At 46.8% G+C, this 57671-nt stretch carries 52 protein-coding genes, 2 pseudogenes and 1 riboswitch (1 of these 55 only partly in view); of the genes and pseudogenes, 7 read left to right on the plus strand and 47 right to left on the minus strand.

What is annotated here, in order from left to right:
* The 12 genes and pseudogenes from IV71_RS03495 to recX all read right to left on the minus strand — a co-directional run.
* Window positions 1-1311: GH25 family lysozyme (locus IV71_RS03495; RefSeq protein ID WP_056995014.1), on the minus strand; the 1311-nt coding region annotated here is incomplete at its 3' end.
* Between the two features lie 16 nt (window positions 1312-1327).
* Window positions 1328-1768, minus strand: a complete 441-nt coding sequence (locus IV71_RS03500) for a hypothetical protein (RefSeq protein WP_010017842.1) — start codon at window positions 1766-1768, stop codon at window positions 1328-1330.
* A gap of 203 nt (window positions 1769-1971) precedes the next feature.
* Window positions 1972-3339: a magnesium transporter gene (gene mgtE, locus IV71_RS03505; RefSeq protein ID WP_010017841.1), complete on the minus strand. Its 1368-nt coding sequence runs from the start codon at window positions 3337-3339 to the stop codon at window positions 1972-1974.
* Between the two features lie 70 nt (window positions 3340-3409).
* Entirely contained in the window at window positions 3410-4315 is a 906-nt protein-coding gene (locus tag IV71_RS03510; protein ID WP_010017839.1) for an RluA family pseudouridine synthase, read from the minus strand.
* A gap of 81 nt (window positions 4316-4396) precedes the next feature.
* Window positions 4397-5224 (minus strand): NAD kinase, encoded by an 828-nt coding sequence (locus IV71_RS03515; protein ID WP_338066605.1) that lies wholly within the window; start codon window positions 5222-5224, stop codon window positions 4397-4399.
* 18 nt (window positions 5225-5242) lie between these two features.
* Window positions 5243-5815 (minus strand): GTP pyrophosphokinase, encoded by a 573-nt coding sequence (locus tag IV71_RS03520; RefSeq protein WP_010017837.1) that lies wholly within the window; start codon window positions 5813-5815, stop codon window positions 5243-5245.
* A 152-nt stretch (window positions 5816-5967) separates the two neighbouring features.
* The gene (locus IV71_RS03525) at window positions 5968-6924 is read right to left on the minus strand and encodes an ROK family glucokinase (protein WP_029489969.1); all 957 of its coding nucleotides are present in this window, start codon (window positions 6922-6924) and stop codon (window positions 5968-5970) included.
* A 207-nt stretch (window positions 6925-7131) separates the two neighbouring features.
* Window positions 7132-7320: pseudogene (locus IV71_RS03530) on the minus strand (YqgQ family protein); the annotation flags it as partial.
* A 91-nt stretch (window positions 7321-7411) separates the two neighbouring features.
* Window positions 7412-11242: a helicase-exonuclease AddAB subunit AddA gene (addA, locus tag IV71_RS03535; protein WP_010017833.1), complete on the minus strand. Its 3831-nt coding sequence runs from the start codon at window positions 11240-11242 to the stop codon at window positions 7412-7414.
* The gene (locus IV71_RS03540) at window positions 11235-14864 is read right to left on the minus strand and encodes a PD-(D/E)XK nuclease family protein (RefSeq protein WP_010017831.1); all 3630 of its coding nucleotides are present in this window, start codon (window positions 14862-14864) and stop codon (window positions 11235-11237) included. The genes addA and IV71_RS03540 overlap by 8 nt, the downstream gene beginning before the upstream one ends.
* A gap of 121 nt (window positions 14865-14985) precedes the next feature.
* Window positions 14986-15555 (minus strand): nucleoside tri-diphosphate phosphatase, encoded by a 570-nt coding sequence (ntdP, locus tag IV71_RS03545; protein ID WP_010017830.1) that lies wholly within the window; start codon window positions 15553-15555, stop codon window positions 14986-14988.
* A gap of 147 nt (window positions 15556-15702) precedes the next feature.
* Entirely contained in the window at window positions 15703-16500 is a 798-nt protein-coding gene (recX, locus tag IV71_RS03550; protein ID WP_010017829.1) for a recombination regulator RecX, read from the minus strand.
* 170 nt (window positions 16501-16670) lie between these two features.
* On the opposite strand from recX, the pseudogene IV71_RS03555 reads away from it, so the two are divergent.
* A pseudogene (locus tag IV71_RS03555) lies at window positions 16671-17629 on the plus strand (Dyp-type peroxidase).
* Window positions 17630-17690: 61 nt separating this feature from the next.
* On the opposite strand, the gene adhP reads toward IV71_RS03555, so the two are convergent.
* The 9 genes from adhP to pepA all read right to left on the minus strand — a co-directional run bounded on the left by adhP (window position 17691) and on the right by pepA (window position 26488).
* The gene (gene adhP, locus IV71_RS03560) at window positions 17691-18713 is read right to left on the minus strand and encodes an alcohol dehydrogenase AdhP (protein ID WP_010017828.1); all 1023 of its coding nucleotides are present in this window, start codon (window positions 18711-18713) and stop codon (window positions 17691-17693) included.
* A 92-nt stretch (window positions 18714-18805) separates the two neighbouring features.
* Entirely contained in the window at window positions 18806-19801 is a 996-nt protein-coding gene (gene holA, locus IV71_RS03565; protein WP_010017827.1) for a DNA polymerase III subunit delta, read from the minus strand.
* On the minus strand, window positions 19770-22100 hold the full coding sequence (locus tag IV71_RS03570) for a DNA internalization-related competence protein ComEC/Rec2 (RefSeq protein WP_056995015.1): 2331 nt from the start codon (window positions 22098-22100) through the stop codon (window positions 19770-19772). Before IV71_RS03570 ends, holA begins: the two co-directional genes overlap by 32 nt.
* Window positions 22097-22792 (minus strand): helix-hairpin-helix domain-containing protein, encoded by a 696-nt coding sequence (locus IV71_RS03575; protein ID WP_010017826.1) that lies wholly within the window; start codon window positions 22790-22792, stop codon window positions 22097-22099. Before IV71_RS03575 ends, IV71_RS03570 begins: the two co-directional genes overlap by 4 nt.
* 69 nt (window positions 22793-22861) lie before the next feature.
* Window positions 22862-23341 carry a pantetheine-phosphate adenylyltransferase gene (gene coaD / locus IV71_RS03580; RefSeq protein WP_010017825.1) on the minus strand — a complete coding sequence of 160 codons (480 nt, stop codon included), beginning with the start codon at window positions 23339-23341 and terminating at the stop codon, window positions 22862-22864.
* Window positions 23342-23355: 14 nt separating this feature from the next.
* Window positions 23356-23910 carry a 16S rRNA (guanine(966)-N(2))-methyltransferase RsmD gene (gene rsmD / locus IV71_RS03585; protein ID WP_010017824.1) on the minus strand — a complete coding sequence of 185 codons (555 nt, stop codon included), beginning with the start codon at window positions 23908-23910 and terminating at the stop codon, window positions 23356-23358.
* Window positions 23911-24234, minus strand: a complete 324-nt coding sequence (locus IV71_RS03590) for a YlbG family protein (RefSeq protein WP_010017821.1) — start codon at window positions 24232-24234, stop codon at window positions 23911-23913. It abuts the gene before it with no gap.
* Window positions 24234-25418, minus strand: coding sequence for an FtsW/RodA/SpoVE family cell cycle protein (locus IV71_RS03595; protein WP_010017819.1), 1185 nt, complete (start codon window positions 25416-25418; stop codon window positions 24234-24236). Before IV71_RS03595 ends, IV71_RS03590 begins: the two co-directional genes overlap by 1 nt.
* Window positions 25418-26488, minus strand: coding sequence for a glutamyl aminopeptidase (gene pepA / locus IV71_RS03600; RefSeq protein WP_010017817.1), 1071 nt, complete (start codon window positions 26486-26488; stop codon window positions 25418-25420). Before pepA ends, IV71_RS03595 begins: the two co-directional genes overlap by 1 nt.
* A 291-nt stretch (window positions 26489-26779) precedes the next feature.
* Here pepA and IV71_RS03605 point away from each other — a divergent pair, with 291 nt between their 5' ends.
* Complete coding sequence (locus tag IV71_RS03605) at window positions 26780-28090, plus strand: NCS2 family permease (protein ID WP_010017816.1); 1311 nt, start codon at window positions 26780-26782, stop codon at window positions 28088-28090.
* Between the two features lie 39 nt (window positions 28091-28129).
* Here IV71_RS03605 and IV71_RS03610 read toward each other — a convergent pair whose 3' ends face one another.
* The 6 genes from IV71_RS03610 to xseA form a co-directional block, all read right to left on the minus strand.
* On the minus strand, window positions 28130-28489 hold the full coding sequence (locus tag IV71_RS03610; RefSeq protein ID WP_141559901.1) for a hypothetical protein: 360 nt from the start codon (window positions 28487-28489) through the stop codon (window positions 28130-28132).
* 156 nt (window positions 28490-28645) lie between these two features.
* Entirely contained in the window at window positions 28646-30346 is a 1701-nt protein-coding gene (gene recN / locus IV71_RS03615) for a DNA repair protein RecN (protein WP_010017814.1), read from the minus strand.
* Window positions 30347-30393: 47 nt separating this feature from the next.
* Entirely contained in the window at window positions 30394-31218 is an 825-nt protein-coding gene (locus IV71_RS03620; RefSeq protein WP_010017813.1) for a TlyA family RNA methyltransferase, read from the minus strand.
* 2 nt (window positions 31219-31220) lie between these two features.
* Window positions 31221-32111 carry a polyprenyl synthetase family protein gene (locus IV71_RS03625; RefSeq protein ID WP_010017812.1) on the minus strand — a complete coding sequence of 297 codons (891 nt, stop codon included), beginning with the start codon at window positions 32109-32111 and terminating at the stop codon, window positions 31221-31223.
* Entirely contained in the window at window positions 32104-32331 is a 228-nt protein-coding gene (locus IV71_RS03630) for an exodeoxyribonuclease VII small subunit (RefSeq protein ID WP_010017810.1), read from the minus strand. The genes IV71_RS03625 and IV71_RS03630 overlap by 8 nt, the downstream gene beginning before the upstream one ends.
* Window positions 32324-33598, minus strand: a complete 1275-nt coding sequence (gene xseA / locus IV71_RS03635) for an exodeoxyribonuclease VII large subunit (RefSeq protein WP_010017809.1) — start codon at window positions 33596-33598, stop codon at window positions 32324-32326. The genes IV71_RS03630 and xseA overlap by 8 nt, the downstream gene beginning before the upstream one ends.
* A 464-nt stretch (window positions 33599-34062) precedes the next feature.
* Here xseA and IV71_RS03640 point away from each other — a divergent pair, with 464 nt between their 5' ends.
* On the plus strand, window positions 34063-34317 hold the full coding sequence (locus IV71_RS03640) for a hypothetical protein (protein WP_010017808.1): 255 nt from the start codon (window positions 34063-34065) through the stop codon (window positions 34315-34317).
* Window positions 34318-34485: 168 nt separating this feature from the next.
* Here the strand turns inward: IV71_RS03640 and IV71_RS03645 are convergent, their stop codons facing one another.
* From IV71_RS03645 to efp, 14 genes are all read right to left on the minus strand, one after another.
* Window positions 34486-34998: a hypothetical protein gene (locus IV71_RS03645; RefSeq protein ID WP_010017807.1), complete on the minus strand. Its 513-nt coding sequence runs from the start codon at window positions 34996-34998 to the stop codon at window positions 34486-34488.
* A 96-nt stretch (window positions 34999-35094) separates the two neighbouring features.
* Window positions 35095-36438: a dihydrolipoyl dehydrogenase family protein gene (locus IV71_RS03650; protein WP_010017805.1), complete on the minus strand. Its 1344-nt coding sequence runs from the start codon at window positions 36436-36438 to the stop codon at window positions 35095-35097.
* A 40-nt stretch (window positions 36439-36478) separates the two neighbouring features.
* Window positions 36479-37099 carry a YdhK family protein gene (locus tag IV71_RS03655; RefSeq protein WP_010017802.1) on the minus strand — a complete coding sequence of 207 codons (621 nt, stop codon included), beginning with the start codon at window positions 37097-37099 and terminating at the stop codon, window positions 36479-36481.
* A 137-nt stretch (window positions 37100-37236) separates the two neighbouring features.
* The gene (glmU, locus tag IV71_RS03660) at window positions 37237-38613 is read right to left on the minus strand and encodes a bifunctional UDP-N-acetylglucosamine diphosphorylase/glucosamine-1-phosphate N-acetyltransferase GlmU (RefSeq protein WP_010017801.1); all 1377 of its coding nucleotides are present in this window, start codon (window positions 38611-38613) and stop codon (window positions 37237-37239) included.
* 2 nt (window positions 38614-38615) lie between these two features.
* A complete protein-coding gene (gene purR / locus IV71_RS03665) occupies window positions 38616-39449 on the minus strand; it encodes a pur operon repressor (RefSeq protein WP_010017800.1) in 834 nt (277 codons plus the stop codon).
* Between the two features lie 125 nt (window positions 39450-39574).
* Window positions 39575-40363, minus strand: a complete 789-nt coding sequence (locus IV71_RS03670) for a metal ABC transporter permease (RefSeq protein WP_010017799.1) — start codon at window positions 40361-40363, stop codon at window positions 39575-39577.
* Window positions 40353-41054: a metal ABC transporter ATP-binding protein gene (locus IV71_RS03675; protein ID WP_010017797.1), complete on the minus strand. Its 702-nt coding sequence runs from the start codon at window positions 41052-41054 to the stop codon at window positions 40353-40355. The genes IV71_RS03670 and IV71_RS03675 overlap by 11 nt, the downstream gene beginning before the upstream one ends.
* A 55-nt stretch (window positions 41055-41109) precedes the next feature.
* On the minus strand, window positions 41110-41340 hold the full coding sequence (locus IV71_RS03680) for a Veg family protein (RefSeq protein WP_010017795.1): 231 nt from the start codon (window positions 41338-41340) through the stop codon (window positions 41110-41112).
* Between the two features lie 93 nt (window positions 41341-41433).
* Window positions 41434-42321, minus strand: coding sequence for a 16S rRNA (adenine(1518)-N(6)/adenine(1519)-N(6))-dimethyltransferase RsmA (gene rsmA, locus IV71_RS03685; protein WP_010017794.1), 888 nt, complete (start codon window positions 42319-42321; stop codon window positions 41434-41436).
* Entirely contained in the window at window positions 42305-42910 is a 606-nt protein-coding gene (gene rnmV, locus IV71_RS03690; RefSeq protein WP_010017793.1) for a ribonuclease M5, read from the minus strand. The genes rsmA and rnmV overlap by 17 nt, the downstream gene beginning before the upstream one ends.
* Complete coding sequence (locus tag IV71_RS03695) at window positions 42903-43697, minus strand: TatD family hydrolase (RefSeq protein ID WP_010017791.1); 795 nt, start codon at window positions 43695-43697, stop codon at window positions 42903-42905. The genes rnmV and IV71_RS03695 overlap by 8 nt, the downstream gene beginning before the upstream one ends.
* Before the next feature lie 126 nt (window positions 43698-43823).
* Entirely contained in the window at window positions 43824-44237 is a 414-nt protein-coding gene (gene nusB / locus IV71_RS03700; protein WP_010017790.1) for a transcription antitermination factor NusB, read from the minus strand.
* Window positions 44234-44701: an Asp23/Gls24 family envelope stress response protein gene (locus IV71_RS03705; RefSeq protein ID WP_010017789.1), complete on the minus strand. Its 468-nt coding sequence runs from the start codon at window positions 44699-44701 to the stop codon at window positions 44234-44236. The genes nusB and IV71_RS03705 overlap by 4 nt, the downstream gene beginning before the upstream one ends.
* 94 nt (window positions 44702-44795) lie before the next feature.
* Window positions 44796-45356 carry an elongation factor P gene (efp, locus tag IV71_RS03710; protein WP_010017787.1) on the minus strand — a complete coding sequence of 187 codons (561 nt, stop codon included), beginning with the start codon at window positions 45354-45356 and terminating at the stop codon, window positions 44796-44798.
* A 190-nt stretch (window positions 45357-45546) separates the two neighbouring features.
* Between efp and IV71_RS03715 the strand changes: the two genes are divergently transcribed.
* The 3 genes from IV71_RS03715 to IV71_RS03725 are packed head-to-tail and all read left to right on the plus strand — an operon-like array spanning window position 45547 to window position 48442.
* Complete coding sequence (locus tag IV71_RS03715; protein WP_010017785.1) at window positions 45547-45762, plus strand: RNA polymerase epsilon subunit; 216 nt, start codon at window positions 45547-45549, stop codon at window positions 45760-45762.
* Between the two features lie 5 nt (window positions 45763-45767).
* Window positions 45768-47450: a ribonuclease J1 gene (gene rnjA, locus IV71_RS03720; RefSeq protein WP_010017784.1), complete on the plus strand. Its 1683-nt coding sequence runs from the start codon at window positions 45768-45770 to the stop codon at window positions 47448-47450.
* A gap of 56 nt (window positions 47451-47506) precedes the next feature.
* Complete coding sequence (locus tag IV71_RS03725; RefSeq protein ID WP_010017782.1) at window positions 47507-48442, plus strand: hypothetical protein; 936 nt, start codon at window positions 47507-47509, stop codon at window positions 48440-48442.
* Window positions 48443-48464: 22 nt separating this feature from the next.
* Here IV71_RS03725 and metK read toward each other — a convergent pair whose 3' ends face one another.
* The gene (gene metK / locus IV71_RS03730) at window positions 48465-49622 is read right to left on the minus strand and encodes a methionine adenosyltransferase (RefSeq protein WP_010017781.1); all 1158 of its coding nucleotides are present in this window, start codon (window positions 49620-49622) and stop codon (window positions 48465-48467) included.
* Between the two features lie 77 nt (window positions 49623-49699).
* Window positions 49700-49784, minus strand: a riboswitch (SAM riboswitch).
* Window positions 49785-49851: 67 nt separating this feature from the next.
* Here metK and IV71_RS03735 point away from each other — a divergent pair.
* The gene (locus IV71_RS03735) at window positions 49852-50703 is read left to right on the plus strand and encodes a hypothetical protein (protein ID WP_010017779.1); all 852 of its coding nucleotides are present in this window, start codon (window positions 49852-49854) and stop codon (window positions 50701-50703) included.
* A gap of 68 nt (window positions 50704-50771) precedes the next feature.
* Here IV71_RS03735 and IV71_RS03740 read toward each other — a convergent pair whose 3' ends face one another.
* From IV71_RS03740 to IV71_RS03760, 5 genes are all read right to left on the minus strand, one after another.
* On the minus strand, window positions 50772-51314 hold the full coding sequence (locus IV71_RS03740) for a hypothetical protein (protein WP_010017777.1): 543 nt from the start codon (window positions 51312-51314) through the stop codon (window positions 50772-50774).
* Between the two features lie 112 nt (window positions 51315-51426).
* Complete coding sequence (locus IV71_RS03745; RefSeq protein ID WP_010017775.1) at window positions 51427-52566, minus strand: CamS family sex pheromone protein; 1140 nt, start codon at window positions 52564-52566, stop codon at window positions 51427-51429.
* Window positions 52567-52596: 30 nt separating this feature from the next.
* On the minus strand, window positions 52597-54639 hold the full coding sequence (ligA, locus tag IV71_RS03750) for an NAD-dependent DNA ligase LigA (protein WP_010017774.1): 2043 nt from the start codon (window positions 54637-54639) through the stop codon (window positions 52597-52599).
* 66 nt (window positions 54640-54705) lie between these two features.
* The gene (gene pcrA / locus IV71_RS03755) at window positions 54706-56958 is read right to left on the minus strand and encodes a DNA helicase PcrA (RefSeq protein ID WP_010017773.1); all 2253 of its coding nucleotides are present in this window, start codon (window positions 56956-56958) and stop codon (window positions 54706-54708) included.
* Between the two features lie 130 nt (window positions 56959-57088).
* Window positions 57089-57671, minus strand: the 3' portion of a protein-coding gene (locus tag IV71_RS03760) for a glycoside hydrolase family 73 protein (RefSeq protein ID WP_010017771.1). Its footprint extends 47 nt past the window's final position; 583 of the gene's 630 nt are visible here — the last part of the coding sequence; the start codon falls outside the window, past its right edge — the gene reads right to left on this strand; it ends in the stop codon at window positions 57089-57091.

The following is a 57671-nucleotide window of genomic DNA, read 5'->3' on the forward strand; positions in this document are numbered from 1 at the left end:
TACGGCACGACCATCGTTATCCGTGTAATAAGTGTAACCCCAGGCCTGGCGCCAACCAGCGTTTTGGCGGACACCATCGATGAACCAGTAGTAGGTTCCTGTGTAGAAACGGAAACCGGTATAGAGTTCACCATTTTCGTACCAACGGTAGCCACCGTTTTGTGAGGAACCGTCATAGATGTAGCCACTCCAGTTCGTAATCACGCCGTTTGCATCCGAGTGATACTGCTGACCGTTAACGGTAAAGGTCTGATTCTTACGAAGCGTAAAGCTGTTATCATCACCGAAGTAATAACGCTTATCACCGATTGTTTGTAGTCCTTGAACAGCACGACCATCGGCATCGGTGTAGTAAGTGTTTCCCCAAGCCTCGTGCCAAGCATTGTTCGAACGAACACCGTTTTCAAACCAGTAGAACGTGTCGGCATACCATTTGAAGCCAGTGAATAACTGACCATTTTCAAACCAGCGCCAACCATTCGAAGATTCATCAAAGAGATAACCGGACTTCTTGTCCACCGTCGCAGCCGTTGGTGTTGCCACGGCTGATTGATTGACCGTTGTTCCTGATCCGGCAGAAGCGAGCTTGGTAAAGTCCATCGAAACATCAAAGGTTCCAGAAACACCAGGAATCTTCACGTTTGATGACCACTGCCACATCCCGTATTCTGTGTTCCAGATATGGTCAGCTGATGGTTCGAAAGGATACTGGGCCATCCAAATATGCTGGTTATCCACAAAGGATGTATCCAAATTCAATTCGTTCTTATACGAAACATAGGTATAAAGGGATGGATTGGTAAAGCCACGGGACTGTAACTGGTTGTTAAAGGCTCGGGCGTTGGATGAAACGGAGGCGACTTTCGTGCCGGAAGCTTCCAAATCATCGATCAAAACATCAGATGAAGCAAACCCAAGGTTTTTGGCCGCATCGGCAAAGTAGTTTGCTTCTGCGCGAGCTTGATCTTCGTTAGCATAGCGGGAGAAATGGTAAGCAGAAACCTTCATCCCAGCTGCCCGCGCATTGGCCACCTGCGTAGCGGCAAATGGATTGGTGTAGGTCGTGCTTTCCGTTAACTTCACGATCACCCCGGTAATTCCAAGGTCCTTCATCTTCTTAAAGTCATCAACCGTCAAATTTCCCTGGTAGGAAGCAATGTCAACGGCGTCCATCCGTGGCAAGCCAGACTGTCCAGCAGTCACTTGCTCAACATCTGCAGCTGAAACCAAATGTTGTGATTGGGCTTGTCCAGCGGCCAAACCAAAGGCCGAAACGGCCGTTAATGTTAATAGTGCGTGTTTCACATTCATTTATCTAAAATCCTTTTTACTGGTGGTAATTTTGCTTCGCATAGTCAACAACAGACACACCCTGTTGCTTGGCTTCCGAAACAATTTTTTCAATATCTGATGGGGCCCACTGATCGACCGGGAAACCAGCGTTACGCAACTGCGTTGTTGCATCGTTCACCTGATCTTGGCTTGGCGTACTTGGTTGGGCAGCACCCTGTCCACCAAAAGCCGTGTGCTTTTCACTCGAACTAGAGGAAGCAGCTGAAGACTGTGCACTCGCACTTGATGACGAACTAGCTGAGGAACTAGCAGACGAACTCGTGGATTTCTTTGTTTTTTTACTTGAAACGACCTTGGAAGAGCTCGAAGAATCGTCGCTCTTGCTTGAATCATGGTTCGTTCCTAGTGCAAACGCACCCCAGACAACCAATCCAGCAGCTACCAATGCTGCTAAGGAAATAATGATTTTTTTCATGTGTTTCTCCAATCTTCTGTGTGTTCATTTATGACGGACTGCACCAGATTAAATACACCTTAAATTTTACAGGAAATATTCGGATTTTTCATGTTTTTCAGCCGATTAGGACAAATTTTCAAATTGCTTTATATTATTTTCGGTTTACTTAGAAATTGGGTACAAAAAAAGCGAGCCATTCAGGTTCGCTTTTTTAAAAGATTTTACTTCCCCACAAATTGTGACAACATGGCCGTGGCAATGCTGAAATAAATTAGGATGGATGCCCAATCACAGACCGTGGCAACCAAGGGACCGTTCACGATGGCTGGATCGACGTTGACCCGGTTCAAAAGAGCGGGCACTAAGTGAGCCAGAACGGAAGAGGCCAAGATTGAGAGGGCCAAAGACAGACCAACAGCCATGGCTAGGCTTTGGTTCCCTTGCCAGAACAAGGTGACAGCATAAAGAACAACACCACCAATAACAGCCAAAACAATGGCTGAAATGAATTCGGACAACAGGTTCTTGAAACCCGAACGGTCGGAACCGTTTCCGAAATGACGGATAGCCAGGGCCAACGACTGGGTACCGGCGTTACCCGCAGTACCAGCAATAATGGTGATGAAAGCCGCTAGGATTGGCGCCTGACGAATGGTGTGCTCAAAGAGGCCAACCAGGACGGTTGAGGCCAAACCAAGGACCAACAAAGTCAACAACCACGGAATTCGCTTAACCGCGGAGTGCCAAGCCGAATCATCCGTATCCGAAACATCCACGGCTGCTAGGCCGGAATAATCACCAACGGCTTCTTCATCAATAACGTCAACGATGTCATCAACGGTAATGATGCCGAGCAGGTGCTTCTCGTCATCAATGACGGGTACGGAAAAGAAGTTATAATCCGCAACAACCTGGGCCACGTCTTTTTGGTCGCTATCGGCCTTAACGGAAATGACACGGGTATTGGTGATGGAATCAATGGTCATGTCGTCCGGATGTGTTAGCAAATCACGCAGTGACACCACCCCAATCAACCGGTGTTCTTCGTCAACAACGTACACGTAAATGATTGATTCGGCCTCTTCGGCCTGCTTCTTAACCTGAATCAAAACATCCTTGACTTTTTCGGACTTTTTAACGGCCAAATACTCCGTCGCCATCAAGGCCCCGGCCGTTTCATCGTCGTAGTTGATGAGCTGCTTGACTTCCTTCACTTCGTCCGCTGGCATCAAGGCTAAGTAATTGGCCACCTTACGGGCTGGCATGGCCTGCAACAAGTCGGCTTCGTTATCGGCAAACATGGCAACGAGAATATCCGCACCCTTTTGTGCGGGCATCTCTTCCAAGAGCTCCACGATTTCTTCTGGATCCACTTCCAAATTATCAAAAATCGTTGCCAGCGTTTCATCATCCATAATGCGCCAAGCGACTTCACGAATGTTTTCGGGCATGGCGGCATAAACCTGCCCCTTTTCAAAGTCGTGCAAGTTCGTAAAGCGATTCATGAATTCGTCATCTTGACCGGAATTGATTAAATTCACTAAATCATGAACCGTTTCCTTTAATTGCTGGTCATTATCTTGTTCCATCGTTTCGTTGTTCCTTTCAAGGTTGCCCTTCTCGCAACCTTTCCACTCATTTCTTTTTTATCTCGAAGAATCAATCTTCGACTCCCTTTAACGCCACCAAGTCCTCCGGCAGATCAGTCTGCAGGTGCCTTGTTTCTTCGGCAAAAGGATCATAGAAAGCCATCTGATAAGCATGCAAAGCTTGACGCTTTAAGCCATACCAAAGTGGGCCCCCGTAAAGGTCATCGCCCACCAATGGGAACCCAATGTGCTTGAAATGCACACGAATCTGGTGTGTTCGTCCGGTATGCAGCTGGACTTTAACACGGGTCATGGGATGCTCGGGGTCTTTTTCGTAGCGCTGCTCCACCCAGTATTCCGTCTTCGATGGTTTGCCGTCCTCGGTTACCGTTCGCTTAATAAAGTCACCCTCGAGACGACCGATTGGTGCCTCGATGATACCATGGTCATCTGGCAAAATTCCCGAGACATAGGCCGTGTAAAACTTTTCAACCGAATGGTCTTGGAGCTGCTGGTCCAAGACTGCATGGGCAAAGCGGTGCTTAGCCAGTAAGACGATACCCGAGGTATCCCGATCCAAACGAGTGACAACGTGTGGCACCAAATCCTCTGCTTCCTCGTCAATGAGGTGGCCTTTGACTTTGTTAACCAAAGTATGCAATCGGTCGGCGTGCCCCGGTACGGTGGTCACCCCGTAGGGCTTATCCACGGCTAAAAAGTGGTCGTCTTCATAAATCACCTGGATGGGGTCAAAGTCAGGCACCACCAGATCATTGCCCTGTTCCACCGGCATGATGATGGTGGCAACATCCCCCTTCTTAATATAATCGGACGTGTAGACCTGCTTGTCGTTTACTAAGATGGCGCCCCCGTTGTGTTTCATCTGTGAAAACATGCGGTGGGAAACACCATGACTTTGGAGAAAAGAACGAACCTTACGGTCCTCATCCCCTTCATAGGTCCAAGAAAATTTCATGCTTTGCTACTCGACCAGCCGGATTAGCGACACTGGTCCTTCCTTTCAAAAATTAATGGTACGGTGATTGGGCGCTAGCCATCACTCGTCCAAAGCGTTGTCGGCAATGAAGGCTTCCTGCACCCGGCACCAAAAGTCCAAATGACGGTAGGAAGCAAAGTGAATCATCGTTTCGGCCACTTCAAAGGTAACCGAAACCACGTCTTCTGCCAAAATTTCTAATTGGTCACAGGTGATCAAAAACGACTGGTGCTTTGGTTTCACAGTAATTGTCTGACCGGTTGGCACGATGAGGGGTGACCCCAAGGTACGAAAGACCCGGTTATTGATCGAAGCAATTTCTGACATCTGAATGGCTTTGATGGAGGGGTGCAAAACCGCCCCGCCGTTCGCCTTGTTGTAGGCTGTGGAACCCGTCGGTGTTGCAATGGCCACGCCGTCACCCCGAAAGCCCTCAAACAAATGATCGCCCAGGTAAATATCGGCCACTAGCGTGCCAATTGGTTGCTTGATGGTGGCTTCGTTCAAAGCCAAGTACTCCGTCTGACGGCCATCTGCTTGGGTCGTTGTCATCTTTAACAGGGGGTATGAAACCCGTTCCCCGGAATCCTTCACCAAGGAAGCCACGAGTTCTTTCACCTCACCCCCGAGCCAATCGGTATAAAAGCCGAGATGCCCCGTGTGCAATCCCACAAAACGAAGGTCGGGATTAACCCCAATGTATTCATGAAAGGCACCCAAGAGCGTCCCGTCTCCCCCAACCGTAATCACGAGGTCAGGGTGGACATCATCACGTTCGATGCCTTGTTGGGCCAACTCTTTTTTCAATTCTTTCACAATTTTTAATGACCGCTGTTGGTCGTTGTGATAGAGTGCGACTTTCATAGAACTTCTTTCTTTGACATGAATCAACGGTGGAAAACCCCATTAATCCATTTCTTTAATTTCGGATAATTCCTGTTCAAGAGCAAAGGTTTGCTCAGAAATGTCAGCCAGTTTCGTGGCCATTTCGGGTTTAATCTCACCATGCTTATAGTTCAAATCATGTTCAATCGTCGCCCAAAAATTCATGGCCATCGTTCGAATCTGAATCTCGGCCAGCACCTTGGTTTCCCCAGAATACAGTGAAACGGGGTACTCAATCACCATGTGGTAAGAACGGTAACCGGATGGTTTTGCGTTCATCACGTAGTCTCGTTCTTCCAAGATGGTAAAGTCGGTGCGCTTCCGGAGTAATTCGACGACCTTATAGATGTCATCAATGTACTTCGTCATGATGCGCAAACCGGCAATATCTTGCAAGTCCAAGGCCAACCGATCCTCGTGCAGGTGCCGACGCACGATTTTTTCTTCAATGGAGGCCTGCGACTTGACACGGCCGGTGACGGACTCAACGGGACGTGTACCGCTTTTTACTTGGCCAGTCGTCAAATAATCGAGCTTGACTTTTAACTCGGCTACCGCCTGTTCATAAGGCTCAAAAAACTTCTCCCATTCCACGAATCGGCCTCCTTCTCTCCTTTTGGCAAAATAAAGCCACAATACTTTTATATTTTACCATATCTTTTCATTGACTAGGCTAAGACAGAAAAAGAGTAGCCATTTGGCTACTCTTTTGGGCTCAGAAAAGAGCCAATCATTCGTTTTAAACTTTATTTTGCCAACGAAGCGGCACCGATAACACCGGCATCGTTCCCAAGTTCAGCCAACTTAACACGTGTTGACGTCCGAACCGTTGGGAAGGCAAAGACCGACCAGTTCTTCTCGACACGTTCGCGCAAGAATTCACCGGCAGCGGCCACCCCACCACCAATGACAATAGCGGATGGGTTCAAGATGTTTGAAATCGTTGCAGCGGCATAACCTAGGTAGTAAGCCAACTTGTCAACCGTTTCGTTTGCCAAGAAGTCGCCTTCCTTAGCCAAGTCAAAGATAATCTTTGAGGTTACTTCATCCCCGTTATCGATCATCTTCTTCAAACGGGATTCACCAACGTATTGTTCGGCAAAGTCCTGAGCCAAGTGGACAACCCCAGTTGCGGAAGCATATTGCTCCAAGCAACCGTGGTTACCACAAGTACACAAGTAACCGTTTGGTTCAACAATGATGTGGCCAACTTCACCACCGGCACCGGCAACGCCGTGAATCAATTCATTGTTTGCAACCAAACCACCACCAACACCCGTTCCAAGCGTGATGAAGGAAACGTCGGCGTCGTTGTTACCGGCACCCTTCCAGGCTTCCCCGAGGGCAGCAACGTTCGCATCGTTATCAATGGTCAATTCGAAACCAGTTCCTGCTTGGATTGGTTCCTTAACGGCTTCTTCTTTCGCCCAACCAAGGTTATAGGCACCTTTAACCGTTCCGTTCACACGGTCAACCGTTCCAGGAGTACCCATTCCAATTCCAATGATGCGTTCGCGATCCAATTGGTACAAGTTCAAGTGATGATTGATTGAATCGATGATGTCCGGCACGATGTACTTACCATCGCCCAAAATGTTCGTTTGGATTGACCACTTCTGTTGGACCTCACCTTGGTCAGTCAAAATTGCAAACTTGATAGTCGTTCCACCAAGGTCAACACCAATTAATTTATCTTTTGTCATGATGATCGTTAGCCCCACCGGCCAAGGCAAGTTGGGGTTCGCCTCCTATATTCATTAATTACAACTTTATTTTAACAAAGGACGGGAAAGCTTTGCAAGCGTTTACAAAAACTTTCTGACGGGGCTTTACCCTCGTACGCCCTGCTCAGAAAGGGTTGTCTTCAAGCCCTCTTTGGCATCAAAACCAGTGGCGTTCGTGCTGCGAGCCAACTCGTCCTTGTGTTCCTTCGCCAAAATAATCTTCATTGTTTGATAATCCGCTGTGGACAACACCTTGGCTTTGTATAAATTATCCACTTCGAGTGCCGCCACTTCAATATCCCAAAGTCGTTTCCCGACATGGATGTAGACATCGTAGCGCTTTAAATACTGCAAAATATCGTAGAAATTCTTCACCGCTTGCTCCTTTTGTTCTGCAAAACACGAGCTTCTTTCGATACGTTTCGGCTATTATAGGCGCATTTCAGCAAAAGTGCAACACCGTTGACTAGTCCAACGTGAGGACAAGATTGGCTGATAGCGAAACAATTCTCCCCGGCAAAACCTGGTAATCCGGGTACTCATCCTGCAGGGCCTGACGATAGAGATTTAACTGACCACGGTAATTTCGTTGTAAGCGCCGAATGGCCTGCTTTTGTCGGTCGCCGGCACGCTTGGGTACGAAATCAGTTTTGTAATCGAAAAGAGTAATTGTTTTCTGACTTTCATCGATAAAATACCCATCGATAATTCCATGAACCAAAATCGGCTGCTCATCCTGCAAATTTGGGTAAACCTTTTTTGCCGGAATGACCATCGCAAAGGCCGCCTCACGCTTTAGACTCTTTTGGTGGCGTGCAATCGTCTGGGCAAAGTCCGATCGTGTAAAGTCGACAATTTGACTCACATTCACGAGCGGTGCGACTTCAGGTGCGATTTTTCCACTGGCCACCAACTGTGCCAACAACTTTTCTAAGTCCGCTTCTTCCAACCACCGGTTAAAGTCCAAGAGCTGCATCATCAAGTGCGTGGCCGTTCCAACCGCCGTTGGTGATGGTTTGACTTTGCCATCCGACATGAAGGAAGGCAGTGGCAGCTCCTGCTTCAACAAGTTCTGGCTTGGTTTCGTTTCAGCGCCTTTTTCGTCAGCAAGTCCTTTGGCTACAGCATCGTCTGCGGACACGGCCCGCCCCTCTTCATCCAGATAAAGATCGGTTAAGTAAGGACGGTCGGGATCTTCAAAGAGCTGCTTAATTTCTGATACCGATTGGTAAGCGGCCGTCTGGGTCGCCTGCTCGTATGGATAATGGTAACTTAATTTTTCAACCAGGAGCACCTGGTCAATGGCCTGTCCAGCGGCCGATTCATGCGGCTCTTCTTGTCGCTTCACTTGAGCCGCAGGGCTTACTAAGTCATTCTTATTCGGCAACGTTTCTTCCAGCACATAGCGGACTTGGACTTGGCCTTTTCGATTCGTCTCTGCTCCTAGCCACTGACGCTCGCGACTTTTGTCCGCTAAGAACAGGGCATCCAAATCGGCATTCTCTAAGCGGGCAAAGGATTGCAAGGTCCAGTCAAGGTAGGACTGGGCGGCCAACCGGTCGGCTGCCGGCAGAAATTGGTCGGTCGATTGTAGCGCGTTTTGATACAATCTTTGCTCTCTCGTTACTTTATCCTGCAAGGGATCGATTCGGCCAATCAGATAGAGCTGTTGCTTAGCACGGGTCAGAGCCACGTAGTACAACCGCATTTCTTCTGACCAGGCCTGCTTTTTCAAGGCCTGCTTTACGGCATACTTACCGATCGTTGGTAGTTTAACCTGGGCGTTTTCTTCCAGGTAGTTCAGACCAATTCCCGCATCCTTATGCAGGATAAAATCACCCGAACTGTCCATTTTATTAAAGGGCTTATCCAAATCCGGCAGTAAGACAATTGGAAATTCCAAGCCCTTGGACTTGTGAATGGTCATCAAGGATACCGCCGATTTCGATGATTCCTGCGCCACTTCGCCAACGTCGCCACCAGAATTCTGCACTTCCTCGATGTAGCGCGTAAAAGCGAATAATCCAGATTGCCCATTTTCTTGAAAAGACGCCGCTCGCTGGTACAGGGCGTGGAGGTTTGCTTGTCGCTGGGGACCACCGGGTAGTCCCGCGACGTAATCGAGCCAGCCCGTGTCTTGATAAATCGCCCAGATAAGGCCAACCAAATCATTTTGGCGAGCAAAAACCCGCCAGTTTGCCAATTGTTCTAAGACTTTAGCAGCTCTGCTTTTCTCCTTGGCGACCGCTTGGAGTGCGCTGTAAAAATCGTGACGTTCGTCGGCCAGACGAATCTCGGCGAGTTCGTTTTCTTTAAAGCCGAAAATGGGCGAACGAAGTACTGCTGCCAAGGGAATGTCCTGATGAGGATTGTCAATCACGCGTAAGAGATCCAGCACCAAATACACTTCCATCGTCTGGTAATAGTTACCGACGGATTCGGATTGAACGGGAATGCCAGCCTCCTTGGCTAATCGAAGCAAATCTGGATAAGTCGTTTTCGAACGGGTCAAAATTGCAATGTCACCGTAATTAACGGGACGCATCACGCCCTGTTTTTGATCGTAGACCTGCCCCTCACGCACCAAGTTCTGCACCCGCTGCAAGAGATAGGTCAACGTCTTTTCACGGGTATCGCGGTCGTCCTCTTCGGATTCATCCTCTTCATCATTGGCCGCTTCAGATCGTTTCACCTTTGGTAGTGCCAATAAATCGAGGTTGAAAATGGCCGGCACCTCTTCTGGAAAGGCCGCCTTGGCAACTAACTTAGCCGACCCTTGGTAGGCCACATCCCCCAACTCCTCATCCATAATCTGAGTGAAGATCTGGTTGATGACCTCGGTCACGTTATTTTCGGAACGAAAGTTATCAGCCAACTCAATTCGTTCGTCCTCGTTATCGACTTTGGCAAAGGCTTCGTACTTACCAGCGAAAAGCTGTGGTGCCGCTTGCCGGAAACCGTAAATGGACTGCTTAATATCGCCGACCATGTACATGTTCTGGCCGTTCGACATGTCCTTTAAGAAGGCTTCCTGCAGGCGGTTAACATCCTGGTATTCGTCCACCATAACTTCGGCAAACTGCGACTGCACGAGCCGCTGAATGTCCTTGTCCTGCAAAATCTGACGAGCCAGCACGACCAAATCTGAAAAATGGAGGACGTTTTCAGCCGTCTTTGCTTCTTTTAATGCCGACAAATAATCCTTGGTTAGCGCGACCAAATCCGTTATGATGCGCTGCCCACGGGCGTTAACCGTTTGCCACTGTGCTTCGCTGAGACGGAAAAAGCCGTCCGCCATACTTTGCAAAGGGGCCGTCTTACCGGAAAAGTGCCGGTCCTTATAGGCGAGGGCCAACTCGAGTTGCGCTGCCTTTTCAGGACCATTTTCGTCCTTTTCCAACATCTTTGCGGTGTACCTGCTAGGAAATTTGTCTGTGAAGTCCTGCTGGATTGCCGCTCGTAAATCCTCATAAGGGGCGTCATTGTCCAACAAAGTCAACAAGTTCTTCAAATAGGCTTCCCGCTCCAAAAGGGCGGTCGCGGCCTGTTGGAACTTTTTCTCATCGCCTTCTCCTTCGACAGCGGAAAGCGCTTCCGGTAACTCCGTCAGCGCCCCAACGACGGCTGGCCGAACCTGATCGGTTAAATAGCTTTGATAAGCTTGCTGTTGATCGAGGGGCTGATTTTCATCCGCACCCGCCGCAAGGGAGTCCAGCCAGTTATCCTCTTTGGGCCGTGCAGCATCAAAGTCAGCCAGCTTTAAAATGATGTCTTTCAACTTTTGATCGCGCGAAACGGAAGCAAAGTTGTTAACAGCCGCCATGAGTGCTAAGTGATCAGGATGCTTGTTATCGTATAGTTCGTCAAAAAGCGAATCTAAAACCTGCTGTTTAAAGAGCGTCACCTCGGCGTTATCGGCAACCAAGCGAAAGGCCGGATCCAAATCAATCGTATAGTAATAGGATTCGATGAGCTTCAAAGCAAACCCATCAATGGTGGTCACCGCTGCCGTGGGCAACAAAGCCAACTGTTCCTGCAGGTAGGCACGCATCGCTGCGTCATCCGTATCCTGTAAACGGGTGGTCAGCGCCTTTTCCAACCGTTCCTTCATTTCACCAGCCGCTGCCCTGGTAAAAGTCACGATAAGAAACTGGTCAACGGCAGTCCCAGCCATAATCCGCTGAATCAGCCGTTCAATTAGGACAGTCGTCTTTCCCGAACCTGCCGAAGCAGAAACCAGAATATTATGTCCCTGATGTATGATGGCTTTCTTCTGATTGTCTGTAAATTCAGGCATCGGTCTTTCCTCCCCTTTGCTGTTCTGGTTTCTGCTGCCCCTCGTTGGTCAAACCATCCGATGGAGCCATCGCTTCGTTTTCTTGCCGGAGTCGTTCCAGAATCTGTTTCTTCCCGCCCGTGTAATCCGGCTCTTGATAGCGGTCCCCTAGGGCCCGGTCGAAGCGCATCACGTCTTGGTATGGTGAATACTGCAGACTTTGTTGGACCGGCGAAAGAGCGAAATGACCGGTGGCGATTTTGCTAGCCGCCGCTAAGATTAACCGCTGATTATGGGCCATCAATAACTCAAGATCGCCCTTGTCAATGGTGTCCGAAGCAGCCGTTAGCTGACCGTCTTTTTTGCGCGCCAAATTGTAGGCGGTTGACTTATCAGAGGCCTCCAGTCGGTCCAAGTCGTCTAAGTACTCGTCATCAGCCAGGGCCAAGCCGGCTAGCTGTTGCTTTTGAGCAGGCAACTGCCCCGCCAAGAGTTCATCAATGGCACCATGGAAATCAGCAAAGTTAATCTTTTGCTGGTTGATGGGGGCAAAGAACGCACCCCCCACTTGTCCGTTTTCTGCCAAGCCCATTTTTTTGGCGTTTTCGTTAACTGCTTGCCAATAGGTTAACAGTTGCAATTCCAAGCCATTGGCAGCATCACGGTAATCGAACTTCTTACCGTTCAATTTATAGTCGACAATCGTTCCAAAGTCACCCGAATCCTCTTGACGATCGAAGCGATCGACTTTTCCACGAAGATGAACGGCAGCTGGCCCATGACCAACCATCACCATTGGTAGGTCCGATCCTGGAAAGCCGAAGGGCGCCTCCACACGCGTTGGTCGGGATTGGTTGTTTAGGCGGGCAACGTCACGCAATTGTTGCAAGACCTTGACGGCTCGTTCCTTCATGAAGCGCGCCTGACTTTGTCCCTGACCTTCTTCGGTTAATTCTGAAAAGGCCACTTCCGCCGTCAAGGCATCGAGGCTGGCCTCAACTTGTCGTTCGATACTGCCATCATCCAAATCAGCCAGACGGCCGTTTTGTTGGATGACCTGGTCCACCGCTTTTTCAAACAGCGCGTGGTAAACCGTCCCTTCAATTCGAGCATCGATTTCAACCGTTGGCTTCTCCTTCAAGCGAAGGCCATAACGTAAGAAGTACTCATAGGGATTTCGGTAAAAGGATTCCACTTGTGAAATCGACAAGACGAGCGGTCCATGAAAAAGGCGCTTGGCCATCTCAATGGTCAACCTTTCCGGCTGGTTGGCATAATGACGACTGGCCAAGACGCGGTCAGCCTGTTCTTGAAAACCTGCGTCATTAAGCGCTTGTCGAATCTGGGCAAAGCCATCCCCCTCTTGTTCAATTTCTGGTAACTTCACTAACTGTGACAAAGTCGCTTGAGCAGTACCAGCGTAGCGGGTCGCCAGCTCCGCCTCGTTCTTCGCTGAAGTGGCCACCGGTTCAATCTCCTGATCAAAGGCATTGGTCAACCTGGTCAGGTATGGAGAGGCTTCGTTCACGTTCCCGTCTTGGTCAAGCAAGGGATAGGAAATGGTCACGCCGTCACTCGCCGCTTGCAGGGCGTTGTAAAAGACTAGGTTTTCCGTCCCCATTTGCTGCTTTGCCGTTTCTTGCAAGTAGCGTGGTTCCTCTTGTTCAGCCAAAGCAGGTTGGACAAGTAGCCGGTCCTGGTCAGAAAGCAAGGACTTATTGTTCACTTGCGCCGGCAGCGCGGATCGGGTTGCCCCAATAAAGTACAGCTTTTTGTACTGCTGACTCTGAACAATCCCCGCTTCCGAAATGGTCAACTGGTCCAATTGGTTGGGAATGCCTGAAAAAGTTCCCCCAGCAAAGCCGGCCTGCAGTCCCTGCAAGAAAGTTTGTCGAGAAAAAGGCCGTTCGCCGGCAACTTGAACTAATTGGTCCAAAATGTTCACAAATAATTGCCAGACTTCTTCCACCTGTTGTGACCTGATTAGTTGATCAGCAACAACCAACTGGTCACGCTGGTTTAACACGGCTTCTGGCAGCCGTCGTTCTTGCAAAAAGTCCATCAACCGGCGGGCAGCTGCTTCAATATTTTCAGCGCCTTCGAACCGTTCCACCAATTCATCAAGGAGCTGGTGGACAAAGACTTTTAACCGACTGATGTTCTGGTTCACTTGATCATCTTGACGCTGAGCCGTCGACTCCTCATCAACTGGCAGGTCAAAGAGCACGAAGCCCTTCGAATCATCCTGCCAAAGTCGCTTCGATACCCGGTGACCGTCGAGGTAATTTTCCAACTGTGCCACCATCTCAAAATAGGGTTCATCGTCCATCAGCTGGCCGTTAACTACCGGCCGCAGGTAGCCGGTTTTCAAGATGGTCAAAATCTTATCTTTCTGATAGAGCCTACCTGGATTGTCTAACAGTGTGGTCGTTAGTTCGACGAGGGGATGGTTCCCCATCTTCACGTCGTTATCCAAAAAGTAAGCGAGGTCAAAGTCCGCCATCACGGCTGGCAAATGCTGACTGTAAGGCCCCAAATCCCGGGCCAAAACCAAAATGTCACGCAGGTGCAATCCCGGATTTAACCGTAAATCTTCCCGAATTCGACGTGCGACTTCTTCCAGTTCGGTTACGACGTTCGCCGCAACAAAGGCCTTTAACTGGGTGTTCCGCTGCTCATCGGGATTGGCTTCATAGGGCTGGTAAGCGCCTAATTTTTCCCAGGCACGCAGCAAATGCGTCCGGGTGTTCTGCTGCACGCTTGCGTCCCCTTCATCCAGAACAGTAATTTGAAGCTCTTTTTTGCTGCCTTGTGCGAGCTTTTGAATCGTCCGGGCGGTTTCCAATGGCTTTTCATAGACGGAACCCGCACTCAGACTTTTTAACGAATCCTGAGCATCTACATCCCCCAGCAAAGCTACATGCACTTCGGCTTTGTCCACCAACAACTTCACCACCGACCACTCGGCCGCCGTAAAACCGGTGAAACCGTCAAAGTAGAAAACCGCGTCGGACAAATCAGCGTCAGCCATTTGGGCCACAAAATATGGCAGTACTTCCTGAGCCAACAGATATTGCCCATTGATGCGACTGTTAAAGTCATCGGCCACAACCGACAAATCGCGCAACTTCTGCTGCAAGGCGTTGGCCGTGAGTGCCTGCTGCTCCGAGGACGTGTCCAGTTGATTTACGATATTCAACAGGTCTTCGGGTGTTACCCTGGATGCCCTCAGTTCCGTTAGCTGAGCCACTAATTTTTCGACAAAGCCCTTCTTAGCTGCCATCCGGGCAAAAATCGGTAAGGATGCCTTCTCTTCTGCTAAAATTTCTGAAATCATGACAAAAAGCCCAGCCGCCCCAATGATTGGTGGTTGGGTCAAGCCCTCGTCTTCTAGCAGACGCCAAGCCAAACGCGACAACGAATAAACCTGAACCTGCGATTGGGCATAGGAAGCTGTCTTCGCTAAGCCATTCTCTCTGGCCAACCGTGACAACACATCCACTTCACCGTCAAACTTGACGTGGTTGGGAACAAGATAAAAAATTCGACGTTTTTCGCCTTTTTGTATTGATTTTTTAATCTCCTTAACAAAGTGGGCCCGGCTGTCCACTTGCCCAGGTGCGATGTTGATAGTCACGGTCATGTTATCACCCTTTACCTGCTTACTCTTGTCTAGTTAGTTTCATTGTGGCGAATTTATAATTGAAGTGCAAGACTTTTAATCAATAAAAAAAGCCCGGTCATTAACCGGGCTTTCGATTTGGTCAACGACGATCATTCAACCGCTGTTGCATCAAGTATTGGTAACGGGAATACCAAACATCCACATATCCTTTTGAAAAAGGCCCCTTTTCATGGTCAATCCAATCGACCAAAATTTTAACGTGGGCCTTCAAGATTTGGTCTACCTCTTTAGGGTAGTGCCATTTCTTACTGTGGGTCGCGTATTCATCCGCGTCCAGCAGGTGCTTCTCGCCGTCTGGAAAGACTTTGACGTCCAAGTCATAATCAATGTACTTGAGCGCCTCTTTATCTAATGTGTAGGGAGAAGCCAGATTGCAGTAGTAGGAAACCCCGTTATCGCGAATCATCGCAATAATATTAAACCAGTACTTTTTATGAAAGTACACAATGGCCGGTTCGCGGGTCACCCAACGCCGGCCGTTATCTTCTGTCACCAAAGTATGGTCATTTAATCCAATGATGGCATTCTCACTGGTCTTTAACACCATGGTGTCACGCCATGTCCGATGCAACGAGCCGTCATGCTTGTAGCTTTTGATCGTGATGACATCCCCTTCGCGTGGCCCGCGACTCGGTTTATCAACAATCATGCTCGTCCCACTTTTCTGACAAAAAATTCCTTTTCGATTATATCATATTTTAAAAATATTTCGATTAAAGTTTATGAAAGTCGCTCCGACTCGCTAGTCAACGGTGAACCATGGATTAGGCTGATGATGCGCTAAGATTGATGAAGGCTAGTCTTCAAACGCCATGTTTTCTAACACTTCCTCGATTGTTTCACCCGAAAAACCCTTACTATATAACTTGGCTTTCACCTTGTAGTAACGTTCCTTGGCCGTACCAGTCCGCTGACGGCGCAGGACTTTTTCAGCTTCACGGCTGGCGTTGGCTCGTTCATCCTCGTCATCTTGGGATAGGTCAATCTGATGAATGGCCTGGCTGGCAATGTCAAAAGAAAAGCCCTTTTGCACGAGCGCCTGGGCGGTTTTTTGTTGCCGAATGCGGTTCGAATCCCGTTTATGACTCTTTGCTATTTTTTCCGCCATTTTAACCGCAACGGTCAACTGATCTTCCTCGGCGTAGTTGAGCAAGGCTTCTTCGATTAACGCATCCGCTACCCCAGCCCGCTTTAACTCCATGGCGATAACACGGGGCCCTTTTGGCGAAAAAAGCTGCTTTGTGTTCACGTAGGCCTTGGCATAAGTTCCGTCGTCTAAGAGCTGCTGATCGACGAGGTAGGCAATCACTTGATTAATGACCGTTTCTTTGATGTCCTTGCTCTTCAGACGTTCGGCCACCTGCTTTTTGGTTCGCAACGCTGGTGATAGATAGTTGAGCGCGACTTTTAACCCTTGATCCACTAAATCCGCCGCCTTGATACGCTCAACTTCTTCTTGGCTCAGTTCCCGCCCCTTCATCAGGCCAAACTTCGCCAAGACGTTTTCCGAAATACCAAAGGCAAAACGACCATCTAATTCGAGATTGTAACGACCGGCTCTTTTTTGAGTCGAAATTTTCGTAATTTTTGCCATGCCTTTATTGTAGCGGAGTGGGGCCAAAAGGAAAAGTCACACACTATCCGTTCATTCTAAATTGTTGCATTAAATTAGACTAATTAACAATGACTCTAATTAACCAATATCGTTCTCTAAAAATACGCTATAATACCATTATTAATCAAAATGAAGTGAGGAACTACACCATGCCCATCAATCCAGCAGTCGCTCAAGATGTCTGGAAAGATATTGGACAAAGCGTCCAATTTACTGTCTTGAAATTCAAAGATTTGCCCGCCGAAGAATTAAAGGAAGTATTTGAAGCCTTCGCTGATCGTTCTCAAGCCATCATCCGCTCGTTGCGGATTCGCGATGGTCAAAACGATGGCACCCCCTCCCAATTGAAAGTTGCCATTGGCGTTTCTAACCATGCTTGGGATATCTTGTTCCCGAACACGACGAAGCCAAAGGAATTGGAGACCTACGAGACTTTGAAAGGGCCAAACTATGAGATGCCGGCAACCGAAGGCGACCTTTTCTTCCACATTCGCGCCAACAACCAGGCAATCGTCGTCGAATGCCAAACGCAATTCATGAAGTTCTTGAAGGAATACACCGAGGTTTTGGATTCGACCCAAGGTTTCCGTTACTTCGAGGGACGGGCCATTATCGGCTTTATCGATGGAACAGAAGCACCGGCCGCTGAAGATGCCGACCGTACGCCATCATTGGTGACGAAGACCCTGATTATGAAAACGGTTCTTACGCCTTTGCACAGAAGTGGCGTCACGACATGGACTTCTGGAACAAGATGAAGACTGAACACCAAGAAAAAGCCGTTGGACGTGAGAAGTTCACCGACTTGGAATTGGAAGACGAAGACAAGTATCAAAACGCCCACAACGTGGCCTCCCAATACGATGAAAACGGCGAAGAACAAAAGATTATTCGCATGAACGTTCCCTACTCTGACCCTGCCACTGGTGTTACGGGAACCTACTTCATGGGGTATTCCCGCTACTGGCACGTGACGAAGGGCATGCTGATCAACATGCTGGACCAATCGGACTTTTTGTTGACTTTTTCAGACATTTTAACTGGTCAACTCTTCTTCATCCCATCACGCGAAACACTCGCACAAATCGCAGATGGCGAGTTTAACTAAAGTCAATTCAAACCATTCAAAAACCGTTCTCCGAAACTTACTCTGGAGAACGGCTTTTTATTTATTTTGTGAAATCAATGACCATGCGACCTTCAATTTTACCGGCCTTCATTTCATCAATGATATCGTTGACTTCCTCAAGACGGCGAGTGGCCACGATTGGCTTCACTTTACCCTCCGCCCCAAATTGAAAGGCTTCCGCCAAATCCAGTCGCGTCCCAACCAATGAACCGGCTACTTCAATCCCATCAAATACTAAGGAAGGAATCGATAGGTTCATTTCTGAATTAGGTAAGGCCACGGCGACCATCTTACCCATTGGTTTCAAGCACTGAACGGCCTGTTCAAAGGCAATTCGAGCCACGGCAGTCACAATCGAGCTTTGGGCCCCCAATCCACCAGTTACCTTCTTAATTTCGGCTACTGGATCGACCTGCTTGGAATTAATGGTAATATCAGCCCCAATTTTCTTCGCTAAGGCCAACTTATCGTCATTAATGTCCACCACAATGACTTTGGCGTTAAAAACGTTTTTAGCGTACTGAATGGCCAGGTTACCTAATCCACCTGCGCCAAAAATAACTTGCCATTCACCCGGCTGAACGCCTGAGACTTTAATGGCCTTATAAGTCGTGACACCTGCGCAAGTGATCGAGCTAGCTTCAACGGGATCTAAGCCCTCTGGCACCTTGACCGCATAGTCGGCCGTGACAATGGCCTGTTCAGCCATTCCTCCGTCAACCGTGTACCCAGCGTTCTTTACCTCACGACAAAAGGTTTCGTTTCCGGAAACACAGTACTCACAGTGCCCACATCCTTCAAAGAACCAAGCAACTGAAACCCGATCCCCCACCTTAAGCGAAGTCACATCCTGACCGATTTCCTTGACGATACCGATGCCTTCATGCCCTAAAACGGTTCCTGCCTTATTACCATAATCACCTGCTGCCACGTGTAAGTCGGTATGACAGACACCACAGTACTCCATGTCTAACAACGCTTCATTTGCCTTAATCGGACGGAGTGTCTTCTCCACAATATCGGCATAACCATCTGGGGTGTTTCGTACAACTGCTGCTTTCATAAGTTGCCTCCTGTTATATTGATTGTTTATTATTTCACATAATTATTTTACCATATCTTTCATCAAAAAAAGCTAATAAAAAAAGCAGCTCATTAAAAATTCACCATGAACTGCTCAAATAAAAAGAGTGGGTCAACTTGCTTCGACTTCATTTGAATCTCCATATCCAAAATCTTTAAAAACCCTTCACGAATCTTTCCCAATGGGTAGTTTCGCAGCGACTGCCGCGCCAACTTCACGCGGAATGGATGAACACCCAAAGTCTTACCAGCATCAGCATCTGAACCTGACAGCGAGGCGACTTGAAGAAGTAGGCGGAACTGGCCCAGTAACAAAGCGTTCAAGCGAAGGGGGGCCTCCCCGTTTTTGACCAAGTCGTGGTAGGTTTCAATCGCCGCTTGCCGCTTCCCCTTTAAAACAAGGTCAGCCAAATCAAAAGCCTGGGCCGTTGACTCTTTAATAACCAAATCATCCACCGCCTGCCTCGTAATTTTGCGACTATCAGCTGCATAGGCCAGCAATTTTGGTAACTCCTGTAAAACACGGCTGTACGAAGCTTGTGTCCGAAGTAGCAATTCCTGCTCCGCATCTGGATCAATTTGAAAAGCACGCTGAGTTAACAGTTGCTGAACGGCTTGGCGCACTTGTCGTTCATTTAGACGTTGCAAATCTAATGGTTCAGCCTGTTTTAAAATCTTTTTGGTTAATTTTTTACGTTTATCTAACTTTAAATCAGCGGCAAAAATCACGAGCAAATTACCAGGAACTGGCTGATCCAGTATAGTGGACAAGGCTTGTTCCTGCCCTTCCGATAACTTTGCTCCCCCAGCTAGAAAAGTCGGATTAGTCACCATGACCACCCGGTGGTTACCAAAAAATGGCGGTGCCGTTAAATCAGCCAGCGCATCATCAAGTCCAGCTGTTGCAAAATCATAGGAAGAAAAATTCATTTCCTGGTCTTCAACAGGGATAATCGAGGCAAACAAACGCTTGGCTTTTTCAAGTAAGGCCGGTTCATCACCAGTTACCAAATAGGAGTCCGGCAACGCTTCGTGCTCAATTTGTCCCTTTAGATTTTGTAATGTCATGACGCGATACCTCGAAATGTCCCTGATTTTTCTGATAAACATATCTTAGCATACCCTGAACCTGTGTACTGTAGACAATCATCCTTTCATGATTGGCAACATCCAAAACTTCCTGATGCGGATGCCCATAACGAGAATCACGTCCTGCTGACACGATACCGATCCTTGGTTGCCACACATCAAAAACATTTGGATCAGTTGCCGTCCTCGAACCATGGTGGCCGAACTTAACAATCTTTGGCGCTAAGAACGGATACTTATCCAGTATTTTTTGTTCACCCGAACGGTCCAAGTCCCCCGCCGTGTAAATTTCAGTTCCGCCAATTCGACCCGTCCAGGCCAACGAATCATCGTTGCCAGCCAACCCCGAGTCAAAGGGGTAGCGAATGGTAAGGGGACAGTTAGTCAATTTGGTCCTATCCGTTGCTTCTACCACTTTGGTATTTTTTAAGTAGGGCTTAATTTTTCGTTGATAAGCAGGTAATTCAGCCATTCCAGCCGGCATCACCACCCGATCGACCCGAAAGTTTTCGAGTAGTACTCTGGTATCGCCAATGTGATCTTGATCCTGGTGGGATAGTGAAATGGTATCGATGTGGGCAATGCCCCTGGCGTGCAAGTAGGGAATAATCACCGACTGAGCCAGCCCCTCCTGTTCTTTTAATTTCTTTTGCTCCAGCACCCTTGACCTCGTCTCAATCCGGTTCGCCGTTTGGTAAACGGGGTGGCTACCAAAAGTGACTTTCCCACCCGTATCAATCATCATGACAGAGCGGTGCTTCGGCTCGATCAGAACAGCAGCATCCCCCTGCCCGATATCAAAAGTCGTCCATTCTCCCTCCTTCGGCCAATGAATCCATGCATAATTTAAAATGAACAGCGCACACCAACAAAGCGAGAAAAAGCTTTTCAGTTGCCATTTAACTCGAAAGAAAAGCCAAGGAAGAATAAAAAGAAATAATAGCACCGGCCAGGAAAAAGCGCCTATCACTACATAACCTGGTAGTTGCCCGAACCAGTAAACGAAACGGTCAAACAGGTTAATGACCACATTGGTCGATTCCTTTACCACGGACAGCCAGGCACCGAAATAACCGATTAGCGTCGCGGGTAACACAATGACAGAAAAAAGTGGTACGACGAGAATATTCGCCATCGTTTGCCAGATATTCCAAGCAAATTGTTGGGCTAATATAATGGGAAAACTAACAGCCGATAAAAAGAACCCACGCAGCCAATAGTTGTACCGTGCTGTCAAGATAATTGCCAGCGTTAGTGCAAACGAGAGCTGCCCACCAAGTGTTAACAATATCTGTGGATAAAATACTAAACTAGCTAAAAGCGACCAAGACCAAATCGTGACAGGATGCCACTGGCAGGAAAAGTTTCGGTTCACAATCCGCAGTTCGCCAGCCACAAGGGCTCGGAAAAGGACTGCTAAACTACCTGTAAAAAAGTAAAACATGACCAATAAAACGGCCAATAAGCCATCGGCAACTTCCCGGGTGATTCGTAACCGCCGCGCAAGCTGTCGAAATTGTTTAGCTAAAAAAGAAACATGCAAACCCGATAGTGCGAAAAGATGAATGAGTCCAAGTTCCGCGATTTTGGGATTGTTTTCGTACAGCATCGTTCCTTTCATCCCTAATAAAAGAGCCCCTGCATAATCCCCCAAAGGGTTAGGAAGTTGATTGGCCCAACGTCCAGCGGTTGCGTGTAATCGATGGCTGAAAAAGAAAAAAGCCTGCAAAGGATTTTGAGCATGAGCCCTTGCCAACGTCACCGACTGAAAAGTAGTCTGCTGGGTAACCCGCTGCGTCTTCCAAAATTGATGAAAGTCAAATTGGTAGTCATTTGTTGCCCCCAAAATTGGCACTTGTTTAACTGGCCCGCTCATCTTTGTGGGAAAGCTAATTGACGTAAAACGGTCCACGTCTTCTTGGTTCTTTGCTTGATAAGCAAGTAGAAAACGTTGTCCCCGCTCATCTTGGCCCTGGCCCCGTACAAAACCATGTTCACTGACTTGTAATTGATCTGGAAAAACGAGTAACTCAACGTTTTTTTGCTGGGCTATTTGTCCTTCTTCCATACTTAACGAACGGTAACCAATCAAACTATAGCCAATCAAAATAAGAGCTAACAAAAACAGGAGGCAGATGCGTCGAAAGTCCCTCAAAGTCAGGACAGATAATGAAAAGATGACGGCTAAAACAATCGTGACAGCATTCGGTCGGTAGAGCACAGTCACCCAACTGGCACCAACAACCGCCAATAAAAAATGAAAGCGAACGCGAATCATAAGGCCACTTCTTCCTTCAACTGCTCGAACCGTTTCGGCCCAATGCCCGAAACCGTTTTCAATTCATCGACAGATTGAAAGGGATGTTCCTCCCGATAGGAAATAATTTCTTCTGCTTTTTTGGGACCAACACCAGACAATTGCTCTAATTCTGATTGGCTAGCATGGTTTAAACTCACACGCGAACTAGCCGACGCAGTCTTTGATTTTTTACCACCCTTTCCAGTTTCTTTACCTGGCAAGGAACCAGCGTTGGTGATAGCCGGATCATGTTCTTCATGTTCCTTTGCAATATAGATGACCATTCCGTCTTCGAGCGGTTGCGCTAGATTAACCCGCTGCTGACTATTTGGCGACTGAAAGCCACCTGCTTTTTGAACAGCATCTGCTAAGCGGGCACCAGCTTCTACTTGATAAAGTCCGGGATGTTGAACCGCCCCCTTCACATCAACCTTAATCGCTGTTTTGACAGCCTGATCTGAACGCTTGGCAGCTGGTTGGCCGACCGCCTTCGTGGCACTGGAGGCCGTCTTTCCGCCCGCAGTCACCGGTTCAGCAGGAAGGTTTGATTGTTTTGGATGTAGAAAAAAGATGCCCATAAGCAATAGAAATAGGCCAAGCAGGGCTGACCCTACCCAGTAGCGATAACGCTTGCATATTTGCCAAATGGCGGACCACTCAAATCGATTCATTCTTGGTCACCTCCTTTAGCAAATATCACGAAAAAACACAGAAAAAAACCTCCGAAAATTCGGAGGTTTTTATGCTTCAAAATGATTCTGTAACGCTTTGACAACAACGGGTGGAACAAAATCCGCCAATCGGTTTGATGATAGTTTGGAGATTTCTTTCACCATCGATGATGAGATGTTTTGGTTTTCAGGTTTGGCAAAGAGTAGGACGGTTTCAACGTCGTCAAGAACCGAATTAACACCCGCAATGTCCCGCTCGTATTCAAAGTCTTTACAATTTCTCAAACCACGAATGATAAACTTGGCACCAATGGTGGCCATGTAGTCGACTGTTAAACCATCAATTTGGCCAACCGATACGTTTGGAATGTGGGAAACCGCAGCTTTCACTAAGGCTAGCCGTTCGTCCGGTCGAAAAAGTCCTTGCTTATTCGTATTTTTCCCCACGGCAACGACGACTTCATCAAATAAATCCGCCGCACGCGCAATAATGTCCAAGTGTCCGTTTGTCAGCGGATCAAACGATCCAGGAAAAACCGCCTTTTTCATGTTTTACTTTCTCCTCACTTATCATAACGATAAAGGGACACACGGGTGATGCCGTAGTCCTTTTGCTTGATTAAATCAAGCCGTTCGTCTGCCTCAGGTAAATCGGCCACTTGATCTGATTCAACCATCACAATCGCCCCATCCTGCAGCAATCCCAAAGTAATCATCTTCTCAATATCTTGCTTCAACTTTTCTTTTGCGTAAGGTGGGTCGAGTAAGACCAATTGAAAAGTCACGCCTTGGTTAGCCAACCGTGTTAACGCAGTATTGGCCGGTGACTTTATCACCGTGAACGCTTGTTCTTCGTGCGTTTTTGCAATGTTTTTTTGAATAACGGCTAGGGCAGCCGCCTGCTTATCAACCAAGAAGGCGTGGTCCATCCCACGAGAAATGGCTTCAATCGCCAAGCCACCTGTTCCGGCATAAAGATCTAAAGCCTCACCACCATCAAGGTATGGCAACAGCATTGAAAAAATCGCCTCTTTGACTTTGTCAGTAGTCGGACGGGTTGCCCGTCCCTTCACCGCTTCAAGGTGTAAGCCGCCAAATTTGCCAGCAATGACTCGCATTTACTCTTCCTCCGTCTTTGCTTGTTCATCAGACGGCGTTTGATTGCTTACTTCCTTGTCATAAGCTTCAAAAAAAACATCGTCGTGCTGATCATCTAAGTCTGGATTGATATCAGGACGGGCTGAGGGCTTAACCGTTTTAACAAAGCGGTACTTCTTCAGCTTATCTACTAATTCATCGACTTGATCTTCATTCACATACAAAGACACGTAGTTCATTTTGTTCGAAATATAGGCGATATCACCAAATTTTTTTAGTTGATTCACCTGTTTCAGGCCACGCATGTATACGTATAAGGCCCTTCGTTCCTGCATATCAAACATTAGTGCTTTAATTCCCTTCGTGCAGCATCATCTTGTGGATTAGGTCGAGCTAACTGTTTTTCTTGGGCGGCAATGTTTAGGGCATAACCAACGGCTGCCGAAAAGAAAACGTAGGAAGAACCCCCACCTGAGATAAACGGAAAAACAACGCCGGTAATCGGCAGTAAGCCTAGTACCCCGCCCAAGTTAACAAAGGATTGCATAATCAAAAGGGCAGCTAGGCCATACAAAAAGAGGCGGTTGTACTGAACTTTTTGTTTAATGCCAATAATGACTAACCGGCCAATCAAAATCATCATAAGACCTAGAACAACGGCAACTAGAAGGGCCCCGAGTTCCTCCGCGGCCACCGCCATGATAAAGTCGGTATTCGACTCAGGCAAGTATGGCTTAATCAATGAGTTCCCCAGGCCAACTCCAAACAAGCCACCGTGTGAAATCGCGTAATAAGAGTACAACAGTTGGCGACTTTGGTCCATGTTATACCACGGATCAACGAAGTTAGATAGTCGGCGAATGGCGTAAGAAGACGATTCCTTCAAATCAAAGAAGGCGATAATATTTGGCAAAAAAGCCAAAATCATGAAAAAAATAACGAGCAAAATCAAGTTAGCTTTCGGCTTAACCCCTGATGCCAAAATCATCAGGGTTAGCACAGCTAGGGTGATGAAAAAGTTTCCCATATCCGGCATCGCTAGCGTAATGACCAAAAGCAATCCTGGAAAGATTAACTTCAGCCAACGACCCTTTTGCAGCCATAACCGAATAAAACCCAAAAGACCCTTACCAGGCTGCCATGGATAGGCCGATAGCCACTGAGAAAAGTATAGAATTAAGATAATCTTTGCTAATTCAACGGGCTGCAAAGTCACAGGCCCCAAGTTAATCCAGCCGTGGGCACCGTTAACAGCTGGCGCTAATCGAGCAAGAATCAATAAAATTGTCGTAATCACCAGCAAGCTATTTAAAAGTGAAGATGATCGAAGCACCTGTCGGTTGATTTTAAACGTAAAGAAAGCCGCTGACCAACCAACAACCACAAAAATCGCCTGCTTGGCAAAGGACATAATTGGCGCTAAGTAGGCATTCTGCGTTGCTGAAAAGACCATGACAATTCCAATTAAGGAAAGAACAGCGTATGGAACGGCAATCCAATAATCTAAGCGTTGTAACTTCTTAAACATCACTTCCCCACAATATCATCAACAGCCGAACGATCAAGATTTTTGGCAAGAGCAACAATCAATTCACGGGCAGCGTCAAAGTCCGGAATCGACCATACAGTTTCGTGGGTGTGAATATAACGAGAAGCAACGCCTAAGGCAACTGCTGGCAACCCTTGGCCATACTTTTGAACTGCTCCAGCATCGGTTCCACCCTTTGAAACAAAGTATTGATAAGGAATTTGATTATCTTCGGCCGTCTGCAAAATAAATTCCTTTAAGCGTGGCGACGTGACCACAGTTGGATCAAAGACACGAATCAGTGTTCCTTGGTCCAGAATGCCTTGCCGACCAACCGTTTGGTCAACATCGTTAGCGGCCGACGAATCAACAGCAAAGAAGACATCTGGCTTGAACTGTTGAACGGCGGGGAGCGCACCACGCAAACCGACCTCTTCCTGCGCATTAGCCCCCATAATCAGGGTGTTCGGTGTTTGCACACCTTGTAAATCTGTCAATGCTGATAAAATAGCCGAGACACCGAAACGATTATCGTAGGATTTGGACAGTCCACGGTTAGGGTTGGCCATCCGTACTGTCTTACTCTCCGGAACGATAAAGTCACCCGGACGAACGCCCATTGATTCCGCCTGTTCCTTTGACTCAAAACCAGCATCAAAAAGAATATCATCAATGCTTAAGGCAGCTGCTCCGCCCTTGCCACGCAAAAGATGTGGGGAAACGGAGGAAGACACCACCGGGTATTGACCATTTTTAGTAAAAAGTGTGAATCGGTGGGCAGGCACTGTCACTGGGTTCCAGCCACCAAGTGAAACAACTTGGAGGGCTCCCGTTGGCAAGATACCTGCCACCATGAAGCCAACTTCATCAAAATGAGCGGCGAACATGACACGTGGATCATCTTCTCGGCCGACTTTGGTACCAAAAAGGCCACCCAAGTCGTTTTGCTCAACATGGTCAACCAACGGCGTTAGGTCGTCACGAAACGCCCGACGAACGGCCTCCTCTTGTCCGGACGTTCCCTGTAGCTCCGTGTACTTCACGATTCTTTGCCATGTTTCTTGATTCATAACTTGCGCCCCCCTAAAATGTTGTAATACCTTATTATAGCCCAGCAAGTGACCGACTGGAAAGGAGATTTCCCAACCTTTTACTATTGAAGGAAGAAAATGAGGGGACAGAGACTTTTCTAGTCAAAATGACTATGCAACAATCGGTCGAAGAGATAAAACACAAACAATCAACATATTTTCGTTTTATCGTTCGCTTTTAAAGTGTATTTTTCTCATTTTATTCAAGACATCTTCCGTCATTACTGTTAAACTATTCAAGTAGTTAATTAACATAAAGAGGAGTTTTACATGTCACGGATTGCATCTTACTTCCAGTTCAAACAACTGGGCACATCCCTTAAGACGGAAAGCATTGCTGGTTTAACCACCTTTGTTGCGATGTCTTACATTCTTTTTCTTAACCCAAACGTTCTTGCCGCCGCTGGAATGGATAAGGGAGCGGTCTTTACCGCCACTGCCATCTCTGCTGCTGTGGCAACCCTATTCATGGGAATTGTGGCCAAGTACCCCATTGCCATCGCACCAGGTCTTGGCGTGAACGCCTACTTTGCGTACTCCGTTGTTATCGGTATGGGCGTCTCTTGGCAAACGGCCATGGCGGGCATTTTAGTCGCTGCCTTGATTTTTTTGGTTCTAACACTCACACACATCCGTGAAAAAATCATTGATGCCATTCCATATAACCTGCGAATCGCCATTGCGGCCGGAATTGGCCTTTTCATCGCCTTTATCGGTCTTCACAACGCTGGCCTGATTGTTGCTAACGCCGATACCATGGTTGCCATGGGTAATTTAACAAAGGGCAGCACGTTACTGGCCATCTTCGGGATTGCCATCACGTTGATTTTAATTATTAAAAAAGTCCCCGCCGCCATCTTCTTCGGAATGGTGGTAACGGCAATTGTCGGCATTGTTTTTGGCGAAATTGCACTGCCAAAGTCCGTCATTGCCTCTGCCCCATCCTTGGAACCAACCTTTGGTCAGGCCTGGTCACACCTCGGTAACATCAACACCTTTGGGATGCTAATTGTGGCATTGACCTTCTTGATTGTCGTCTTCTTCGATACGGCGGGAACCCTAATTGGTCTGACTGAACAGGCAGGCCTCTTGAATAAAGAAGGTAAAATGCCACGTGCCGGTAAAGCCTTGATGGCCGATGCCGTCGGAATGACCGTTGGTGCAACTTTGGGTACTTCTCCAACGTCCGCCTTTGTCGAATCATCTTCTGGAATCGCCGTTGGTGGTCGTTCAGGATTTTCTTCTGTAGTGACTGGTCTTCTCTTCATTTTTGCATTGTTCTTCTCGCCGTTACTGTCCGTCGTGACTTCACAAGTCACCGCCCCTGCATTGATTGTGGTCGGCATTATGATGGCTGGTAATTTGAAGAAAATTCAATGGGAGGATATGTCAATTGCCGCTCCTTCCTTCTTAGTGGTGATTGGGATGCCATTGACCTACTCAATTTCAGACGGTATCGCTCTCGGTTTCATCGCATACCCCATCACGATGATTGCGGCTAAACGAGCAAAAGAAGTCAATATTTTGATGTATACGCTCGCCATCATCTTCGTTGCCTTCCTCTTCTACACCCATAGCTAACTCAAAAACGCTCCACAATGATGATTGTGGAGCGTTTTTTTAACGCCTAAAATAAACTTTTTCATTGTCAATTTCTAACCAGAAACTACGTCCCTTTTTATCGATTTCACCATAATAAACGCGATCATCTAAGTATATTTTCAATTGATCTTGCTTCAATTCGTAGCTACCGTTAGTCCAGCTATCTGAACCATTCAAATTACCAATCACGTCATCACCATGAATCGTCAACGTATCATTACTCACCAAAGCATTGGGAGCTACTTGAACATGGTAAGAACCAGAAAGACGGGTAAAATTAAAGGTCAATAGAAAAGTGGCCGAAAGAACAAAAAGATTAAAGAGTAAAACCCAAAGTAACTGGTAGTTTTTCATCCTTGTATAGGTTTTTTTTAACACTTTTTTCCCTCAGCAATAAATAACGCGGTTTGACGACATTTATGACAATACTGTGACAGCACTATGATAAAAATAATACAGGAAGTTACGAATACAAACAAGTTCGAACTGACCAAAAAACAAAGTCAATAAAAAAAGAAGGCGATGCCTTCTTTTTTATTGACCCATACCACGGGTCGCCCCTCGTAATTCACGCGCATTTGCTAGCGCTGCTTCTGAAATTTCGTCTCCAGAGAGCATCATGGCAATTGCCCGATCCCGGTCCTCAGTTTGCAAGTTATTCACTTCCGTGACGGTTCGTTCACCATCCGAACGTTTCTCAATCAAGAAATGGTGATCAGCAGCGGCAGCCACTTGTGGCAAATGGGTGATCGCCAGCACCTGTGTATTTTTTGAAATCGCCCGCATTTTTTGAGCAATGGCTGACCCAACCCGTCCAGAAACCCCCGTGTCAATTTCATCAAAGACAACAGTGGATAGTCCTTGCTGCGCAATGAAGACGGTTTTTAAAGCCAACATCAATCGAGAAGCCTCACCACCTGAAGCTGCCTTTTCTAAAGGCTTAACACCCTCTCCCTTGTTGGTTTGCACGTTAAAGCTGACCCGATCAGTGCCATTTGGAAGAAAGCCATTGACCGGTTCAAAGTGAACTTCAAAGAAGGCCTCCTTCATTAATAAGTCGGCTAATTCCTGATTAACCGCTTTTTCGAGTTCTTTGGCCACCCGTTGTCGATCATCTCGCAGCCGATCTCCTGCCTCTTGAATTTGTTTGTTCATAGCAGCCTTTTCAGCCGTTAACTGATCAATGTCCATCGACCCGCCATCCAATGTCGCAAGATCCTGATTGACTTTTTGTTGAAAAGCTAAAATTTCGTCAACTGTATCCCCATACTTACGTTTTAGTTGGTGGATGACCTGCAAACGATCATCAATTTGTACCAAAGCCCCTTCATCAAACGAGAGATTGGCAACGGATTCATCCAGTTCACGCCCGGCATCTTGGGCAGCATAGTAGGCTTCAGATAGTGATTGTGCTAAATTCTCGTAACCTGTATCAAAAGAAGCCGCACGGGTGAGGGCTTGGTTTGCTGCCGCCAAAAGATCAATTGCGCCCCCTTCAATGCCTGGATTTAATGCCTGCTGTGCTTCGTCAAGCGAATCCGCTATTTTCTTGTAATTCGACAACTTGCTGCGCTCTTCCAAAAGCTGTTCTTCTTCACCGCTTTTTAAATCGGCGGCTTTTAATTCTTCTGCTTGAAAAGTCAGTAGGTCAACCCTCTGATTGAGGTCATGTGCTTGCTCCGTCACTTGCTTTAAACGCAGTGCTAACTGCCGATACTGAGCAAAAAGATGCTCGTAATCCGCTTTATCTCGTTTCATCTGTTCATCAGCAAAGTCGTCCAACAGCGTTAAATGCGAATCTGGATTTAACAAGAGTGACGTGTCGTGTTGTCCTTGGATTTCAACCAAACGGGCGCCCAATCCAGCCAAAGTCTTTAGGGGCACGATGACCCCGTTAATTCGCGATACAGACCGCCCCCTCTGGTTAAATTCACGGTAAATGACCACTTGATTGTCTGAAACATCAATCCCCGCATCCAAAAAGGCCTGTTTCAATGCTTCCTGTCGTTGCGCTGGCTTGAGATCAAGAGAAAACACGGCCTGCAGGACAGCTTTTTCAGCCCCTTTTCGAATCATTTCCGTACTAGCCCGACCGCCCGTTAACATCGCCAGGGCATCGATGATAATCGATTTACCGGCACCAGTTTCTCCAGTCAAAACCGTTAAACGGTCATCAAAGGACAGTTCAACCTGATCAATAATGGCAAAATTTTCAATGACAAGTCGTTCGAGCATCCCCAGCCTCCAATCATTATGTACTCGCCTTTTTCAGGCGATTGCTGTCAGCCCTCTTGGTCTAACTGACCATGGGCTTCCTCAATTATTTTGTCAATCTTGACTGATTCAGCGATTGAAGCATCATCACTGCGTTCCAACCAAGCCAAAAACTCAATGTTGCCTTGTCCACCCTTGATTGGCGAATAAGTCAAACCCTTCACTGTGAAGCCGTTTTCGACCATCATTGGCAGGGTTTTCTCGAGTACTTTTCGATGAACAGTTGGATCCTTAATAATCCCGTGTTTACCAACAAACTCACGACCTGCTTCAAACTGAGGCTTTATCAAAGCCGCCACTTCGCCACCCTTGGCCAAAATGTCTTTCAAAGTTGGCAAAATAAGGGCAAGTGAAATAAAGGAAACGTCAATGGTTGCACGAGTCGGCTGTCCCTCCATGAAGTCAGCCAGTTTTGCATAGCGAAAATTGGTGTTTTCCATCACCGTCACCCGCTCGTCAATTCGCAGCTTCCATGCTAGTTGGTTCGTCCCCACATCCAGCGCATAGACGTGCTTCGCACCGTTTTGCAAGGAAACATCGGTGAACCCACCCGTTGAGGAACCAATGTCTAAGACAATTTGATTCGTCATGTCCATACCAAAGGTTTCAATGGCTTTGACCAGTTTATAACCACCACGAGACACAAACGGAAGCGGTTGCCCCTTAAAGTGGAGTTCCGTTGTCACAGGAATCTTTTGTCCAGCTTTATCCAACCGCTCTTCGTTTTCACCAAGAATCTGACCAGCCATCACGGCCCTTTTGGCCTGTTCACGGGAAGTAAAAAGCCCCTGCTGAACCAATAAAATGTCGACACGTTCTTTTGCAACTGCCATCGCTATGCTCCAATTAAATCAATCAGGTCCGTCAATAAGGCGGAATCAAAATGCTGATCGTACTCCGCCAAGTCAGCTAACGCCGTCTTCGCTTGTTCCCGTAAGTTAGCGGCCAACGTCTGGGAATCAGCAAAACCATATAGGTGGACAAGGGAGGCCACGCCCTCCTTTTCGTCCTGCTCATAATCATCAATATCGTCTGCAATTTGGAAAAGCAGTCCCAGGTTTTGCGCATAACGCGCCACCAACAAAAGAGATTTCTCATCCAAAGACAGGTAATGACCGCCGATTAACGCAGCCGCCATGATGAGATCCGCCGTTTTCATCTGATAGACTTTCATTAAAACGGCAGCCTCATCCAAGCGGTCGGAAACATGGTGATTGCGCATGTCTAAGACCTGCCCATAAACCATGCCAAAGGCGCCAGAACGATTGGCCAAAGTCGAGACCATCTTCACCTGCTGTTCTGCTGGAACGGCCGTAAGCGAACTCAAAATGGCGTAGGCGTTCGCCTGCAAGGCGTCACCCACGAGCACGGCTAAGGCTGGTCCAAACTTCGCATGAACGGACAACTGTCCCCGACGGTAGGCATCGTTATCCATTTCGGGCAAATCATCGTGGACCAAAGAATAAGCATGCACCCATTCAATCGCCGAAGCCGCTTTAATGGCTTCAGCATCAATGCTTTCCCCAAAAGAATCCATCACTGCCAAAGCTAGGAGGGGTCGTAAGCGTTTCCCAGGGGTGAGCAGTGCGTATTGTAAAGCCGCTTCGTAGGTCGAATCCTTTTCATAATTTGAAATGAGTTCGGTCCTTGGTTCGGTAACTTCTTTTACAAGGGCTGCCTGAACCATTGGCTTATATTGCTTGATAAAATCCTTAAACCTAGTCATTGTTCGTCAATTCCAAGTTGGTCATGGAACCGTCATCTTGCATGACTTTCGCAAGGGTCTTTTCAGCTTCTGCCAGAGTCTTTTGCAAATCCTTGGCCAAAGTCACACCGGTCTTAAAGTCAGCTAGGGCCGTTTCCAAAGGTCGGTTCCCCTGTTCCAAAGCGGTCACAATTTGATCAAGTTGCTTCAATTTTTCTTCAAATGATGCTTGTTCAGTCATGTTCTTCTCCTAAAATTTCCGCCTGTCGCTGCCCATCTGAAAAGGTCAGCGACACATGTTGCCCCGTTGCCAGGTCGTTTTTAGACTTCACAACCCGGCCCTCTGGATCTTTTACAATACTATAACCGGAGGACAAAATTTTTAATGGTGAAACCAAATCAAGTTTAGCTGCCGCCAGCGACAGTCGCTCTTTGTATGGGCGCAAGAGCTGACTTTGCTGGTTGGCCAGTCGTTCGGTCAGGGCCTGCTTTTGGTACTTGGCTTGGTCCGTCTTTCTTGAGAAAGCTTGGACTAATCGCTTCTCTAACGAGTCCACCTCTTGTTGATAAGCGGCATAAAGTCGGTCAGGCTGTTTCATGATTGGCCGGTCAATGACGTACTTTAAATCCTGCTGCTTTTGTTGGATAAGTTTTTGCCCGGCGAGATTGAGTCGGGAAGAAAGTTCCAACACTCGGTCGATTAAATTTTGCTTTGTAATTGGCGTTGCCAATTCAGCTGCAGCAGTCGGCGTGGCCGCCCGTTGGTCAGCCACCAAATCCACTAAGGTGTTGTCGGTTTCATGCCCTACTGAGGCAATGATTGGGGTTTTTAAGGCAGCAACCTTACGAACCAAGGCTTCATCGTTAAAGGCCCAAAGGTCTTCAATCGAACCGCCACCACGTCCAATGATTGCTGTGTCGAACCCAAGTTGGTCGACCCGATCAAGCTGTTTTAAAAGAGAAGGTACCGCACCATCCCCTTGAACAACAGCTGGTAACAGCACCACTTGGGCTTGTGGTAACCGGCGTTCAACCGTTTTAGCCACATCCTCCACAACCGCCCCAGTCGGCGAGGTAATGACGGCGATTCGCTTAGGCAAAGGTGGGATGGCCCGTTTTGGTGCCGTAAAGAGACCTTCTTTAGCCAATTTATCTTTCAACTGTTGTAATGCTAAGAAAAGATCACCGACTCCGGCAGGGGTCATCTGTTCTAAAATAATGGAATAGGAACCAGCGGGTTCGTAGATTTGAACACGTCCAACCGCCTGTATCTTCATGCCTTCTTCCGGTTCAAATTTCAAACGAGAAGCGTAGGAAAACATGGCAGCCCGAATAACAGCCTTTCCCTCCGGATCCTTGATGGAAAAATACAGGTGACGGGAGCGCCGATTTCCAAGGTTGGAAATTTCACCAGTCAAGTAAACCTTTCCCAAGTGAGGATCTCGGTCAAATTTGGCACTCAAATATTTTGTTAAGGCCGACACGGTAACGTATTGTGATTCTTCCACGAAAGCCCCCTCCTCTGCACGAATGAATTCCCTTTCATTATATCAGAAAGTTTGACAGCCTGACTTTTGGACAATAAAAAAGGACGAACCGTGGTTCGCCCTTAGTTTGGCATGCCGAATTCGCTTCGACGGGCGGTTTGATTCAGTCACGAACCAAACAAGTCTTGCGTCACCCTAGCTTGCGCTAGTAGTCATGGTGAGAAATGGAAGTTCCACAACAACCAAAACACCTGCACCAAATCCGTGGCTTGGAATTTAATCCTAGCAGGCCGCGTGAGCGTCCTAAAAGACGCGTTCGACTCATCGCATATCTCTATTATGCCAGTAATGTTTGAAAAAAGCAAGCCTGGTGGTCCTGTCTCATGCACCCGAGCTGACAACGTTCATCCGGTAATAAACCTTCGCCATTTTATCCCGACCAAACAGTGGTTGCTTTCTGTTTTCGTTCTCCCTATAATAGCGCTATGCTAATCATTACAAAAATCCAAACCAAAGAATTAAAAGCCATCGGTCCAGCCGAAGTGACAGACTGGGAAGATTTGGCCATCCCAAAAAACGACTTTGTTGATAAAAAGACGCTGATTACAGCAGTCGTTGAGGCCTATGATTTAGGCAAACTGCAGACCCTTTCACACATATCATCCCCGTCCGTTTTGAAGGCAACGGTGGAAAAAGATGGCCAAACCTACCATTTATCCGCCAAAATCAATCAGGAATAGGCAGCATTAATCACCATTTTTAGAGGGATAGTTGCTTTGTTCCCCCCTCCAAATGTTACCAATACCAAAATGAAAAGAACCCCTCATCATACTGATTCATCAGTTCTTATGAGGGGTTCTTTTTCTTGATATTGTTTACTTAGTTTGATTTATCCACTGAAATCAATACTATTCTGCCGATTTTTCTTCTTTTTCAGTCGTCTCTGCCGCCTCTTCTGCTTCCTGCAAAGCCACTTTCTGATTTTCACGAATTTCATCGAGAAGTTCAGCAAAACGTTGGGCCGCTTTGGCAAAAACTGAATCAGAATCGTCTAAGAAGGCCGATAGTGAAGCCAGTTTTTCAATTTTCAAAGCAGATTTGGAAACGTTGGCATTGTCAACAATCAGGTAAACGTTCAATTCATATGCCTGATCGACGTAAACCAGTTTCTTTTCCTGGTTTTTGTAACGAAGTGGTAAATTGATGACGTTTAATTCCAGTGACAAAGTCGTGCCACCCTGCTCAATTCCCCCATCAATGTCCAATGCGGCCCGTGCCGGTTCTTCATTTTCGGCTAGTTGCAAAAAGGCAGAAAAGAGTGCATCTAAATCAACATCCTTTTCTTTAGAATTCTCAAGCACCGTGTCCTTGTATGACTGATTTTCAACTAGATCAACTATATTTTCACCTGATAGTTCCATGACGTCTCCTTTGCTTAACAAAAGAAGTATAGCATAGGCAGAAAGGTCAACAAAAGCAAAAACCGTCCTTTTCAACAAAGGACGGTTTTTCATTGCTTAAACTAGTGGTAAGCGTCGTTGCAAGGTGTAGGCAATGGAAGGGAAAACATAAACAAAATCGTTTAATTCTTCCTTTGTCAACGCCATTTGCACGTATGGAACAATTGTGTTGATTGTTTCCTCAGCAGCGTTTGCCTTTTCAGCAGCACCAACTAGTTTTTGGCTCTTCTTATCAAAAATTAAGGCAAGCTGTGCACCCTGCTCGTTTTCAATCTGACGATACCAGTCCCCATCGTAGGAAGCTTCGACCACTTCATATTGATCAGGATTGGCCTTGGCCTCATCCAAATGAACACCCACCTGGGCAATCCGTGGTGAGGTAAAGACAATTTCAGAAATGGCTGGGTAGGCAATTGGCCCTTCATTGGTTCCCATAAACTTAGCAGCCAGGTAACGAGATTCAAAAGCGGCTGTCGGTGTCAACTTCGGAATGGTCTTATCGATGGCATCCCCGGCAGCGTAAATATTTTCGACGTTTGTTTGCAGGTACTCATTAACCTCAATGCCCCGGGGGTTGGCTTTGACCCCTGCTGCTTCGAGGTTCAGCTGATCATGATTTGGAATTCGTCCCGTTGCATCTAGGACATAATCAGTCGTTAACTGGAATTCCTTGGGTCCATACAAAGTCAATGAACCGTTTTCTTCCTCTTCAGCTCGTTCAATTTCCATGTCTGGAATAAACCGAACACCAGCTTTTTTCAAGTCAGCCTGGACAGAAGCCACGTATTCGGCTGGGAACTGCTTCAAGAGGCGGTTGCCACGAGTAATCACATCGACTTTGGCACCAACCGCAGAAGCAATCGTTGCAAACTCGATTGCGACAAAACCACCACCCAAAATAGTGACATGTTCAGGCATATGTGGCAGTGACAAGAAATCCGTCGAGTTAGCGAAGTTTTCAGAACCAGGGATGTTCAAGCGGTGGGGCCGCAAACCGGTGGCAATGACAATCTTGTCGGCCGTGTACGTTTTCTCACCAACCTTCACTGTGTGAGCATCAACGAATTCTGCGTGACCATTAATGGTGGTGATTCCAGCATTATCCAAGCGGTCCTTACCATGCTGGTCTTGGGGCACGATAAGTTCGTGCTTGTGAGCCATCAGGTCTTCCCAATTTACTTTAGGAACACCATCAAGGCCGCGACCTTGCAGTGCTTTGATTTGGTCAATCAACTGCAAGGGTTTGTCCAAAATAATTTTGGCATTGCAACCCTTATTCGAGCAAACCCCGCCGTATTGTGACTCTTCAATGACGCCAATTTTCACACCAGTCTTAGCAAGCGGAACGGCCCCGTTCCATGTTGCTTGACCAGATCCAATATACAGTACGGAAAAATCCATCCAAAACTCCTTTCGAATTCGTGATCATAACAATCCTAGCTTAGCGTGCTTGAATCTCTGATTCAACCAAGTACTTATGGTTCATGACCATGTTACCACCCGTTGTTGGTTGGTAATTAACAGCGTATGCTGGTCCGTCTTCCACCTTAGTAATGGTAGCCTTAGCACCCTTCATATTTGGCATGTGATCACTTTCAAGTGTTACCTTGTCACCCTTCTTGTGGTCCTTCATGTCTTTAAAGTCGTCCTTGGTCAACCACTTATGTCCTGTCACTTTCTGACCGCCATTTGTTGGTTGGTAAGTGACTTCATAGACCTTCGTATCGTAAACAGCCGCAACCGTACCTTGTGCGCCCTTCATACCGGACATATGGGTGGCTTCAAGCGTGATAGCTGTGCCAACTGGATACTTAGGATTTTCGGCTGCCTTTAAGTTGGTTGGCAAGCTCTCATCCATTTTCATTCCAGACATATCGGACATCGATGATGACATGTCCATTGACGATGACATGTTCATTTTCTTGTCAGAAGACATCGACATCCCGCTCATGGAACCATTATTTTTACTATTGGACTGGTGATTCCCCACCACGATAGCGGTCGCAACACCAGCAACAATCACGACAATAGCAGCAATTAACGCAAGGGTTTTCTTAGACATATTCGACTCCTTTTATCATATTGGTCTAGTTGTAATTATATTACCAAGAATCATTATAACACAGAAAGCCAGCCATTTTTAAACCATAATAAAAAAGAAAGGAAGAATCCCTTCCTTTCTTTTTTAGCTAGCAGTTTCTACTTTTTCTTATGTGGCATACGCTTCCAAAAGTCTGCCTTATTTTCCTGACGTGAACGCGCAATGCCCATTGCATGCTTTGGAACATCATTAGTGATGGTTGAACCCGCAGCCGTAATTGCCTCGTCTTCAATGGTCACGGGCGCAATGATCTTCGTATTGGAACCGATAAAAGCACGATCCCCGACTTTACTATTGAACTTATGCACACCGTCATAATTAACAAAAATTGTACCAGCACCCACATTAACATCTTCGCCAAGAGTGGCGTTCCCAACGTATGAAAGGTGCCCCACTTTTGATTGTTTCCCAATGGTTGCTTTTTTCACTTCGACAAAGTTACCTAGGTGGGCACCGTCTTCAATCACTGCCAAAGGACGTAAATGGGCGTAGGGGCCGATGGTGGTTTCGTTCTTTACGACCGCTTCTTCCAAGTGAGATGAGGTAATCACGTTGCCATCCCCAATGGAGGAGTCTGCAATCACCGTGCCGTTCGTCAGGTGGTTATCACGTCCGATAACGGTCTGCCCGGTCAACGTCACGTTGCCTTCGATGACCGTATCCTGACCAATTTTAACATCGGCCTCGATGTAGGTCTGGGTAGGGGCCAATAATTCCACCCCATTACGCATGTGCTTTTCATTGATGCGTGCTCGCATAATTTCATTGGCCTTTGCTAAAGCCACGCGGTCGTTTACCCCAAGCGACTCTGAAAAGTCCATGGTTTCATAGGCACCGATAGGCTGCCCGCTTTCACGAAGAATGTCGAGCGTATCCGGCAGGTAATATTCTCCCTGGGCGTTATCGTTACCGACTTTGGCAAGGGCCTGAAAGAGCAATTGGTTATCAAAAACGTAAACACCAGTATTGATTTCTTGAATTCGACGTTCCGTGATGGAAGCATCCTTTTCTTCAACAATCTTCAAGACCATGCCATCATCGTCGCGAACAATCCGACCATAACCCGTTGGATCATCGGCATGAGCCGTTAATACCGTCACGGCTGCCTTCGTTCGATCATGTTCCTCAAGCAAAGCATCAAGCGTCTTGGTCGTAAAGAGTGGGGTATCACCAGACAAAATCAACGTTGATCCCGCTGAGTCGCCAAGTGCCTTTTTCGTTTGCAAGACAGCATGGCCAGTCCCCAATTGCTTTTCCTGAATGACAAAGTCGGAACGGCCAACAAGGTGTTCTTGCACTCGTTCAGCGCCGACACCAGTGACCGTCAAAATTTTTTCAGGCGACAGTGGTTCAACGGCTGAAATCACCCAATCCACCATTGCTCGGCCAGCTACCTGGTGCAGCACTTTTGGCAGGTTCGACTTCATTCGCGAGCCGTTTCCTGCTGCTAAAATGACAACGTTTGTTCCTTTCATAATCAATCCTTCTTTTGATAAATTCGCTTCTGAAAGTTGCCTGGCGCAACCTTAATAGCCCCCGTCGCATCGGGACTTGTTTCAACATGGAGTAATGAGGTGAAGTCTTCGATTAGACGGACATTCGAACGACCTTCAGCAAAAACAGCCGTTCCCACAACATGTCCACCGAATTCACGAACCAGCGTCTGCATTCCCTGAATGGTGCCGCCAGCTTTCATAAAGTCATCAACAATGAGTACCTTAGCACCCGACCGCAGGGACCGCTTCGACAAAGCCATTTTCTCAACACGCTTGGAGGAACCAGTTAGATAATTAACTGAAATCATGGAACCTTCCGTTACCTTGGCATCATCACGAACAATGACAAACGGAACGTTTAATTCGCTCGCGACTGCCTGAGCCAACGGAATCCCCTTTGTCGCCGCCGTCATAACCGCGTCAATTTCTTGGCCGGCGTATTGGGTAGTGAGCAAGCGACCCGTTTGGCGAAGAATATCGGGACGCCCAAGCAGATCAGAAAGGTAAACATAGCCTCCAGGGAGCACACGTGATTCGTCTGACACCGCTTCGCAAACGGCATTGACAAAGTCCACGGCCTCCACTTCACCCATTAACGGTGTGTAAAAGACACCGCCTGCAGCACCAGGATAGGTTTTTAAATCGCCAGTCCCGCGCGTTTTAAAAACACGCCGAACAATCGCCAAATCTTCTGAAATTGATGACTTGGCGGTTTCATAACGTTCTGAAAAGAAGTTCAAGGAAACGAGTTCCCTTGGATGCTCTAGTAAGTAATGGGTCATATCGACCAAACGGTCGGCTCGTCGTGTCTTCATATTGCCATGTCGGGCCCTTGGCCCGCCCCCTTTATTAAACAAAATCTCCCGAACATTATAGCATAAAAAAAGTTAAAAAGACGAACATTCGTCTTTTTAACTTAGAATTTTTAACTTTTTAAAGCTTAGTTCATTTTTTGCATTAGCAAAGACATAAGATAAATTCCCACCTCAATTAAGGCAATGAAAACCGAGGTCGGTAGGTTAGTTAAGTAAGCCAGCGAAAGGCCCATCCAGGTACCAAACAGTGCGAAAAACATACTCATCCCGATCAGACCAACAACCGACTTTTGAAAAGTTCGTGCCGAAGCCGCTGGCAATGTAACGAGAACAAAGACCAATAGCGAACCAACTAATTGAGACGAAATCGCAACTGACAAGGCCATGATTAGGAGGAAAAAGATTCGCAAAAGCCCCTTCTTATTTCGTGACATCAATAAGCCCTCTTCATCAAAGGCTAGTAATGATAACGGTCGATAGAAAAAAAGGATGAGCGCCATCACCAAGGCAGCCATGCCGAGCAATAGGTAGATATCGGAAAGCGAAATGCCCAATACCGAACCAAAGAGAATACCAGTAGCCGAAGAGGAAGAAGAGTGGCCCAAAGCCAGGAACAAAATTCCCAATCCAATGGCCAAAGCCGAAATGGCTGATGTGACATTGTCTGATTTGACTTTGGCATTTTCTAAGGACCCAATGGCTAAGGCCGATAGAGCCGTCAGGGCAATCATCCCCATCAACGGTGCAAAGCCTAACCAAAAGCCCATGGCGGCCCCTGCAAAGGCAATTTCGGAAAGTGAATGGGTTAAGAAGTTATACGACCTCGCCACCACAAACGTTCCCACAAGTGCTGAGACAATGGCAATGACCGTTCCCGCCACGAAGGCATGGACCATATAGGGTTCAGAAAACATGGTTCACCTCCTCACGGTGTGTTGAATCAGCTGCAACAGGTAGCTCCTTGGCTAAGCCCAGGTCAACTTCTTGGTTATGCAACCAAAGATAACGGTCTGCCTTCCCTTTAACCCACGAAGTATCATGAGAAATCCAGAGAACGAGCATTTTCTGCTCCTGCTGCACCTGCCGAATCTGCTTAACAAGAGCCAGCGTGTGTTCACTATCCAAGGCAGAACTTGGTTCATCTAAAATTAGTAAATCAGGTTGTTTTGCCACCGCCTGAGCGATATACGCCCGTTGCTTTTGTCCGCCGGAAGCCATGGCAATTGGCTGATCAGCAATCGCTTCAAGGTCAAAGCGCTGAATCGCGTCAGCAACATGCTGCTTTTCGCTTTTACTAAGCCAGGGGAGTCCGTAATTGCGCACCCCAAGTGCAATAAAGGAGCGAATCGATAGGGGGTAATCAGCTCCAAGATCTCGAAACTGCGGAACATAAGCAACGTTTTCAGCCTGCACTTGAATGGCCCCGGTTTTTTCCTGGCTAAGTGCGGCGTTTAGAATCGCTGTCACTAACGTCGTTTTCCCCGCACCATTTTCGCCGAGAATAACCACCAACTGATCATCAGTCAGCGTAAAGGAAACATCTTTTAAAATTACCTTTTTACCAAAAGCGGCCCGAAAATGGTCAACTTGAATTATCGTTTTCATGCTTCTTTCCTCTAAAAAATAAAAAGGACCCCGCGAGGGCCCCTTTTGTTCAGTTTTATTCCGCAAAGTCAACCTGGACATTCTTCGTCAAAATGTCTGCATAACTATACGAAGCTTGCTTAAACTGTGTATCTTCGTCTAATTCCACAACAAATAGTGATGGAAAAGTAGAACGCAAAACGCCAGAACGTTCTGTAAATTTTTTGCGGCCGGCCTGCGAAACGACGGTAACGGCTTCGCCAATGTGATTGTCTAATCTTGATTTGATTTCTTCGATGCTTGACATTTGAACCGCCTTTCTCATTAAACAATCATAATTATAACCGAATGTTAATAATTTTTCAACTTGAAAGGGAATTAAAATAGAATGAATAAAAAGTTATTGTAAGACTTTTTTCTCTTTTAAAGCCTCATAGAGTCGCGTAAAATCTGCCAACGTCAAACGCTCTGCCCGAATACCAGGGTCAATTTCCGCTAATTGCAGGGCTTGTGTGAGCCCCTCCTTAACCGCCTCCTCCTTACCAAATCGTTGCAAGAGGTTATTCCACAGTGACTTACGTCGGTGTGCAAAACAAGCCTTTACTAATGAAAAAAGCTGTTTAGGATGATCGACTGGCTTTTCGGCTGGTTTAGGAGTCAGCGTTACCACTGCAGAATCCACGTTAGGGGACGGATTAAAGGCCTTAGCAGGCACCTTCAAGGCAATGGCAACCGAGGCGTAGTAGTCTAGCATAACGGTCAAGACCCCATACTCTTTCGTCCCCGGTTTTGCGGAAAGTCGGTCAGCCACCTCTTTTTGCATCATGACCACGAGCTTTTCCCAATGAATGCCTGCTTGCAAAAGGGCGAGTAAGATGGGCGTCGTGATGTAGTAGGGTAAGTTGGCAACAACTTTGACAGCGCTTTTTTCACCAAATGATTCGGCCAGCACCGTCTTAAGATCCGCTTCCAGTACATCCTGTTCGACAATTTGCACGTTATCATAAGGTGCTAAAGTCTCGGCTAAAATCTTGACCATGTCGGGATCGATTTCAAAGGCCAACACCTTTTTGGCAGCCCGAGCAAGGTACTCCGTCAAGCCACCAATTCCAGGGCCAATCTCAACAACCAAATCCTCTTTTGTTAAATCAGCTGCTTGAACAATTCCTGACAAAATATTGCCATCTGTCAAAAAGTTTTGTCCAAACTTCTTTTTGGCACGAAGACCATACTGATTCAAAATCGCTTGTGTTCTGGCTGGTGACGCAATGTCAATTGTCTTGGCCATCTTGGCCTCCTTTTAATACTTGCAAAATGTCATTTTGTTGAAATCCAAGAGCCCGCAAACGCTTTAAGAACTGTTTCCCGTTCGCATAACCCAAAGAAAGTCGGTCGCCAACCAATCGGCGTCTTTCCTTCGCTTGACCAGAACCCACTAGTCCGTTGGTTAACAAAAAGGCCTGATCAATATCCGAAGGAGGAACTGCTTGACCAACTCGCTGATCGGCCTCCAAAAGAATAGACCGCAAGTCATTCGGACTCGCATGCTCGACACCGAGTGATTGATGGGGGTTGTCCCTCTCGGCACGGCCTTGATCACGTGAAATACTGGCCATGACGACCGTTGGTACGGCGGCTAAAATGAGCTGCCGTAGTCGATTGCCATTAAAATCAGGGTCTGTTAAAACGATCACTCCCCGCCGCTCAGCAGCTAGGCGAATGCGTTCAATCGTTTCTTTTCCCAAGGCAGAACCACCGGTTTCAATGGTGTCACAGTTCACCGCCAAGGCTAACCGTTGGGTATCTGCCCACCCTTCAACAACGACCATGGCCCGAACAGTCGGCAATGCATTTTCCTGAACTGACAGCTTAGTCATGGTTCAAAAAAGCACGGTGGGCATTTTGAACCGTTTTAGCCGCCAATTCATCACGATCCATTTCGAGCGTTTCTGCCAATGAATCCACTACGTATTTCGTCCAACCTGGTTCATTTGTTTTGCCTCGGAAAGGCGTCGGCGCGAGGTATGGTGCGTCTGTTTCAACCAAAATTTGTTCCAAAGGAACGACTTTAGCCGCTTTTCGAACGTCTTGTGCTTTTTTAAAAGTCACAACACCCGAAAATGATACGTAATAACCAAGGTCTGCCCAGGCCTTCGCTTGTTCAGGAGTACCAGAAAAAGAATGAATGATGGCCTTCTCGACCCCTTGCTCCTTCAAAACGCGGTAAACGTCGTCAAAGGCATCCCGGTTGTGGATAATGACCGGTAAATCGAGTTGTTTTGCCAGCTCAATATGGGCCAAAAAGGCCTTCATTTGAACATCGCGATCAGTATCCCAATGATAATCCAGACCGGTTTCACCGATACCAACAACCGATGGATCTTTTAGCTGTTCGGCTAACTCGGCTCGAGCCTGATCATCAAAATCAGGTGTATCTTCTGGTTGATAGCCCAAAACGGCCCACACGCCCTCATTCTCGTGTGCAATTTCAAGCGCCCGGGCGTTCCCCACTCGGTTATAGCCGACCACGTTCATTTCGAGCACCTGAAACTCATGAGCCCGACCTAAGTAAGCCGGAACATCGAAGTAAAGCGCATCGTCATTTAAGTGAGTGTGCGCATCGTATGTTGGTGCAGGTTGTTCGTTTGGGTGGTAAATTGCCATGAAAGCCTCCTCTATATCTTCTAACATTTTAGCACAGGAAAGGGCTTTTCTGCTGCTATTCAATCGTCCTCGCCATTTTTAAAGAACAAAAAGAACCGACCACAACGGCCGGTTCTTTTTGTTTCGTTATTCAACGTTAGCTGGTGCAAAGTTTTTCAACACCCCATTAATGAACTGAGCATCTTCGACCGTTGCATATTCCTTCGCCAATTCAACTGCCTCATCGACAACAACCTTGTAGGGGGTTGGTTCCGGAAGTGTTAATTCATAACTTGCCATTCGAAGAATCACTAAGTTCAAACGAGCAATTCGGTCCAATTTCCAGCCGGTTACCAAGTGCTTGGCCAATTCTTCATCCAGTTCCTTAGACGTTGCCAACACCCCATTCACTAATTGGGGTAAAAAGGCTTGGTACGAACGCTTACCAAGAACTAGATCATAATTCAAATCCATCTGGTTATCATCAGGAACTTCTTTGGTAGCCGCAAAGAGAATTTGCATGGCTGCTTGTCGTTCCTCATGTCGTGACATTTGGGTCATTTTGCTGACTCCTTCTTCCCACTTTTATCAAAAAGGTGTTCTGGATCAATCGTTTGGTGGTCCTCATCAGGCACTAAACCAGTAACGGTGACGTTCACTGAATCAACAACCAAGCCCGCTAAATTAGCCAAATCGGCCTTCACTGCCTGTTGAATAGCAAAGGCGACTTTTGGAATAACCGCCCCGTATTCAAGAATGACGGCTAAGTCAAAGGTCACTTGATTATCCTCACCCTTTTTTAACAAGACGCCAGGGACTGCTGGTTGTACCCCAGCTACCCGAGTCAAATACTTAGGCAAGTGTTCGTAAACCTTGGCTTGCATAGCCGCAACGCCATCAACTCCTTGTGCAGCAGCCTGCGCAACGGCTTCCAATGCCGCTTTTGAAACGAGCATCTGACCGTCTGCCATTTGCTCCTTTGTCAGCAAAAAGTTCTTGCTTGTTAAATCAGTTGACTTTGCCATGGGCTTTCCTCCTTGATTGACCAAAATTGACTGTCCTTAAACAGTCTAACAAAACACAAAAGACTGCTTCACCAGAGCAAAGCAGTCGTCATGATTACGCGCGGCCCTTGTAAGAACCATCTTCCGTGTTAACGATGATGGTTTCACCTTCGTTAACAAAGTCAGGAACCGTAATCGTTGCACCGGTTTCAACAACGGCAGGCTTACCAGAACCCGTTGCAGTAGCGCCCTTGATGCCTGGTTGCGTCTCGACAACCTTCAGTTGAACGGATGAAGGCAATTCGGCCCCCAACACTTCTGAACCATACATCGTGATCTTAACTTCCATTCCTTCAAGCATGTACTTCAAGGCTTCCTTCAAGTTTTCATCAGGGATGTTGATTTGTTCGTATGATTCCGTATCCATAAAGACACGACCATCGTTTTCAGCGTACAAGTAAGACATTGGACGCGTCGTAATTTCAGCTTGTTCAAACTTGTCACCAGGACGGAAAGTCACTTCGTTAACCGCACCCGTACGCAAGTTCTTCAACTTTGAGCGAACAAAAGCCGCTCCCTTACCAGGCTTTACGTGTTGGAATTCAATCACGCGCCAGATTGAATTTGAGTATTCAATCGTCAAACCTGTCTTCAAATCATTCATGCCGATTGCCATGAGCATATCCCTCGTTTATTCGTAATTGACTTTTATTGTAACAAAAAAAAGGAGTTTTCGCACGGTTTAACTGGTATTTTTTCAAGGATAAGCAGGCAATAAAAGTCGCGACTTCCCTCTATCTATGGTAAAATTGCAATTAAGGTTTCCGATTCGAGACAAAAAAATTACTATTTTGGAGAAAACAAACATGGTTTACAAAGTTTATTATCAAGAAAGTATGGAACGCAACCCTAAGCGTGAATATACCCAATCGTTTTATCTAGAGGCTGATAACCAAGCCGATGCCTACGCAATGGCACAAAAGAATACCGACTATAACATTGAAACAGTTGAAGAACTCTCTGACGCAGCTCTGGTGTACGAACAGGCTGATCCGGAATTCAAGTTAACGACTTTTAACTAATTTTCATGAATAAAATCGATATCAAACCAAACGAAGTGGCGGTCTACGCCCTCGGAGGCCTAGGTGAAATTGGGAAAAACACCTACGGGATTGAATACCAGGACGAAATTGTCATTGTCGATGCTGGTATTAAGTTTCCTGAAGATTCCCTCTTAGGAATTGACTACGTCATTCCCGACTACTCGTACTTAGTCGAAAACATTGATAAGGTGAAGGGCTTGGTCATCACCCACGGTCACGAAGACCACATTGGGGCCATTGCCTACTTCTTACAGTCCGTTAACGTTCCGGTATATGCCGGGCCATTGGCCATGGCGCTTATCCGCAACAAGCTGGAAGAAAAGCAAATGCTCAACCGGGTGGAGCTGCATGAAATCACGGATGGTTCTGTAATTAACTTCGGTAAGACTTCTGCCGAATTCTTCCGCACGACTCACTCGATTCCCGATGTCTTCGGAATTGCAATCAAAACACCGGTCGGTACAATTGTCGAAACCGGTGACTTCAAGTTTGACCTCACACCAACCACCAAGCAAAAGCCAAACCTCTGGTCAATGGCCCGGATTGGTGAAGAAGGCGTGCTCCTCTTGATGTCCGATTCAACAAACGCAGAACGCCCTGAATGGACCAAGTCCGAAGCCTGGGTACAAAAGACAGTTGATAAGTTATTCAGCCAGTTGAAGCACGGTCGAATTATTTTCGCCACGTTCGCTTCCAACATGAACCGTATTAAGATGGCAACCGACGCCGCCATCAAAAATGGTCGTAAGATTGCGGTCTTTGGTCGTTCCATGGAATCAGCCATGACCAACGGTCGCGCCCTTGGTTACTTGGATATCCCAGACGATGCCCTTGTCGAACAATCGCAAATCAAAAACATCCCAGACGATGAACTCCTGATTATGTCCACTGGTTCCCAGGGTGAATCCATGGCGGCTTTGGCTCGAATTGCCAACGGTACGCACAAGCAAGTGCGTTTGAAGCCAAAGGATAACGTAATTTTCTCCTCTTCTCCAATTCCCGGTAACACCGCTTCGGTCAACGCCGTCATTAACAAATTGGAAGAAGGCGGCGCCAACGTCATCCACGGTAAGTTGAACAACATCCACACTTCTGGTCACGGTGGTCAAGAAGAACAGAAGTTAATGCTCTCCTTGATGAAACCAAAGTACTTCATGCCCGTCCACGGAGAATACCGCATGTTGAAGGTCCACGCCGGTTTGGCTGAGGAATTAGACATTCCCAAGGAAAACACCTTCATCCAAGAAAATGGGGATGTTTTGGCAATGGACGGGGTTAACCCACCTCGTCTTGCTGGTCATTTCCCTGCCGAAGATACTTATATCGACGGATCTGGAATTGGGGACATTGGTTCCGTGGTCTTACATGACCGACTCAAATTATCACAAGATGGTTTGGTCATTGTTACGGCAACCATTGACTTGAAAAAGAAAGAAATTCTGTCAGGTCCAGATATTTTGTCACGTGGTTTCGTTTATATGCGTGAATCTGGTGATTTGATCAACGATGGTCGCCACGTTATCTTTAATACAATTCGCAAAGCAATGTCTCAAAAGTCTGCTTCCGAATCCGATATTCGTCAAGCGATTATTGATGACCTCTCCAAGTACCTACACAAAGAAACTGCCCGCAAGCCAATGATTTTGCCAATGCTAATTATGGTTTAAGGCCGAAGGCATGCCAACGCATGCCTTTTTTAACGCAATCATTTAGGAGGGCGATTATGCCCAATCAAGCACATTTTTTCCTTGATACAGAGCTATTCCATGGTAAGAACAAAAACGCCATACTTGATCAGATTCAGGGTGAGCTAACCACAGCGAACCTCAGCGTGAGCTTTTCCAAGTCCCGTCCCCACCACTCTCTTTACCAGGCGGCAAAACTAGTGGCCACCAACCGCCGCTATAAAGAGGACCAGTCCGCCATCGTGGTGATTGGCAATGAGGCTTCAGTGAATGCTGTTTTAAACGCTTTTCTGACCGCTAACCCAAGCAAACGGCGGCCACTTTTAGCCATTAATCCCGACGTCAAACACCGTTCCGTTCATGAGCTGATTCACATTATTGTGTCATCACTTGCGAAAATGACGATTCAAGAACGACCACTAGCCGCCATTTCAGGAGAAGTACCCAATGTCGGTACACTTTATTTCTTTGATACGTTGCAAGTTGGTCCTGACTTTTCAGCACTACTCCCCGACTTTCAACAAAAAGTCATCTGGAAAAAGGCTTGGGAACAACTCCTCTCTTTTTGGGGCTATCTTTCCAGGAGTCAGGACCGAATCTTCTTCTCTTGGACACTGCGTCAGGGGACTGACTATCAACACAATGCGAAGACACTCGGTCTACAAATCCGCCTGGTCGATTTACCTGGGCAATCGCCTTTCATGGTACGCATGGTCAATCAAGTGGCTTTCCCGAAAATTCTTTGGACCTATCTGCAAGGGAAAAAAGGACGGCAAAATCCCTCTCGACGTGGATTCATTACGTTCTCTTTGGCGGAGCAAGCCGATTTTCATATTCGCGATTTACAGAGTCCTAAACTAGACGGTTCCCTTCTCAAGGCTGGTGCCTATAGTTTCACTCTTAAAATGGCCGGTTCATACCCGCTCATTCAAGCCACTACTAATCATCAAAAGAAAAACGAAAAAAAGAACTAGCTTCTGCTAGTTCTTTTTTTTCTTATAACTGCTCCCGAATGGCTTCGACTTTATCCAGCCGTTCCCAAGGTAAATCTAAATCAGGACGCCCAAAGTGCCCGTAGGCGGCCGTCTGTTGATACATTGGCTTTCTTAAATCGAGCGCTTGAATAATGGCCAAAGGACGAAAGTCGAACAAATCATGAACCACTTCTTCAATTTTTTGCTCCGACACCTTGGCCGTACCAAATGTTTCGATGTTCAACGAAACTGGTTCAGCCACCCCAATGGCATAGGCCACCTGGAGTTCGACTTTGTCAGCAACACCTGCGGCAACCAAGTTTTTAGCTACATACCGAGCATAGTAGGCACCAGAACGGTCCACTTTTGTTGCATCCTTACCCGAAAAGGCCCCACCACCGTGGTGAGCAGCCCCACCATAGGTATCCACAATAATCTTGCGACCAGTTAGACCTGAATCGGCTTGCGGGCCACCCAAAACAAAACGACCAGAAGGATTGATATAGTACTTCGTCTCATCATCAACCAACTCCTGCGGAAGAATTGGATCAATCACCAAACGCTTCACGTCTTTTCGGAGCTGATCAAGTTCAACCTGTTCGTCGTGCTGCGTGGACAACACAACGGCAGCGATTCGCTCAACCTGCCCATCATCTGAAAGTGCCAACGTTACTTCGCCCTTTGCATCTGGACGTAGGTAATCCAACTGTCCCTCCTCACGAACTGCGCGAATCTTTCGCATGAGTTGATGAGACAGGTCCAGTGCAAGCGGTAGATAGTCAGCGGTTTCATTAGTCGCATAACCAAAAACCATTCCTTGGTCGCCCGCCCCTAGCTGATCCGGATCATCATCTGCGGCATCGACAGCTTGGGCAATGTCTGCCGACTGCTCAACAATCTTGTTGGACACATTGATGGAATCAGCGGAAAAGCCCAACTCCGGTTGATTGTAGCCAATTGCCCGAACCGTTTCAACAGCAATTTGGCGAATATTCACATAGGCCGTTGTTGAAAGTTCACCAAAGATCGACACATCACCCGTTGACGTTGTCACCTCAATCGCGGCACGTGCGTTGGGATCTTGTTCTAAGACGGCATCTAAAATGGCGTCTGCAATCTGGTCCGCGACTTTGTCAGGATGACCATTGGCCACCGATTCAGCTGTAAAATACTTTGTCATTTCTTCTCCTCCTGACTATCAAAACCTATAAGAGCAAAAGAAAAGCGCCCAAAGCAAGTCTTTGGACGCCATGACCTTGCCTATCTTACAGAATTACCACCGTGCAACTGCCGGTTGGTGCAGGTTCATCGTGCTGTATCACTTCCCTGCTCTTGATAGTTTTGAAATTTATAATTGTTATTGTACATGATAAAATAAAAAAGAACAAGGATGTTAACGGAGAAAAAGTATGTCAGACGAATATTCAGATAAAGAAAAAATGGCGCTCGATGCCCTTTTAAAAAAGCCAACGGAAACGGGGCACGACTTTTTCAAGCGAAGTAAGAAAGGAAGTGTTCCAGATACAGGAAACACGGGAACCAGTAGGGTGAACGCTTCGTTACCAGCTGTTTATCCATACACGGTTCCCGGTTTCACTGTTCTTCTGGTGGCTATCTGGTGGTTAAAACCGCTCTTAACGGGGCGCTTAGCCAATATTTTCTCTTTTGAGCAGGCCTGGCCTTTGCTTGCCTATTCTCTTTTTACCTCGCTTGCCTTAGCCTTCCTAGTGGCTAATCGCTTTCAACGACCAACGTGGCATTTTTACGTTTCGCTCATTGCTTCACTCCTTGTGCTTTTTTCTTCATCATTACGAACCCGTTTTGAAGTGATGTTGCTATTACTGCTGTTTTTACTGGTTCTAACGCTGCTGCCCTTCCCAAGTGTTCAATTACAAAATGTAATTGGAATCACCGCGCTGAGCGCTTTAATAACTTTTGCAGTCCCGGTTTGTATCACATTTTTAGCTTATAACTACGTTGATCAGGACTTTTTAAAGAACTCTTGGCACCTCTTCTATGGTTCACTCTTTTACTTCACACCGCTTTTCTTACCAAAAGCCAAAGGACGGTTGCTCTCACTCTTCACTGGGTCTGCGCTGCTCATCCACGCCTTCTACACCACAGGATTTGGACTTCCTGCCGTAGCAACAACCATTTTAGTCCTTGCAACCTTTATTTTCTCCTGCATGCGACCACAAACCTACCGCTATCAACCACTTGTCGCGCTATGTGGCTTGTTATTAACTGTTTTATTTCTTTAAAAACAAGCAAAAAGAATCGGATTTCATCGTCCGATTCTTTTTAATTAACAAAAAACAGTGGCTCCCCCTTATTTTCCTTTAAAAAAATCAGCTAAAGAGGTCGAAATAATATGAAATTTTTTTGCTAAAATGCCCTTCTCCTCGATGACTGAATCAAACTCAAGTACCTCTTCAAGTGGTAATTGATTTTCTTCTCTCCGTTGCGGTGATAGGAGGTCCAGCATCTCTTCCACCTTATCATCAAAAGTCGAGTCGGCTAGATCAAAGTGAACATCATCCACCGTTTTATCCTGGTCAATGACTTTCTTTAAATGGATTGCTTCGGCTTCAATTATTCTTTTGACGAACAAACGTGTTTCGTATAATGCAGTTGATTCATTCAGCGTTTCAAATGCCTGTGACAGCTTATCATCAATGATTATTTTTGCCTTTTGTTGTTCTTCTTTGATTTTGTTTATCATATTTAACACTAAAATTCCGCAGAACTTCCTTAATTTTGAATACTGTTCCAGTTTGCCAATAGTATTAGCAAAGGTAAAGCAACCGCAGAACTTCCTTAATTTTGAATACTGTTCCAGTATAAAGGGGGAATCCTCTTGTTTGGTTACCATCGAATTATTCTTCTGTAACAATATTCGACAATTTCGATAACAAAAGAGTCAACAGTAAGTTAGTCGACACTAAAAAAGGACTCCGATTAATCGGAGTCCTCACACAAAATAATTAAAGAAGTGTAACCGTATAGGCCTTTTCATCGGACTTTCGTACCAAAATCGCTTGTGTTTCATTCGCCGTTTTAATGGTAATTTGAACGGGTGCCGATGATGGTAAGAACTTCACAGCAGCCGATGCCACGTAGTTGGCAAAGGCTTGAATCTCAGTTTGGGAGTAGAACTGAGTGGTCACCGTAACGTTCATTGACGTTAACTTCGAATTGGTAAAGTGACCAACGGCAGTTGCTCCTGCAATGTTTGGGAAGAAATTGGCAATATCATTTTTAAAATTGGTAAAGCCGGTGTTTTCGTCGGAACCAATCGATGATGAATCCGATGATTCCTTTGGAAAGACAACGGTTTTATCATCAATATCAGACCAAGAAGATAAATCAGTTCCAGTTTTAGAGGTAGCCTCTGAGTAAAAGGCTCCCGATCCGAGCGAATCTTCCGAAGCATTCGCATACATGGCAATCACAATCGGAATATTCTTGTCGACACCGTTTTGTTCACGAATCTTTTTAATTAGCTTTGGTGCGATCTTCTTACCGTAAGCAATGCGGTCAGCATCCGAAATTGTTTGGAAGTAATTGGCACCATACTGTTCCTTCTGGTAGGTATCCTGCGTGTTCATCGCCACACCAACAACCATACCGGCCAACTTCAAGTCAGAACCCTCCTTGGTCATAAAGTCCTGTTCAGTCAAACTCTGGACGTAAATTGGATTACGAGAGGAGTCGGTCTTACCATTGTCCTTGGGGTTAAGGCCCGTTGAATCGGAATCCGTTTGACGGGCTAATAAACTATTAACCGTATCGGATGATAGATATTGTCCTTCCTGGAAAATATACCTTCCCGTCTTAAAATGGGACTTAGCAAGGTTTAGTAAGCCGGACTCAAAGTCCTTTACGTCAACGGCGTTTCCCTGGGAAGTCGCAGTAATCCCACGGGCTGCCGATGTCAAATAATGACCATCCTTAATCACCGTCTGATACTGACCAGCCGAATTTTGAGTTAATTGGACACCCTTCGATTTGCTAACAGAAGGTGCCTGCGAAGAAAGGTTCACAAAGAAAAAGAAAGCACCCAAAATAATGAGTAAGGCAGCGCCGATTAGCAACCAAGTCCGTAATTTAATTCGTTTTAACATGAATAATTCCTTTGTTTAAAAACAGGCAAATTAGGCCTGCTCATTCTGTTGGGCTGATAAGAAGTCCTGTTCATTCCATACCGTAATTCCAAGGGTTTCAGCCTTTTCAAGATTCGAACCAGCATCCGCCCCCGCAATAACCAAATCGGTTTTTTTGGAAACCGAACCAGTCACGGAAGCGCCGTGGGCTTCTAGCCAAGCGGCAATCTCACTTCGAGAGCTTACTTCTAGTTTACCAGTCAAAACAATCTTTTTACCATAGAAAAATGAATTTTCGTCAACGGTTCCTTGATCAGACTGATACATCAGGTTAACCCCCGCCTGGGCAAGCTCCGCTAACAGGGCTTGTGCTTGCGGTTCCTTGAAGTATTTCACCAATGAATCGGCGATGGCCTGGCCAATACCGTCAATGGCAACAATCTCTTCTTCGGTCGCTTTCGCCACTCGCCCAAGGTCCCCAAAAGTCTGAAGAATGGTTTTTGCAGCCTTTGCGCCAACTAAACGGACACCCAGTCCAAAGAGGAGACGTTCGGCAGAATTATCCTTAGAAGCGTTGATGGCTGCAATCAGATTATCCGCCGACTTTTCTTTAAACTTATCCAAAGTCAGCAACTGTGATTTTGTTAGTGAATAAATGGAGGCCACATCCTTAACCAATTCACGGCTCAATAACTGTGAAACAATTTGGGGCCCCAAGCCATCAATGTTCATGGCGTTACGAGAAGCAAAATGCGTCAACCCTTCCTGAATTTGTGCTGGACAGGCAGGGTTCATACAACGCAACACAACCTCTCCTTCGACGTGAACTAGTTCGGCGCCACAAGCTGGACAAGTCGTTGGGATTTGGTAGGGTACGGCAGAGGTCGGCCGTTTTGCTAGCACAACCTGACCAATTTCAGGAATGATATCGCCAGCCTTGTGCAAGGTGACCGTATCGCCAATCCGAACATCCTTCATCTCCAGATAATCAGGATTATGCAGTGAAGCGCGCTGAACGGTCGTACCAGCAAGCAAAACTGGATCCATGACTGCTGTAGGCGTTACGGCTCCAGTGCGGCCAACGGTCCATTCAATATCACGAACGACCGTTTCTGCTTCTTCCGGCGGGAATTTGTACGCAATGGCCCAGCGCGGAATCTTAACGGTGTTACCAAGATCAACCTGTGAATCAAAGTCATTGACTTTCACAACCACCCCATCGATTCCATAGGGTAATTCATCTCGCTTTTCAGTATATTCCTTCAAATAAGGGGCAATCTCAGCCATTTTATCAATCACGCGATTATCAGGATTAGTTGGCAAGCCAAGCGCCCGAAAACGCTCCAGCAGCCCCGCCTGCGTCTCTGCGCCCACCTGATCTGGTTCGGCCGTGTAATACATAAACGCCGAAAGGTTTCGCTTTTTCGTGACGTTCGCATCTAATTGGCGAAGCGAACCGGCAGCGGCATTCCGAGGATTGGCAAAGGGTTCCTGTCCCTCTGCTTCTCGTTCTTCATTCAACTGAACAAATGAAGCCTTCGGCATGTAAATCTCACCACGCACCTCAACCGTAACCGCTTCCTTCAACGTCTTAGGCACATCCCCGATTGTCATCACGTTGGCCGTCACGTCTTCGCCAACTAGGCCATTTCCACGAGTCGAGGCCTGTACTAACTTTCCTTGTTCGTATTTTAAGTTAATCGCCAACCCATCAATTTTTAGTTCAAGGTTGTACTTTGGCTGAAAGCCCAAAGACTTTTTTGTTCGGTCCTCCCACTCTTGTAACTCATCAAGTGAAAAAACGTCGCCCAACGATAACATGGGAATTGGGTGCTGTACCTTCGGCAGGCCGGATTTAGTTTCAGCACCACCAACGTTTTGGGTGGGCGAATCCTGGCTAATAAATTGAGGGAAAGCCTGCTCCAGTGCCTGTAAACGAGCATATTGTTCATCGTAAACATGATCTTCGACCAGGGGGGCGTCCTTTTCATAGTATGCAATCCCATAATCGGTCAAGCGATCCTGCAAGGTTTGAATTTCTTCTTTGGCCTGTTCGGTGGTCAAATCCTTAATTGCCGTGTTCTTTTCAACCATGAAAACTTTCCTTTCTCATCTTAAAAATCTATGTACGTCAGACATTAGACTGCCTGACTTTTGAAGTTAATTGACCTTCGTAATTGGTGCAAAAGCAGCCAATAATTGCTTAATTCCGTCTTCTGGAAAGGCAACTTTTAATTCTTGATCATCAGCAGAACCCGTCACGGAAACGACCGTCCCAATGCCCCACTTTTTATGCTGAACCTTATCACCAGCCTGCCAAGAAACACCTTCAGCACCAGTCGTGTCGGCTTCTTTCTTTTGGACAGCGGAAGCCTGAACAGGACGTCCCTGATAGGTCGTTGCCGTTGCTCGTAAGAATTTAGAGGACAAACCAGGTTGAGTAGCCGAAGAACCAGCTGGATAAGCCTTTTCAATCAAATCATCGGAAATCTCATCAATAAAACGGGATGGCTGGTTGGACTGCGTCTTTCCGTAAAGCAATCGTGAGAAGGCATTTGTCAAATAGAGCTTCTGCTCAGCACGCGTAATCCCCACGTATGCCAAACGGCGTTCTTCTTCCAACAAGTCCTCATCCTGGGCAGCTCGTCCCAATGGAAAGAGGCCTTCCTCTAAACCAATCAAGAAGACAACTGGGAATTCCAGTCCCTTTGCCGCGTGCAGCGTCATCAAAGTCACCTGACCCGAATCTTCCTCTACATTATCCAGCTCAGCCATTAGAGCGGTTGAACCCAAAAAGTCGGTCAACGGGTCAACAGCATCCTCAGCACTGGCATCGTATTTCGCTTCGAATTCTTTGGTTACCGAAATAAATTCATCCAGGTTTTCAAGACGTGACTGCGATTCTGGATCCGCCTTTTTTTGTAACTCTTTCCGGTAGCCTGATTGATCTAAAATAAGATCAGTCAACTCGGAAACATCCAAAAACTCCGCCTGCTGACGGAAGTTATGAATCATTTCCGCAAACGCAAGTAACTTTGAAGCGGCGGCTGGTCGAATATCAGCGGCCATTTCAATCTGATCAATGGCTGCTAACATCGGTAGGCTAATAGAATCAGCAAAACCAAACAAGCGGTCAATGGTGGTCTGCCCGATGGCCCGCTTTGGAACGTTAATGATTCGCTCGAGGGCGGCGTTATCAGCTGGGTTGGCGACCAAGGAAAGGTAGGCCATGATATCTAAAATTTCTTTACGATCGTAAAACTTATGCCCGCCAACGATGGTGTAGGGAATGTTCGCCTTCACCAGCGCTTCTTCCATCGCACGCGACTGCGCATTGGTTCGGTAAAGAATTGCAAAGTCCGAAAGTGATCGTTTTTGTTCTCTTTGCCCCTTTTGAATTTTCCCCAAGACGTAGTAGGCTTCATCTTGAGCGGATTGGGCACGGTAGTAAGTGATTTTTTCACCCTTACCATTTTCCGTCCACAGCTTTTTTGGAACACGTTCGTTATTGTTGTTAATAACATCGTTGGCCGCATCAAGAATGTTTTGGGTAGACCGGTAATTTTGTTCCAAGAAAACGGACTTAGCATCTGGCCAGTCTTTTTCGAAGTTCAAGATATTCTGCATGTTGGCCCCTCGCCAACCATAAATTGACTGATCGGCATCACCAACAACGGCCAAATTCTTGGACCCTTGCGCCAGCATGTTCACAATCTTGTACTGAGCATCATTGGTATCCTGATACTCATCGACGTGTAGATAGCGGAATTGATCTTGGTAACGGTGCAAAACTTCCGGAACCTTTTCAAAAAGCTCGATTGTCATCATAATCAGGTCATCAAAGTCAACCGACTGAGCCTGACGCAACGCCTTTTGATAGGCCCGGTACACTTCTGCGACCCGTTCCTCATAATAGTTACCGGCTTGTTCAGCATAATCCTTTGGCGTCAACAGTTCGTTTTTAGCGTTTGAAATTGTTCCCAAAATCGTTCGTGGATCATACTGGTTGGAATCCAAATTCAACTCGTTCACCACTCGCTTAACCAAAGTCTTTTGGGCAGACGAATCCAATATCGTAAAGTTCTTGCCTAAACCAATCTGCTCGCCATCTCGACGTAAAATGCGGACAGCCAAAGCGTGAAAAGTCGATACCCAGACGGCCTGGGCTTGCTCCGGATCAACTAATTTGGCAATCCGTTCCCGCATCTCACGGGCAGCTTTGTTGGTAAAGGTAATCGCCAAAATCCGCCAAGGCCGGACATCTAAGTCTTCAATTAGGTGGGCCACTCGGTGGGTCAACACCCGAGTCTTTCCAGAGCCAGCACCTGCCATAATCAAGAGCGGCCCTTCGGTTGTTTCAACCGCCTCCGCTTGCTTATCGTTCATCCCCTTGGTTAATTCTTCAACAGTCATTTTGCCATCCTAAAGTCATTTTCTTCTTCCATTATTTTAGCATAGAAGCGCTTTTTTCACCCGGAGGATCACGGGACTTTTACCCAGTCAAAACAGTAAAAAAAGCCCTAAATAAACGGACTTTTTCACTCTAATTCACTAAGTCAAAGCGCTGTAAATGATATTTTTCAATCACCTGCACTAGCTTGACAGCATAGTCAGGATCGGTCGCGTAACCATCAGTTACGAGACCTTGTGCAGCTGCTTGATAACTTTTGGCAGCCAGAACATGTGCGTATTGCCCCTTGTTCCATGACGTTCCCTGCCTTAGGAGCTGCGCATGAGCTAACATCGAGGCTTGCCAAGAAGGATAAGCAACAAAGGAGGCGTCGACCGTCACCCAGGAACCATCTTGATATTCCTTAGTCGGCATGGTCACAGACGATTGTCCAGATGAAGCCTTAACACCGTATAGGTTGTGGGCTTTTACGGCTAGTTCCGATTGCCCGAAATCAGACTCCAAGGCTGCTTGAGCAAGTGAAATCGACGAAAAAATCCCATACTGTTTTTGTAATTGTTGCGCATAGGGTGCCCAATTTTTCAACTGTTGCGATCGCTGGTCTTCCAAACGCGCTTCCTGACGATTTGCCAAAAATTGTGGCGTCATGCAGGCAGCAGCAACCGATAGAAAGAGGAAAAAAGTGATGACGAAATAGTAACGTCGTCTTGCTTTT

The sequence above is a fragment of the Fructobacillus fructosus KCTC 3544 genome (assembly GCF_001438695.1).
Classification (GTDB): domain Bacteria; phylum Bacillota; class Bacilli; order Lactobacillales; family Lactobacillaceae; genus Fructobacillus; species Fructobacillus fructosus.

Bases quoted from the DNA above. Each gene is read 5' to 3' on its own strand.
- pepA (WP_010017817.1), bottom strand. From the start codon at position 26,488: ATGAATCAAGAAACATGGCAAAGAATCGTGAAGTACACGGAGCTACAG.
- IV71_RS03570 (WP_056995015.1), bottom strand. From the start codon at position 22,100: ATGATTCGCGTTCGCTTTCATTTTTTATTGGCGGTTGTTGGTGCCAGT.
- holA (WP_010017827.1), bottom strand. From the start codon at position 19,801: ATGACATTACAAAATCTAAAGGGACAAATTGAGCACGAAGCGTTGCCG.
- coaD (WP_010017825.1), bottom strand. From the start codon at position 23,341: ATGAAAAAGGCGGTTTTTCCTGGATCGTTTGATCCGCTGACAAACGGA.
- IV71_RS03625 (WP_010017812.1), bottom strand. From the start codon at position 32,111: ATGACTAGGTTTAAGGATTTTATCAAGCAATATAAGCCAATGGTTCAG.
- IV71_RS03670 (WP_010017799.1), bottom strand. From the start codon at position 40,363: ATGTTTTCTGAACCCTATATGGTCCATGCCTTCGTGGCGGGAACGGTC.
- IV71_RS03605 (WP_010017816.1), top strand. From the start codon at position 26,780: ATGTCACGGATTGCATCTTACTTCCAGTTCAAACAACTGGGCACATCC.
- glmU (WP_010017801.1), bottom strand. From the start codon at position 38,613: ATGAAAGGAACAAACGTTGTCATTTTAGCAGCAGGAAACGGCTCGCGA.
- IV71_RS03650 (WP_010017805.1), bottom strand. From the start codon at position 36,438: ATGGATTTTTCCGTACTGTATATTGGATCTGGTCAAGCAACATGGAAC.
- IV71_RS03540 (WP_010017831.1), bottom strand. From the start codon at position 14,864: ATGACCGTGACTATCAACATCGCACCTGGGCAAGTGGACAGCCGGGCC.
- IV71_RS03595 (WP_010017819.1), bottom strand. From the start codon at position 25,418: ATGTTTAAGAAGTTACAACGCTTAGATTATTGGATTGCCGTTCCATAC.
- IV71_RS03640 (WP_010017808.1), top strand. From the start codon at position 34,063: ATGCTAATCATTACAAAAATCCAAACCAAAGAATTAAAAGCCATCGGT.
- metK (WP_010017781.1), bottom strand. From the start codon at position 49,622: ATGACAAAGTATTTTACAGCTGAATCGGTGGCCAATGGTCATCCTGAC.
- IV71_RS03705 (WP_010017789.1), bottom strand. From the start codon at position 44,701: ATGGCAAAGTCAACTGATTTAACAAGCAAGAACTTTTTGCTGACAAAG.
- recN (WP_010017814.1), bottom strand. From the start codon at position 30,346: ATGCTCGAACGACTTGTCATTGAAAATTTTGCCATTATTGATCAGGTT.
- nusB (WP_010017790.1), bottom strand. From the start codon at position 44,237: ATGACCCAAATGTCACGACATGAGGAACGACAAGCAGCCATGCAAATT.
- IV71_RS03725 (WP_010017782.1), top strand. From the start codon at position 47,507: ATGCCCAATCAAGCACATTTTTTCCTTGATACAGAGCTATTCCATGGT.
- ligA (WP_010017774.1), bottom strand. From the start codon at position 54,639: ATGGTTGAAAAGAACACGGCAATTAAGGATTTGACCACCGAACAGGCC.
- IV71_RS03630 (WP_010017810.1), bottom strand. From the start codon at position 32,331: ATGACTGAACAAGCATCATTTGAAGAAAAATTGAAGCAACTTGATCAA.
- IV71_RS03510 (WP_010017839.1), bottom strand. From the start codon at position 4,315: ATGAAATTTTCTTGGACCTATGAAGGGGATGAGGACCGTAAGGTTCGT.
- addA (WP_010017833.1), bottom strand. From the start codon at position 11,242: ATGCCTGAATTTACAGACAATCAGAAGAAAGCCATCATACATCAGGGA.
- IV71_RS03735 (WP_010017779.1), top strand. From the start codon at position 49,852: ATGTCAGACGAATATTCAGATAAAGAAAAAATGGCGCTCGATGCCCTT.
- IV71_RS03655 (WP_010017802.1), bottom strand. From the start codon at position 37,099: ATGTCTAAGAAAACCCTTGCGTTAATTGCTGCTATTGTCGTGATTGTT.
- purR (WP_010017800.1), bottom strand. From the start codon at position 39,449: ATGAAGACACGACGAGCCGACCGTTTGGTCGATATGACCCATTACTTA.
- efp (WP_010017787.1), bottom strand. From the start codon at position 45,356: ATGGCAATCGGCATGAATGATTTGAAGACAGGTTTGACGATTGAATAC.
- rsmA (WP_010017794.1), bottom strand. From the start codon at position 42,321: ATGGCCAAGACAATTGACATTGCGTCACCAGCCAGAACACAAGCGATT.
- IV71_RS03680 (WP_010017795.1), bottom strand. From the start codon at position 41,340: ATGTCAAGCATCGAAGAAATCAAATCAAGATTAGACAATCACATTGGC.
- rnjA (WP_010017784.1), top strand. From the start codon at position 45,768: ATGAATAAAATCGATATCAAACCAAACGAAGTGGCGGTCTACGCCCTC.
- rnmV (WP_010017793.1), bottom strand. From the start codon at position 42,910: ATGACTAAGCTGTCAGTTCAGGAAAATGCATTGCCGACTGTTCGGGCC.
- IV71_RS03740 (WP_010017777.1), bottom strand. From the start codon at position 51,314: ATGGTAACCAAACAAGAGGATTCCCCCTTTATACTGGAACAGTATTCA.
- ntdP (WP_010017830.1), bottom strand. From the start codon at position 15,555: ATGATTGTTGATAAACCGAGTCGCGGGCCACGCGAAGGGGATGTCATC.
- pcrA (WP_010017773.1), bottom strand. From the start codon at position 56,958: ATGACTGTTGAAGAATTAACCAAGGGGATGAACGATAAGCAAGCGGAG.
- recX (WP_010017829.1), bottom strand. From the start codon at position 16,500: ATGGCAAAAATTACGAAAATTTCGACTCAAAAAAGAGCCGGTCGTTAC.
- IV71_RS03500 (WP_010017842.1), bottom strand. From the start codon at position 1,768: ATGAAAAAAATCATTATTTCCTTAGCAGCATTGGTAGCTGCTGGATTG.
- IV71_RS03525 (WP_029489969.1), bottom strand. From the start codon at position 6,924: ATGACAAAAGATAAATTAATTGGTGTTGACCTTGGTGGAACGACTATC.
- mgtE (WP_010017841.1), bottom strand. From the start codon at position 3,339: ATGGAACAAGATAATGACCAGCAATTAAAGGAAACGGTTCATGATTTA.
- IV71_RS03695 (WP_010017791.1), bottom strand. From the start codon at position 43,697: ATGGCAATTTACCACCCAAACGAACAACCTGCACCAACATACGATGCG.
- adhP (WP_010017828.1), bottom strand. From the start codon at position 18,713: ATGAAAGCAGCAGTTGTACGAAACACCCCAGATGGTTATGCCGATATT.
- IV71_RS03590 (WP_010017821.1), bottom strand. From the start codon at position 24,234: ATGTTTGATATGCAGGAACGAAGGGCCTTATACGTATACATGCGTGGC.
- IV71_RS03575 (WP_010017826.1), bottom strand. From the start codon at position 22,792: ATGAATCGATTTGAGTGGTCCGCCATTTGGCAAATATGCAAGCGTTAT.
- IV71_RS03645 (WP_010017807.1), bottom strand. From the start codon at position 34,998: ATGGAACTATCAGGTGAAAATATAGTTGATCTAGTTGAAAATCAGTCA.
- rsmD (WP_010017824.1), bottom strand. From the start codon at position 23,910: ATGCGAGTCATTGCTGGCAAATTTGGCGGCTTACACCTTGAAGCGGTG.
- IV71_RS03715 (WP_010017785.1), top strand. From the start codon at position 45,547: ATGGTTTACAAAGTTTATTATCAAGAAAGTATGGAACGCAACCCTAAG.
- IV71_RS03745 (WP_010017775.1), bottom strand. From the start codon at position 52,566: ATGTTAAAACGAATTAAATTACGGACTTGGTTGCTAATCGGCGCTGCC.
- IV71_RS03675 (WP_010017797.1), bottom strand. From the start codon at position 41,054: ATGAAAACGATAATTCAAGTTGACCATTTTCGGGCCGCTTTTGGTAAA.
- IV71_RS03620 (WP_010017813.1), bottom strand. From the start codon at position 31,218: ATGGCAGTTGCAAAAGAACGTGTCGACATTTTATTGGTTCAGCAGGGG.